Raw genomic sequence first — 57,671 nt, forward strand, 5'->3', positions numbered from 1 at the left:
CCCTGTTTCTCGACACGAAGAAAGCCGGTTCATGCCAACAATCAACCAGCTGGTCCGCAAGGGTCGCACCGACAAGGTCGCGAAGCTGAAGACCGCTGCCCTGAAGGGCAGCCCGCAGCGCCGTGGTGTGTGCACTCGCGTGTACACCACCACCCCGAAGAAGCCGAACTCCGCGCTTCGTAAGGTCGCTCGCGTCCGCCTGACCACGTCCGTCGAGGTCACCGCCTACATCCCCGGTGAGGGCCACAACCTGCAGGAGCACTCCATGGTGCTCGTGCGCGGTGGTCGCGTGAAGGACCTCCCGGGTGTCCGTTACAAGATCATCCGTGGCTCGCTCGACACGCAGGGCGTGAAGAACCGCAAGCAGGCTCGCAGCAAGTACGGCGCCAAGAAGGAGAAGAGCTGACATGCCACGTAAAGGCCCAGCACCCAAGCGCCCGCTGATCAACGATCCCGTCTACGGTTCGCCGCTGGTCACCCAGCTGGTCAACAAGATCCTGCTGGACGGCAAGAAGTCGACCGCGGAGCGCATCGTGTACCAGGCTCTCGAGCAGGCACGCGAGAAGACGGGCACCGATCCCGTCGTGACGCTCAAGCGCGCACTGGACAACGTCAAGCCGGCCCTCGAGGTCCGCAGCCGTCGTGTCGGTGGCGCCACCTACCAGGTTCCGGTCGAGGTTCGTCCGGGCCGCTCCACCACGCTGGCTCTGCGCTGGCTCGTCTCGTTCTCCCGCGCTCGTCGCGAGAAGACGATGGTCGAGCGTCTGGCCAACGAACTCCTCGATGCCAGCAACGGTCTCGGCGCAGCAGTCAAGCGTCGCGAGGACACGCACAAGATGGCGGAAGCCAACAAGGCATTCGCGCACTACCGCTGGTGATCGCGTCTCGGGGGCGCCGGGAAACATCCGGCGCCACCCGAGCGTTGAACCTTCGACTCACTTCTTCCAACACCAAGGCGGGATGAATTCGTGGCACAGGACGTGCTGACCGACCTGAACAAGGTCCGCAACATCGGCATCATGGCCCACATCGATGCCGGTAAGACCACCACTACCGAGCGCATCCTCTTCTACACCGGTATCTCGTACAAGATCGGTGAGGTCCATGACGGCGCAGCCACCATGGACTGGATGGAGCAGGAGCAGGAGCGTGGCATCACCATCACGTCTGCTGCCACGACGTGCTTCTGGAACGACAACCAGATCAACATCATCGACACCCCCGGGCACGTCGACTTCACGGTCGAGGTGGAGCGTTCGCTCCGCGTCCTCGACGGTGCCGTCGCCGTGTTCGACGGCAAGGAGGGCGTCGAGCCCCAGTCCGAGCAGGTGTGGCGTCAGGCCGACAAGTACGACGTGCCGCGCATCTGTTTCGTCAACAAGATGGACAAGCTCGGTGCGGACTTCTACTTCACCGTGCAGACCATCAAGGATCGCCTCGGCGCCAAGCCGTTGGTCATCCAGTTGCCGATCGGCGCAGAGGACAGCTTCGAGGGCATCGTCGACCTGATCGAGATGAACGCGAAGGTCTGGCGCGGAGAGACGAAGCTCGGCGAGACCTACGAGACCGTCGAGATCCCCGAGGAGCTGAAGGAGCGGGCCGAGCAGTACCGCACCGAGCTGCTCGAGACCGTCGCCGAGTCCGACGAGGCACTGCTGGAGAAGCACTTCAGCGGTGACGAGCTGACCATCGACGAGGTCAAGACCGCGATTCGCAAGATGACGGTCAACTCCGAGCTGTACCCGATCCTGTGCGGTTCCGCGTTCAAGAACAAGGGCGTCCAGCCCATGCTCGACGCGGTCATCGACTACCTCCCGTCCCCGCTCGACGTCGCCGAGACCATCGGTCACGCCGTGGGCGACGAGGAGAAGGAACTCACCCGCAAGCCGTCCGCCGACGAGCCGTTCGCGGCGCTCGCGTTCAAGATCGCGACGCACCCGTTCTTCGGCAAGCTGACGTACGTGCGCGTGTACTCGGGCAAGGTCGACTCCGGCTCGCAGGTCATCAACTCGACCAAGGGCAAGAAGGAGCGTCTGGGCAAGCTCTTCCAGATGCACTCCAACAAGGAGAACCCGGTCGCGACCGCCAGCGCCGGCCACATCTACGCCGTGATCGGTCTGAAGGACACGACGACGGGTGACACGCTCTGCGATCCGCAGAACCAGATCATCCTCGAGTCGATGACGTTCCCGGACCCGGTCATCCAGGTGTCGATCGAGCCGAAGACGAAGTCCGACCAGGAGAAGCTCGGCACGGCCATCCAGAAGCTGGCCGAAGAGGACCCGACCTTCTCGGTCAAGCTCGACGAGGAGACCGGCCAGACCGTCATCGGCGGCATGGGCGAGCTCCACCTCGACATCCTCGTCGACCGCATGCGTCGCGAGTTCAAGGTCGAGGCCAACGTCGGCAAGCCGCAGGTGGCCTACCGCGAGACGATCACCAAGATCGTCGAGAAGCAGGAGTTCACCCACAAGAAGCAGACGGGTGGCTCCGGCCAGTTCGCGAAGGTCATCATCGGCCTCGAGCCCTTCATCGGCGAGGACGGCGCGACCTACGAGTTCGAGAACAAGGTTTCCGGCGGTCGTATCCCGCGCGAGTACATCCCGTCCGTGGATGCCGGCGCGCAGGACGCGATGCAGTACGGCGTTCTCGCCGGCTACCCGCTGGTGAACGTCAAGCTGATCCTGCTCGACGGCGCGTACCACGACGTCGACTCGTCCGAGATGGCGTTCAAGATCGCGGGTTCGCAGGCCTTCAAGGAAGCTGCCCGCAAGGCCGGTCCGGTCATCCTCGAACCGCTCATGGCGGTCGAGGTGATCACGCCCGAGGAGTACATGGGCGACGTGATCGGCGATGTGAACTCCCGCCGTGGCCAGATCCAGGCCATGGAGGAACGCAGTGGTGCCCGTGTCGTCAAGGCGCTGGTTCCGCTGTCGGAGATGTTCGGTTACATCGGTGACCTGCGGTCTCGCACCCAGGGCCGAGCGAACTACTCCATGGTCTTCGACTCCTACGCAGAGGTTCCCTCGAACGTCTCGAAGGAGATCATCGCGAAGGCCACCGGAGAATAGTCTCCGAAGCTGGACCCGGTACCACCGTCACACCGCACCACCCGTAAGTACATCCGTAATGCTGCATAACGCAGGCAATAACAGTCCAGGAGGACACAGTGGCCAAGGCGAAGTTCGATCGGACCAAGCCGCACGTCAACATCGGCACCATCGGTCACGTTGACCACGGTAAGACGACGCTGACGGCTGCAATCACCAAGGTTCTGCACGACAAGTTCCCGGACCTGAACGAGGCGTCGGCCTTCGACCAGATCGACAAGGCTCCGGAGGAGAAGGCTCGTGGTATCACGATCAACATCTCCCACGTCGAGTACCAGACCGAGAAGCGTCACTACGCACACGTCGACGCTCCCGGCCACGCCGACTACATCAAGAACATGATCACCGGCGCGGCACAGATGGACGGCGCGATCCTCGTCGTCGCAGCGACCGACGGCCCCATGCCCCAGACGCGCGAGCATGTCCTGCTCGCTCGCCAGGTCGGCGTGCCGTACATCCTCGTCGCGCTGAACAAGGCCGACATGGTGGACGACGACGAGATCATCGAGCTCGTCGAGATGGAGGTGCGCGAGCTCCTCGCCGCACAGGAGTTCGACGAGGACGCTCCCGTCGTCAAGGTCTCCGCTCTCAAGGCCCTCGAGGGCGACGAGAAGTGGGCCGAGTCGGTTCTCGAGCTCATGCAGGCAGTGGACGACTCGGTTCCGGACCCCGTCCGTGAGACCGAGAAGCCCTTCCTCATGCCCGTCGAGGACGTCTTCACCATCACCGGTCGCGGCACCGTCGTCACCGGCCGTATCGAGCGTGGCTCGGTCAACGTCAACGAGGATGTCGAGATCGTCGGCATCAAGGAGAAGTCGACCAAGACCACGGTCACCGGCATCGAGATGTTCCGCAAGCTGCTCGACTCGGGCCAGGCGGGCGACAACGTCGGCCTCCTCGTCCGCGGCATCAAGCGCGAAGATGTCGAGCGTGGACAGGTCGTCGTCAAGCCCGGCACCACCACTCCCCACACGGAGTTCGAGGGCCAGGCATACATCCTGTCGAAGGACGAGGGCGGTCGCCACACCCCGTTCTTCAACAACTACCGCCCGCAGTTCTACTTCCGTACCACGGACGTGACGGGCGTCGTGACCCTCCCCGAGGGCACCGAGATGGTCATGCCCGGTGACAACACCGAGATGTCCGTCGTGCTGATCCAGCCGGTCGCCATGGACGAGGGCCTGCGCTTCGCGATCCGCGAGGGTGGCCGCACCGTCGGCGCCGGTCGCGTCACGAAGATCAACAAGTAAGACCGCCTCACACCGAACGGCGCTCACCCTGCGGGGTGGGCGCCGTTCGGCGTGTGTGGAATCAGGGCAGCACGACGACGTCCGCGGGAGAGCGCGGATCGATCTCGTAGTGGTCCTCGTACTGGCTGCTCATGCCGGTGACGCGCAGTGTCTGCCCCGCGCGGATCGCGCTCACGTCGATGCCCGTCTGCGTGTTGACGAAGACGGTGGTCTCCCCGGTCCGGTCCGCGATCGTGAACTTGTACCCGTACGGCAGATCGTCCACCACGGCGCTCGTGACGCGTCCGACGACCGTCACCAGCGACGCCTCGGTGGACTCGCCGACCACGCGGACCACCACCGGTCTGGGTGCCACCGCATCGACCGGTCCCAACGACACGATGCTCGTCGGTCGCACCACCAGAAGTCCGGACTGGTCCGCGAGCGACCCCGTGACACGCACCGATGTACCCGGCACGACGTCGGTGGGCGCCGAGGCGCTGATGTAGATGCCGGCGGTGCGGTCCTGGATCCCGAACCCGACGTCGAGGAAGCTCGATGCGAAGGCGCCGGGCGGTGTGGTGACCGTGCCGACCACGGTGACCGTGGCGCCGGCGGAGAGAGTGCGCACCTGCGCGATGGGCGGAGCACCGCCCGGCGCGGCCGATGCAGGGGACGCTCCGAGCGTGAGTGCCACGAGGGCGGTGAGGGTCGTGCCGACAGTGCGGCGAAGGATCGTGCGCATCATGTGAGTTCCGTTTCCGCGCCGATCCCGCGTCGGCGCGCGCGCAACCCTCGTCCTCTCGGGTCGCGACGGCAACCGTGCCGAAAAGCGTTGTGACGCCGACTCACTCGACGGCGAAATCCTCCACCGTGACCACAACGGGAATCCGGACGACACGCGCGAGCGTCTCCTGGACGGCGTGGACGACGGAGTCGGGATCTCCCGGACAACGGACCGTGATGTGCACGGCGCAGGACTCGTGCCCCACCACCACGCCCTCGATGCGTCGACCCGGCAGCAGCGTCACGGCCTCACCGAAGAGGCCGGAGTGCAGGCCGGCCACACCGGGGACCGCGAGCACCGCCGCGGCGATGAGGTCGGCCTCATCGGGCTCGAGCGGAGCGGTCATCCGCTCAGTCTGCGCTCTGTCACATTCCGACCGGCCTCCGGCCTTCCCGCATCCATCGTGGCCGCGCGCCGACGTCCGGAGGTCGGCCGGTGCCGGGGCGGTAGATTGTCACCGTGAACGTCGCGCTGATCGACTCGGGCCTGGGGTCGTTGCCCACGGCAGCCCACCTGCGTCGACTGCGCCCGTCGCTCGACCTTCATCTGTACCTCGACCCGGACAACGCGCCGTGGGGACCCAAGCCCACCGCGTGGACGGAGGCGCACGTCGTGGAGACGGCGCGGCGCGCCGTCGACGGTGGAGCCGAGGTGGTGGTGCTGCCGTGCAACACCGCCAGCGTCATCGCGCTCGACGCGACCCGCGCGGCCCTGGGGTCCACCCCCGTGGTCGGGACGGTCCCGGCCATCAAACCCGCTGCACTGCAGTGTGACTCGATCACGGTGTGGGCGACGGCGGCGACCACCGCGTCGTCGTATCAGGCGCGCTTGATCGCGGAGTTCGCGTCGGGTCGCACGGTTTCGGCCGTCGCGTGCCACGGACTCGCCGATGCCATCGACCGCGGTGATCTCGCGGCCGTCAGCGCGGCCATCGCGTCGGCAGCGGCGCGGACGCCGGACGACGTGCAGGGCATCGTCCTGGGGTGCACCCACTATCCGCTGGTAGCGGACGAGATCATGGCGGCGCTGCCGCCGGGTGTGCGGATGTTCGACAGCGCCGAGGCCGTCGCGGCCCAGACTCTGCGCCGCCTCGACGAGGTGTCGTCGCCGCGTGAGGGACACGGGAGCGTGTCGGTGACCCTGTCGGGACGCGACGGTTCCCTCCCCGACAGTGCGTTGCGCTTCGCGGCCGGGCGATCGCTCGCGGTGCCCGCGACGCTCTGACGCCGTCACCGTCCCGGGAATGAGGAGTCGGTGGGGGGAGTTGGACCCACGGTGACGACGACCGAGGTGCGACCCCAGTCCTGGATGACCCCCGTTCGCTCGTTCTGGGTGGTGGCCCTCGTGTTCTTCACCGTCATGGGATCGTCGGCGGCGCCGTCCCCGCTGTACCCCGTGTACCAGTCCCGATGGGGATTCGGCGCGTCGACGCTGACCATCGTCTTCGCCGTGTACGTCTTCGCACTACTCGCCGCCCTGTTGACCGTCGGGTCGCTGTCCGACCACCTCGGCCGTAAGCCCGTGATCGTGACGTCGCTGCTCGTGCTGATCGCCAGCCAGGTCGTCTTCGTGTTCGCCGACGGGGTCGGCTGGCTCATCGCCGCGCGCGTCGTGCAGGGTCTGGCGGCCGGCGCGGCCATGGGTGCCCTGACCGCCGCGATCATCGATCTGCAGCCGACCGACCGTCTCGGCCCCCTGGTGAGCTCGGTCGCACCGGCCTTCGGGCTGGGAGCAGGCGGTATCGCGGCCGGACTGCTGGTGCAGTTCGCGCCGTTCCCCACCACGCTCGTGTACGTCGTGATGATCGTCGCGCTGGTCGTCCTCACGGCGCTCGTCGTGGCAGTGCCGGAATCCGCGGTCCGGGCAGGCTTCGACGACCGTCGACACGTCATGCGGGTGCTGACGCCGACCCTCGGTCTGCCCGTGTCGATCCGTGCCCACTTCTGGCCGGTCGTCCCCGCGCTCGTCGCGACGTGGTCGCTGGGCGGGTTCCACCTGTCGCTGGGGCCGTCCATCATGGGCACGGTCTTCGATCTCCGCGGCGCCGTCGTGGGCGGGCTGGACATCTTCACGATGTTCACGGCCGGAGCGATCGGTGCCGCGTCCGCTCGTACTCTTCTCCCGCGCACGGCCATGACCGCCGGTGCACTCACTCTCGCCACGGGCATCGTGGTGAATCTCGTCGGGCTGCACATCGCGTCGGCGCCGCTGTACTTCGTCGGGACCGCGGTGTCCGGGTTCGGCTGGGGCGCGACGTTCCTCGGCGCGATGAGCATCATCGGCGCTCTCGCACCGCCGGAGCATCGCGGCAGTGTCTTCGCCACGACGCTCGTGCTGAGTTACCTCGCCTTCAGCGTGCCGGCCATCGTCGCGGGTGTGGCGATCCACTCGGCCGGTCTCCTCGTCACCGCGACGGTCTACGGAGCGGTCGTCGTGGCGCTGGCGTCGGTTGCCGTCACGACGACGGTGCTCCGCTCACCCGCGCGCGTCTGACCCAGCACTGCGCGGACGGGCTCCATGAGGAATATTGGTGTCCCATGACGTCTGCCGACACCGTGACCGGACGTGCGCGTTTCACGCGCGACGAGATCCCCCGGCTCCTGGGCCTGGCAGCAGTGCTCGTGGCGCTGCACGTCGTCGGGTGGGGCCTGTTCCTGCACTACGACTCGATCCCGGCGATCCACGGCCTCACCGGCGCGGACGGCACTCTCGTCTACGCGGGCGCCGGGGTGTTGGCCTACACGTTGGGCATGCGGCACGCCTTCGACGCCGACCACATCGCGGCCATCGACGACACCACCCGACTGTTGCTGCAGAAGGGCAGGCGGCCCCTGGCGGTCGGACTGTTCTTCTCGCTCGGGCACTCGACGGTCGTGTTCGCGTTCGTCGCCGCGATCGCGTTCGCCGCATCGCGCGCGACGGACTTCCGGGACGCCTTCGCGGACACCGGCGGCATCATCGGCACCCTCGTCTCCGGCACGTTCCTCTACCTCATCGCGGCCCTGAACCTGGTCGTCCTCGTCGGCATCGTGCGCATGTGGCGTGCCGCGCGGCGCGGACAGTTCTCCGACGAGACGCTCGACGATCTCCTCGCACGCAGAGGACTGCTCAATCGGATCTTCCGCGGCCGCTACGACCGGATGATCAGCCACTCGTGGCAGATGTATCCGCTGGGGCTGCTCTTCGGCCTGGGGTTCGACACCGCCACGCAGGTCGGTCTGCTCGCCGTGGCGGGCACCAGCGCCATCGCCGGTGGCCTCCCGCCGATGGCCATCATCGCGCTGCCGGTGCTGTTCGCGGCCGGCATGTCGACGATGGACACGCTCGACGGCGTCTTCATGTCCAAGGCGTACGGCTGGGCCTTCGTCACGCCGGTCCGGAAGATCTACTACAACATCACGATGACGGGCCTGTCGATCTTCCTCGCCCTCGTGGTGGGCACCGTGCAGATCCTGTCGTTGCTCGGTGAGGAACTCGGACTGTCCGGCGGCATCTGGGACGCGGTGGCCGCAGTGGATCTCACCCTGGCGGGCCAGATCGTGGTGGTCGTGTTCGTGGTGGTCTGGATCGGCTCGATCGTCTACTACAAGGCGGCGCGCATCGACGACCGGTTCGAGCGGGAGACGCCGGCGAGCTGACCCGCGGGAGTCATCGGGCGAGGATCGCGTCGTGCAGTTCGGCATGATCGTCGAAGTACACGGTTCGGGTGCCGAAGTGCTGCCAGGTGTCGCTGCCTCGCCCCGCCACGACGACGGTGTCCCCGGCCGCCGCGTCCGCCACGGCGTGGTGGAATGCTGCGCGCCGGTCCGCGATCTCCACCACGCGGACGCCCCGATCACCGGACCGGGCGCCGCGGACGACGTCGGCGCGAATCGAGTGCGGATCCTCGCCGTTGGCACTCTCGTCCGTGACGACGATGTCGTTCGCATAGGCCGCGGCGACCGTGCCCAGCTCGACGCGCTTGCCCACGTCACGGTCACCGGTCGCCCCGATGACCAGGATCAGGCGCCCCGGGGTGATGCGCCGCAGGTACGGCAGGATCGCGCGCTGGCCGGACACGTTGTGCATGTAGTCGACGAGGGCGGTGAAGTCCTGGCCGGCCGACACGGTCTCGCATCGGCCGGGAATGTTGTGCAGCGCCGAGATGCCGGCGGCCGCACGCTCCGCGTCCACCCCACCGGAGACGAGGGAGGCGAGTGCGACCAGAGCGTTCGCCACCTGGTGGGGGCCGAGAACCTGCAGTGAGAGCGGGATGTCGCCCACCGGGGTCCGGGCGAGGAATCGGGTGCGATGCGTCGTGCAGTCGATGCGATCGGCGCGGAAGTCCGCCGAAGGATCGGACACCGAGCACGTCACCGTCGGCACCGCGCACTCCGACGCGAGCCGCCGCCCGTACTCGTCGTCGATCATGACGACGGCCCGTCCGGTGCGGTCAGGGGTGAACAGTGAGGCCTTGGTCCGGTAGTACTCCTCCATCGAGCCGTGGAAGTCGAGGTGGTCCCGGCCGAGATTGGTGAAGGCGGTGACGGCGAACTCCACCCCGTCGACGCGGTGCTGGGCGATGGCGTGCGAGGACACCTCGAGGGCGGCGGCCGTGCATCCGTTGTGGACGAACGTCGACAGCGTGCGTTGGAGCACCGTCGCCTCGGGAGTGGTGCGCACCGGGGCCTCGTCGCTGCCGGCGCCGCTGACCGCGACCCCGGAGATCATCCCCGCACGATGACCCGCGGCGCGCAGGCCGGCGTGGTGGAAGTGCGTCGTGCTGGTCTTGCCGTTGGTGCCCGTCGCTCCGAACACGGCCATCGACGAGGACGGGCTCCCGTGGAACCATGCGGCCAGCGGACCGACGACGACCCGCGGATCCGCGACCACGATGCTCGGCAACCGGGTGCCGGGCCGATCGCTGAGCACGGCCACCGCGCCGGCGCGCTGGGCGTCCTCCTCGAAATCGAGACCGTGCCAGCGTGTTCCGGGGAGCGCGACATACAGATCGCCGGGCCGCACCGCACGCGAATCGTCACAGAGATCGTCCACCGTGACCGGCTCGGCGGGACCTGTGACCGATCCGCCCGCGCGGTCGGCGACGTCGACGAGGGACCTCGCCCCCTGGCCACCGGCATGCCGGATCGGACGGCGGGACACGACACTCACCAGGATGCGGTACCCGAAAGTAGAACGCTCAACCACCTCGGTGCGGCACCCGGGACACTGGAGGGGTGAGCGCAGCCGACGGAGACTCCACGCAGGCCCGAGTGGTGCTGAGGACCATGCCCGACGATCGACTTCCCGAATGGGTCGAGCGCAGCCGCGGTGACTACCGCGCGGATCGCGTCCGGGCGGGTGACACCCTCGAACAGGCGACCGACAACGCCGAGCAGAGTTTCTCCGCCTACTTCCCCGACGGTCGTCCGGCACCGCATCATCAGGTGTACGACGTGCTGGACGGCGAGACCGTGGTGGGGTCACTGTGGATCGGGCCCCAGTCGATCGCGACCACGACCGACTGGTGGGTCTGGGACGTCGCCATCGACGAGCGGTACCGGGGTCGCGGTCTCGGCCGGGCGGCGATGCTCCTGGCGGAGGACGCCGTGCGGGAGAACGGCGGAACGGTACTCGGGCTCAACGTCTTCGGCTTCAACACGGCGGCGCGTCGGCTGTACGAGTCGCTGGGGTACGACACCGCGTCCCTCCGGATGCAGAAGGTTCTCCGGAAGGACGCGCGATGAGCGTGGACGAGCCGGTGGTGTTCGACCTCACCGCGGCGCGCGACGAGTTCACCCGCTTCATGATGTCCTACCGCTTCGGCATGCAGGAGCTCACCACCAAGATCGACATCCTGAAGGACGAGTTCACGCACCTGCATTCCTACAGCCCCATCGAGCACGTGGTGTCGCGGCTGAAGACGCCGCGCAGCATCGCCGAGAAGGCCGTGCGCAAGGGGATTCCGTTGACGTTCCAGGCGATTCGCGCCGGTCTGTTCGACATCGCCGGCGTCCGGATCACCTGTAGTTTCATCGCCGACACCTATGCGGTGAAGGAGATGCTGGCGTCGCAGAGCGACATCCGAGTGCTCGAGTTCGAGGACTACATCGCGAATCCGAAGCCCAACGGGTACCGCAGTCTCCACCTCACCATCGAGATTCCGGTGTTCCTGTCCGACCGCACGGAGCACGTCTTCGTGGAGCTGCAGATCCGGACCATCGCGATGGACTTCTGGGCGAGTCTCGAACACAAGATCTTCTACAAGTACGACGGTGAGGTGCCGCAACGCCTTAGGGACGAGTTGCGCGAGGCGGCGATGGCCGCGGGCACGCTCGACATCACGATGGAGCGACTGCACGCCGAGGTGGTCCGTCTCGGCGACGCCCGCACCGACGCCGGCCCCGACTACGAGGAGCTGTTCCTGCGCTCGCTCATGCCGGGACTGGCGCCGGATCCGCGGTCAGGCGGGGACGTTCCGCACCCGTAGCGAGGTCTTCGTGGCCAGCACCCAGTAGAGGGCGAAGCCGATGCCGCAGCCGATGAACCAGCTGTACTGCGCCGCGGTGTGCATTCCGGTGAGGGTGCCGCCCGTGAGCACGGGGAACATCGCGAAGACGGCACCGACGGCGGTGGCGATCAGCGCGGCCGGGTTGTAGCCCTTGGCGTAGTGGTACGTGCCGCTCTCGTCCATGGTGAACAGGTCGTCGACGATGACCTTCTGCTTGCGGATGAGGTAGTAGTCCGCGATGAGGATGCCGAACAGCGGTCCGATGAACGCTCCCAGGGTCTCGAGCGTGTAGTGGATGACGTCGGGATTGTTGTAGAGGTTCCACGGCGTGATGAGCACGGAGCCGACGGCGGCGATCATGCCGCCGGCGCGCCAGCTGATCTTCTGCGGGCTGACGTTGGAGAAGTCGAAGGCCGGCGAGATGAAGTTCGCGACGATGTTGATACCGATCGTGGCGATCGTGAAGGTCAACGCGCCCAACACGATCGCGAAGGTGCTGTCGATGCGCGCCACCGTCGTGACGGGGTCGGTGATGAGCTCGCCGAAGACGGGAACGGTGAGGGACGCGGTGACGACGACGAGGATCGAGAAGAGCAGGAAGTTGACGGGCAGGCCCAGGAAGTTGCCGCGCTTCACGGCGGCGTAGCTCTTTCCGTAGCGCGAGAAGTCGCCGAAGTTGAGCATCGGACCCGAGAAGTAGGAGACGACGAGCGCGATCGCGCCGAGCATGACGGGCACCGCGGCGAACCCCGTGTAGGTGACGTCGCCGAGGTTCAGGTCGATGGCGCTCCAGCCGGCTTCGTGAATCAAGTAGCCGCACAACAGGAACATGACGACGTAGACGGCCGGGCCGCAGAAGTCGATGAACTTGCGGATGGACTCCATGCCGCGCCAGAAGACCGCCGCCTGCAGGACCCACAGGAGCATGAAGCTGCCCCACCCCAGAGTGGACAGTCCCGCGAAGCCGTGGAGGTCTCGGTCCGCCCACGGACCGAGCGCCGGGAACAGCTTGATCAACACGATGTCGAGCGCGGCGGAGGCCAGGAAGGTCTGGATCCCGTACCACGCCACCGCGATCAGTCCTCGGATGATGGCGGGAACGTTGGCCCCGAGGACGCCGAAGACCGATCGACAGATCACCGGGTACGGGACACCTGCGACCTGACTGGGCTTGGCCACCAGGTTGCAGAAGACGTAGACGATCGAGATGCCGACGAGGAGACAGACGAGCACCTGCCAACTGGCCAGTCCCAGCGCGAAAAGGCTGCCCGCGGTGACGTATCCGCCCACGGAGTGCACGTCGGACATCCAGAACGCGAAGATGTTGTAGGACGACCAGGTCTGCTTCCGCAGCGGGGCGAGGTCCTCGTTGGTGAGCCTCGGGTCGTACCCCTCCTTGATCACTCCACCCCCCACCGGATGTCCCTCTGCTGTCGACCCGCCTCCGGCGTACCCGTGTGCCTCGATCAGATCGTTCACACCGGAGCGGGACCCGGGAGGCGGGTCGAACGGGCCGGTGTGCGGAATGGTGTCGGTCATCGTGTCTCCGTCGCTGGTGCGGACCGTGGTCGGTGCTGCGGAGAAGTCTGAGCCCGTTGTATTTCCGTGTCGTGACGAAACCGATATATCTCTTTACCGGCAGGTTTCCGGGTCCGGTCTGTCCGGTTCCGGCTCAGGAGAGCAGGCCGGAACCCGCCGGAAGCGTCGCGATGACGTCGTTCAGCCGCTCGTTGTGGTGCCCTGCCGCCGCCAGGAGTGCCGCCGAGTCGCGGTCGACGAACGCGCGGACCATGACGCTGTGATCGTCGTTCAACGCCGCGCGGTCCGCACCCTTCACGTGCACCATCGGTTGGACCGGCTCCGTGACGTTCCACGCGACGTCGAGCATGTGGAGCAGGCGGTACATCCGGGACGGCGCGGTGAGGGCGACGTGGAACTCGCGGCTCAACCGGTGGTAGCGCTGGGGATCGTCGTCCGCGATCGAGGATCGGAGGTCTCGCTCGATCTGTTCGGCACGACGCCGTTCCCCGTCGGTGGCGGCCTCGGCCGCCACCGCGAGGGCGGCGTTCTCGAGCACCTCCCGAACGATGTACATCTCGCGCAGTTCCTGAGACGTCAACTGCGCGACCGTGTATCCGAGGTTGGGTCGATGCGACACCAGATTCTCGCCGATGAGGGTCTTCAGCGATTCGCGCACCGGGATGCGGCTGACTCCGAACACGTCGGCGACGTCGCCCAGGGGAATGGGCGTTCCCGGCGGGGCGTCACCCGACAGGATGACCCGGCGGAGTTCGGTGAGGATCTCCTCCTGTGAACCACCCGCGACGTCGCGGGACAGTTTCGCGAGCAGGGCCGAGCGGCGACGCGGCGGCATCGTGACCCCTTCTGCGAACCGGGACGGGACATGGCGACTCTAACCGGGGGAGTCGTCGGACGCTCGCGTGTCGCCGCATCGGTGCGACGAGAGTTGGTGAACGTTCACGTCGGCGGACGCCGGTCGATCGATCCGCTGCCGGGCAGTCGGCTCGCCTGCCCGAGCTCGCGGCGCGGGCTCCCCGGTGCACGTCGATCTGCCGTGGACGATCCGGTCGGCGGCCGCTCGATCCGAGCGAACCTCAAGTCTCGCTTGACAGTCGAGACCAGGCACGCCGACCGGTCGGGGTCACGGCGCGCCGAGCAGCGCCGATGCACGGTGCGCGCGGGGCGGGTGTCCCTCGAACGGACCACAGCGCGATTCCCGCGTCGGCGGGTGTTCGGGCCGATCCTGCCCGACTTATGACAAATACTGAGAAAGGCCCTTACGATGACCCGATGCGCGACGGTCGTCTTCCCGATGGATTCGGAGTGCGTATCGATCCTCGAGTGCGGACTCTCTCGAACGGTCGAGTTCTCCTCGGCGGATCGCCCACCAGGATGGTGATGCTGGCACCCGCCGCGGCCGCGATGATCGGCGACGGATTCCTGCGGGTGTCCGATCCCGACTCCGCCACGGTGGCGCGTCGACTGCTCGACTCCGGTGTCGCGAACCCCCGGCCGATGAGCACTCCGTCCGCCGCGGACGTGACGGTCGTGATCCCGGTCCGCGACAACCACGAGGGACTGCTGCGGCTGATGCGCGCGCTGCGTGGACTCCGCGTGATCGTCGTGGACGACGGGTCCCGCGTTCCCGTCCGGCACGCCGAGATCGCCGTGGACGAACTGTGTGCCTCGGTCGCGGTGGTGCGGCACGACGCCCCGCGGGGACCGTCCGCGGCGCGCAACGCCGGCCTCGCCGCGGCCACGACCGACTTCGTCGCGTTCCTCGACTCCGACGTGGTGCCGCGCAAGGGCTGGCTCGAAGTCGTCCTCAGTCATTTCTCCGACCCCTCCGTCGGGCTGGTCGCTCCGCGCATCGTGGCGCTCGAGCCGGAGGGCAGTGCGCTCGCCCGCTACGAGCGCGCACGGTCCTCCCTCGATCTCGGTCGCCGGGAGGCCCCGGTGTTCGCGGGTGGCCCGGTGTCGTACGTCCCCAGTGCGGCGGTCGTCGCCCGGCGACGGGCCGTGCTCGACTGCGGAGGCTTCGACGAGGCGATGCACGTGGCCGAGGACGTCGATCTGTGCTGGCGACTGCAGGACGCGGGATGGCGCCTGCGGTACGAGCCGGTGGCCCGCGTCGCCCACGATCACCGCGTCACTCTGCGAAAGTGGTTCGGCCGCAAGCTGTTCTACGGTACCGGTGCCACCGAGCTGGCCTCCCGCCACCACGGGAAGGTGCCGCCCGTGGCCATGGCGCGGTCGACCCTGCTCGCACTGCTGCTGGCCGCCTCGGGGACGCGTGCGGGCATGGTCGGTGCGCTGGTCACGCTGATCACGACGGTGGTCCGCCTACGGCGCCTGTTCGTCGATCTGGATCACCCCACTCGCCTCGCCGCGGTGTTCGCGGCACGCGGAACCGTCGGGGGCGCTTGGCAGTTGGCCTCCGCGGCGGTGCGGCACTACTGGCCGGTCACGCTGGTGGCCGTGCTGTTCTCCCGGCGCATCCGACGTCTGGCGCTGGCCATCGCGGTGGCGGAGGGTGTGCGGGACTGGGTCGAGCACCGGGAGCCGGGCGGCCTCGGTCCGGTGCGCTACGCGGCGTACAAGCGCATCGACGACGTCGCCTACGGCACCGGGCTCTGGGTGGGCGCCGTGTCGCACCGCGACCCCCGTGCTCTGGTGCCGCGTCTCGGCAACCAGTAGTCCCTGCCAGCCGCTCTGTGAGCTGGGTTACAGTGGAGGCCGGTCGAGTGTGCCGATCTGCCGGGCGAGGCTGTTGACGGAAGCGGGGTCTGTGGTGACGGTCAATCCGTGGGTCGCGATGAGGCCCGGGGACGACGCCGCCACGCTCGCGCGCTCCGTCTCCCGCGCTCACGAGACCTTCGTCGGGCCGGGCCTGTCGACCGTGGGACTCGCCCGTCCCGTCGATCCCCAGTCGCCCGTGCGGTCCGTCGTTCTCGACTCCTGGCTGCGCAGCCGCGACATGGGCGTCGACCCCGATCGTGGTGCGGACGATCTCCTCGACGACGTCACGCTCGCGCAGTACCGCGCCGATCACCCGATGTCCGTCATCCGACCCGTGGTGCGCAAGCTCCTCGTCGAGGACGCCGCCGACACCGGCCTTCTCGTGGCCATCACCGACGCGTCGGGCCGGCTGTTGTGGGTCGAGGGCGACACCGCGGCGAAGGACCGCGCGAACGCCATGAACTTCACCGAGGGCGCCGACTGGAGCGAGGGGCGGATGGGCACCAACGCCCCCGGCACCGCGCTGGCCATCGATCACTGCGTGCAGATCTTCGCCGCCGAGCACTTCTCGCGGCCCGTGCACGAGTGGAGTTGCAGTGCAGCCCCCGTCCACCACCCCGTCACCGGCCGCATCCTGGGGGCCATCGACATCACGGGCGGTCCGCGCGTCGCGGTTCCCGAGGTGCTCTCGTTGGTCCGCGCGACGGTGGCGGCGGCCGAGTCCGAACTGCGACTGCATCTGCTCGAGTCCCCGCGTCCCGATCTCGACACCGGAGTCCGTCTGGAGGTGCTCGGAGCCGGGCGCCCGTCGTTGGTCCGCGGCGGTGAACGCGTCGCCCTGTCCGGACGGCACGCCGAGATGCTGCTGCTGTTGCGGGCGCATCCCGAGGGGCTGAGCTCCGACCATCTCGCCGTGCTGCTCGACGAGAACGAGCTGGACTCGGTCACCGTCCGAGCCGAGATGTCGCGCCTGCGCAAGGTTTTCGGTGCCGACGGTGTGGCCTCGCGGCCCTATCGACTGGTGGCGGAACTGTCGTCGGACGTCGAGGACGTGCGGGCGGCTCTCGACCGCGGGGACGTCGACGCGGCGCTGCGGCTCTACTCCGGCGTGGTGCTCCCGTCGTCGTACGCCCCGGGTATCGCGGAGATCCGCGAGGAGTTGCGAGTGCGCGTCCAGGCGGCGCTGCTGCGGTCCGGTGACCCGGTGCTGCTGGCGCGGTGGACGGCGTCGGTGCACGGCCGCGAGGACGCCGCCGCGTGGTCGGCCTACCTCGCCACGCTCAGCCCGTCCTCGGCGCTGTACGGGCAGGTCCAGGCTCGCCTCGCCCTGCTGGGCTGACCGAGTCGGCTCTGCAACGGTCATGCAACCGTCGTCGACCTAGTGTCCTGCATCACAGCCCCCGATGACCGTGGGGGTGGATCACCGATGAAGGAGCATGTTCGATGACTGTCTTCGCTCGCCCGGGTACGCCCGACGCCGCCATGTCTTTCGAGGCCCGCTACGACAACTGGATCGGCAACGAGTGGGTCGCTCCGGTCAAGGGTCAGTACTTCGAGAACCCGACGCCCGTCACGGGACAGAACTTCTGCGAGATCGCGCGCTCCACCGCCGAGGACATCGACCTCGCCCTGGACGCCGCACACAAGGCCGCGCCGGCGTGGGGCAAGACCTCGCCCGCCGAGCGCGCCGTCATCCTGAACAAGATCGCCGACCGCATCGCCGAGAACCTCGACTCCATCGCGCTCGCCGAGTCGTGGGACAACGGCAAGCCGATCCGCGAGACGCTCAACGCCGACATCCCGCTCGCGATCGATCACTTCCGCTACTTCGCCGGATGCATTCGTGCGCAGGAGGGTTCGCTGTCCGAGATCGACAGTGACACCGTCGCGTACCACTTCCACGAGCCGCTCGGCGTCGTCGGCCAGATCATCCCGTGGAACTTCCCGATCCTGATGGCCGTGTGGAAGCTCGCCCCCGCACTCGCGGCCGGCAACGCCGTCGTCCTCAAGCCGGCCGAGCAGACACCCGCGTCGATCATGTACCTGATCAGCGTCATCGGTGACCTGCTGCCTCCGGGCGTGCTCAACATCGTCAACGGCTTCGGCACCGAGGCCGGCAAGCCCCTCGCGTCGAGCCCGCGCATCAAGAAGATCGCCTTCACCGGTGAGACCACGACCGGGCGCCTGATCATGCAGTACGCCTCGCAGAACCTCATCCCGGTGACGCTCGAGCTCGGCGGCAAGAGCCCCAACATCTTCTTCTCCGACGTGCTGTCGCAGAACGACGACTACCAGGACAAGGCCCTCGAGGGTTTCACGATGTTCGCCCTCAACCAGGGCGAGGTCTGCACCTGCCCGTCGCGGTCGCTGATCCAGCAGGACATCTACGACGACTTCCTTGCACTCGCCGCGATCCGCACCAAGGCCGTCCGCCAGGGTGATCCGCTGGACACCGAGACGATGATCGGCGCCCAGGCCTCGAACGACCAGCTCGAGAAGATCCTGTCGTACATCGAGATCGGCAAGGGCGAGGGCGCCAAGATCGTCACGGGCGGCGAGCGCGCGCAGCTCGGCGGCGACCTCAACGGCGGCTACTACGTGCAGCCCACCATCTTCACCGGCAAGAACAACATGCGCATCTTCCAGGAGGAGATCTTCGGACCCGTCGTCTCGGTCACGTCGTTCACCGACTACGCCAACGCCATCGAGATCGCCAACGACACGCTCTACGGCCTCGGCGCCGGTGTCTGGTCGCGTGACGGCGGCGTCGCCTACCGCGCCGGCCGCGACATCCAGGCCGGTCGTGTGTGGACCAACACGTACCACCAGTACCCGGCCCACGCGGCCTTCGGTGGCTACAAGCAGTCGGGCATCGGCCGCGAGAACCACAAGATGATGCTCGACCACTACCAGCAGACCAAGAACCTGCTGGTGAGCTACGCCCCGAAGGCTCAGGGCTTCTTCTGATGCAGCCGAACCACGGGTCGGCACCGCCTCCGAGGCTCAAAGCAACCGCCGGGGCGATGGAGCTTCTCCGTCGCCTCGGCGGGCTCCACGGCGCGCTGATGATGCATCAGAGCGGCGGATGCTGCGACGGGTCGTCGCCGATGTGTTACCCCGCAGGCGAATTCATCGTCGGGGACCGCGACGTCCTGCTCGGGCTCCTCGACCTGCGCGCGGAGGTCGGCACCGTCGCCGACGACCTCCCGACCGGCAGCGACCTGGTTCCCGTGTGGATCTCGGGGTCGCAGTTCCAGGCGTGGAAGCACACCCAGATGGTGCTCGACGTGGTGCCGGGCCGGGGTAGCGGCTTCTCCCTCGAGACGCCGGAGGGGCTGCGGTTCCTCAGTCGTGGCCGCGCCTACACCCCCGAGGAGAACGCGGAACTCGAGGCGCAGGACCCCCTCACCGGTGCGCAGTGGGAGGAGGGTGCTCGCCCGCCCGTCCCCACCGAGTCCATCGTCGTCGCCGAGGCCGTCGACGCCTGCCCGGTGCCGGGGATGGCGATACAGGGTTGACGTGAATCCGGTGCAGAAATCGTCGCTCAGCGAGGGATTCTGCACCGGATCTCCTCCAGCACCGCCGCGGGACGCTCGACGAGGTCCGCCCACGTGTAGCGAAGCACGGTCCAGTCCCGGCTCAGGTCGTTCTGACGGCGCCGGTCGTGTCGGAAGGCGGTCACATCCGAATGGAACGCCCATCCGTCGATCTCTATCGCCAGCCCTACTGCCGGGAACGCGAAGTCGATGACGTAGGCGCCGAAGCGGTAGTTCGCGATCCAACCGGTGATGCCGCCGGCTCGCAACAACCTGATGAACAACCGCTCGGCCTCCGACCGCGCACCACCCTCGGCGGCGCGCAGCATCCGTTCGGCTGCGGCGGCTCCGCGGCGGCCGGCGTTGCGGGAGTGTGCGGCACGCAGAGCCGACACGGTCGTGTGTCTGCCGAGTGCGCGGTCCATCACAGCGATGCCTCCGGCCGGGTCGACGGATGCCTCGAGAACGGTCAGCGCCAGAGCCGTGACTCGAACGCCTCTGCGCACGACGACGTCCGAGTAGGTGAGGTCGCGACGCCGTACCCGGGTACCGCTCAGCGCGTGGCTTCGCCCCCGGCGAGGGGTGGTGACGTCGACGATGCGGGGTGGTGTGGTGACGAGGTCGAGCCAGAACGCAGCAGTCATACCGCATGCGGTGGCACCTGCGCCCGAGCCCCACACCGCACTGCGGATACGTGCCCGGTCGGTGAACTCGCGGTCGTTCACGAAGTACACGTTGGGCGCCACCCGGATCCAGACGCCGCCACGTACACGGCGGTCGATACTTTGACGCGACAGACCGCATGCGAGGGCCTGCGCTGCCGTGATCACCCCGTCCTGGCTTCCGATCACCTCGTTCAGCATGCGAGATGGACGGTTCTTCGCTCCGGGAGGTTCCCGTTCGACGGAATCCGGTGCGGAAATCGTCGCTCACTGAGCATTTCTGCACCGGATCGGCAAAACAGCAGCAACGTCCCCGCAACACGGCAGTCCTAGCCTCACCCTCACACCCGCCCACACTCCGAAAGAGGCTCACCCATGGCCGTGAAGGAACCGCGCCCCGTGGCGTCCGATTCTCAGGCAGAATCGTCCGACTACCTGGCCAAGCGCACGCTCAAGACCGGCAGCGCGGGGTGGGTGCTGCTGGCCGGGCTGGGTGTCAGCTACGTCATCTCGGGTGACTACTCGGGGTGGAACTTCGGACTCGAGCAGGGCGGGTTCGGTGGTCTGCTGATCGCCGGCATCCTCATCGCGGGCATGTACCTGGCGATGGTGCTGGGCATGGCGGAGATGTCGTCTGCGCTCCCGGCCGCGGGCGGCGGATACACGTTCGCCCGGCGCGCGCTCGGACCGTGGGGCGGATTCGCCACCGGCACAGCCATTCTCATCGAGTACGCCATCGCCCCCGCGGCCATCGCGACGTTCATCGGCGCCTACGTCGAATCGCTCGGCCTGTTCGGGATCACCGACGGGTGGTGGGTGTACCTCGCCGTCTACGCCATCTTCATCGGCGTGCACCTCGCCGGTGTCGGTGAAGCGCTGAAGGTCATGTTCGTCATCACCGGCATCGCTCTCGTAGGCCTCGTCATCTTCGCTGTCGCCGCGATCTTCCAGTTCGACGCCTCCAACCTCACCGACATCGCCCCGACGGATGCCGCGGGCGCCTCGAGTTTCCTGCCGATGGGGTACCTGGGGATCTGGGCCGCGGTGCCGTTCGCGATATGGTTCTTCCTCGCGATCGAGGGCGTGCCGCTCGCGGCCGAGGAAGCGAAGGATCCGGCGCGCAACGTGCCACGCGGCATCATCGCCGCCATGGCGGTGCTGCTGGTGACCGCCGCCGCCATGCTGATCCTCGTGACGGGCGCCGGCGGAGCCGACGCGATGCAGGCGTCGGGCAACCCGTTGGTGGAGGCGCTGGGAGACAGCGGCGCCGCGACGGTGGTCAACTACATCGGCCTCGCCGGTCTGATCGCCAGCTTCTTCTCCATCATGTACGCCTACTCCCGGCAGCTGTTCGCGCTGAGCCGCGCCGGCTACCTGCCGAAGTCGATGTCCGTCGTCAACAGCCGCAAGGCGCCGACGCTGGCACTGATCGTGCCCGGCGTCATCGGCTTCGCCCTGACGTTCACCGGCAAGGGCTCGATGTTGTTGAACATGGCCGTCTTCGGGGCAGCGCTGAGCTACGTTCTGATGATGGTGAGCCACATCGTGCTGCGTCGCCGCGAGCCCGACATGCCGCGCCCGTACCGCACGCCGGGCGGCACGGTCACGACCGGATTCGCGCTCGTCATCGCGGCCTTCGCCGTGATCGCGACGTTCCTCGTGGACAGCCAGGCGGCGCTGTGGTGCCTGGTCGTCTTCGCGCTCTTCATGGTCTACTTCGGCGTCTACAGCCGCCATCACCTGGTGGCCAATTCTCCGGACGAGGAGTTCGCGGCGCTCGCCGCTGCCGAGGACGAACTCGGGTGAGCACCTACCACCAGCAGATCTCGGGATCGACCTATACCTTCGACGGTCTCGTCGAGGTCATGGCGAAGGCCACCCCGGCGCGATCGGGCGATCAACTCGCAGGCTGCGCGGCGGAGTCGGACGCCGAACGTGCCGCCGCCGCCTGGGTTCTGGCGGATCTCCCGCTGCAGACGTTCCTCGACGAGCAGGTGGTGCCGTACGAGAGCGACGAGGTCACCCGCCTCATCATCGACAGCCATGACGCGCAGGCATTCGACGCTGTCTCGCATCTGACGGTGGGCGGTCTGCGGGACTGGTTGCTCACGGTCGCAGCGGAACCCGACAGCGCCCGGACACTGCGGGAGGTCGCGCCGGGGCTCACCCCGGAGATGGTGGCCGCGACGAGCAAGATCATGCGCAACCAGGATCTCATCGCGGTGGCGCGGGCGGCGACGGTGATCTCGGCGTTCCGCACCACCATCGGTCTGCCCGGAACGATGGCCACCCGCCTGCAGCCCAATCATCCGACGGACGACCCGCACGGAATCGCCGCGGCGACGCTCGACGGTCTGCTGATGGGCTCGGGCGACGCCGTCATCGGCATCAACCCGGCGACCGACTCACCTGCTGCGACAGCCGATCTGCTGTACCTGCTCGACGAGATCCGCCAGCGTTTCGAGATTCCGGTGCAGTCGTGTGTGCTCTCCCACGTCACCACCACCGTGGACCTGATCGGCAAGGGTGTCCCGGTGGATCTCGTGTTCCAGTCCATCGCGGGAACCGAGGGTGCCAACTCCAGTTTCGGGGTGACGGTGCCGATGCTCCTCGAGGCGAACGAGGCGGGAAAGTCGTTGCACCGCGGCACCGTCGGGAACAACGTCATGTACCTGGAGACCGGCCAGGGTTCGGCGCTGTCCGCGAACTCGCACGTCGGTACCGGGGGCAAGCCGGTCGATCAGCAGACGCTCGAGACCCGCGCGTACGGGTTGGCGCGGGCGCTCGATCCGCTGTTGGTCAACACCGTCGTGGGCTTCATCGGACCCGAGTACCTGTACGACGGCAAGCAGATCATCCGCGCCGGCCTCGAGGATCACTTCTGCGGCAAGATCCTGGGTCTGCCCATGGGTGTCGACGTCTGCTACACCAACCATGCCGAAGCGGATCAGGACGACATGGACACGTTGTTGACGCTGCTCGGTGCCGCGGGCGCTGCCTTCGTCATCGCCGTGCCGGGTGCCGACGACATCATGCTCGGCTACCAGAGCCTGTCCTTCCACGATGCCCTCTACGTCCGGCAGGTGTTGGGCCTCAAGCCCGCTCCCGAGTTCGAGGCGTGGATGCACCGGCTGGGGATGACCGACGACGCGGGGCGGGTCCTGCCCGTCGACGCCGCGTCGTCGCCGCTGCGAGCACTGACGACGCCGGCATGAGCACACCGGACTTCTGGACCGACCTGCGTGTCACGACGCAGGCGCGCATCGGGCTCGGCCGGGCGGGGGACGCCCTTCCGACGACGCGGGTGCTCGAGTTCCGTGCCGCCCACGCCGCGGCGCGGGACGCGGTCCACATGCCGCTCGACACCGACAGCTTCGCCCGGGAGATCGCCGCGGTCGGACTCGGGGATCCGGTGGTCGTGTCCAGCAAGGCGTCCACCCGCAGCGAGTATCTGCGTCGTCCCGATCTGGGACGGCAGCCCGAGGACCTGTCCGGTGTCGACACTGTCGACGCGGACATCGGAATCGTGTTGTGCGACGGTCTGTCCCCGCGGGCGCTGATGGATCACGGTGCGGGTCTGCTCGCTGCGCTGAAGGAGTCGCTGGGTACGTTCACCATTGCGCCTCCGGTGATCGCGACCCAGGCCAGGGTGGCGCTGGGTGACCACGTGGGCGCTGCGCTCGGGGTGTCCACGCTGATCGTCGTCATCGGCGAGCGTCCCGGTCTCTCGGTGGCGGACAGCCTCGGCATCTATCTGACGCACGGTCCGAAGCCGGGCCGCAACGATTCCGAGCGCAACTGCATCTCGAACATCCACCCGCCCGGCGGCATGCACTACGACCACGCGGCGCGGGTGACGGCATCGTTGGTCGCGGGTGCGCGCACGCTCGGGCGGTCCGGCGTCGATCTCAAGGACTCCTCTCGCGAACTGACCTGACCCGCGCACCGTTAGGGTCTGACATCGTGCTGCTGCAACGTGTGCGCGTCGATCCCGCGCGGGACGACCTCTCGGACGTCCGCATCGTCGACGACCTGGTGAGCGAGATCTCGGCACCCGGGGAGCGCCTGACTCCCGCCTCCGCCGAGACCGTCGTCGACGGGCGCGGGGGAGTGGTGCTGCCCGGGTTCGTCGACGGGCACCTGCACATGGCGCAGTGGGCACTCGCGCGCCGCCGACTGGACGTCGGCGCGGCCACCAGTGCACGGCACCTCGTCGACCTGCTGGTGGCGTCGGGCCTCACCGGCGACGTTCGTGCACAGGGCTTCCGGGGTGCCCTCTGGCCGGACGCACCGCACAAGGACATGCTCGAGGCCGCGCTGCCGGGTGTGTCCGTCGCGGTGACGAGCATGGATCTGCACACCGTCTGGCTCTCCCCGGCGTTGCTGCGCGAGCTCGCGGTCGATCACCCCACCGGTGTCTTCCGCGATCACGACGCCATCGCGATCGCGAGTGCCGTCGACGCGCGTGTCGGTACGGGCGTGCTCGACGAGTACGTGTGCGAGGCGACCGAGGATCTCGCCGCGCGGGGCGTGACCGAGGTCCTCGACTTCGAGTTCGACGACAACCTCACCGCGTGGACGCGGCGCTTCGCCTCCGGTCGTCCGGCGGTGCGGGTGAGCGCGTCGACGTGGCCGACGTGGCTCGACGAGACTCTGGCGGCCGGCCACCGGACCGGCGACGTCGCCGCGGACACGGGCCGCATGCTCCGCATGGGGCCGCTGAAGATCATGGCCGACGGGTCGCTCAACACGCGGACGGCCTGCTGCCACGACCCCTATCCCGACGCGGGGCACGCGGCGCCGGCGACGCACGACGCCGAGGCACACGGGCTGCTGCTCGTCGACCATCCGGAGCTGGTGCGATTGATCTCGCGCGCGGCGGGCGGTGGGATCGCCGCCGCGGTGCACGCCATCGGTGACCGCGCCAACACCGTCGTGCTCGACGCCTTCGAGACCGTGCGCGCGCTCATGGACTCGGGTGCTCTCCCCGTCGTCGGTGGACGCGTCGAGCACGCGCAGCAGGTCCGCCCGGGAGACCTGGACCGGTTCGCGGCGCTGGGCGTCGTCGCCTCTGTCCAGCCTCAGCACGCGGTGACCGACCGCGACGTCGCCGACGTGCTGTGGTCCGGCCGACGATCGATCGCGTACGGCTACCACTCGCTGCACCGCCACGGCGCGCTGCTGCAGTTCGGGTCCGACGCTCCCGTCTCCCCGCCCGATCCGCGGTCGGCCGTCGCCGACGCCGTGTTCCGCACCGACGACGAGCGACCGTCCTGGCATCCGGGCGAGGCGGTGCCGATGGACGTCGCACTGCGGGCGGCATCGGGTGGGCGCGCAGGTGTCGACGTCGGATCCGCCGCCGATCTCGTCGTGCTCGCCGAGTCCCCGTACGTCCTGTCGAACGCCGACCTGCGGTCCGTTCCGGTGATCGCCACGATCAGCGGTGGGCGCGCGACCCACGTGTCCTGAGCCTTCGCCACCGTGTCGGAGACACACGCGGTGGCCGAGCAACCCGACCAGTGTCGCTACCCGGCGGTAGTGTCGATGTGTGACAACAGTCTCGCGGTGTGGGTGCATGTTCCACGCCCGGTCGACGCCGCCGGGAGCGTCGCGGGCCGCATTCGGCGCGTCGGTGGGCCACGGGCGGCGCCTGTTCGGTGGAAAGTCCGACAATCCCTCCGGAAACGGGATCGTCGACCGTTTTCGTGCCATTCCTCGTGACGGGGGTGGGGACCGTGTTCCGAGGGCGTCGTCCCTGCTCACACACCCCTTTCTCGCGTTGCGCGGCGAGCGCGTTGGGTCGTACCCGACGTGGTCGACTAGCATGGAGGGCTGCTTGCCAACGAAAGGACTGTCATCGACCACGTCGATTCATCGTCACTGATCAGCGACGTAACGAGTGGCGCCCGCATTCCGGTAAGGAATGAGGTGGAAGTGGAGCACGACGCCCACGGGCGAATCGACGGGCACAGCGCCGGGTACGGATCGCGAATCGGGGGAATCGCTGTCCTGCCACCGTTCACGACGGTGGGCTCGGTCGGCCGGGGCGCGGTGCGCGAGCACGGTGTCGCGAGAGATCACGGGGAGTAGACGAGTGGATGACGGTGCACGGTTCGACGGCGGACCGGCTGACGACGACCGCTCCGACGAGACGGTGACGAGCAAGACGCAGGTGAGCTCGGCGGGAGTGCTGCCCGAGGGCGCGTTCCCGCTGTCGGGAGCACAGCGCGGCATCTGGTTCGCGCAGCAACTCGCCGGTGACGTCCCGATTTCCATCGCGCACTATGTCGAACTGAACGGAAGCCTCGACCTGGACGTTCTCGAGTACGCTCTCGACCGGGCCGGGCGCGAGTTCGGATCGGGCTACCTGCGTCTCACCGAGGTGGACGGCGAGCCGTACCAGTACGTCGATCTGAGCATGCGCGACCACATCTCCTATTTCGATCTGCGCTCCGAGTCCGATCCGGAAGCAGCGGCGATGGAGTGGATGACACGCGAGTACAGCGCACCCGTGGACATGCTGGTCGACCGACTGGTGGTCTCCCACGTCCTTCGGTTGAGCGATGAGCGCTGGTTCTGGTACTCCCGCATCCATCACGTCGCGCTGGACGGTTTCGGCGCGATGACGATGATCCAACGTACGGCTGCGCTGTACACGGCTGCGATGGACGGCGAGGAGCCCGAACCGTCCAAGGCCGTCGATCTTCACAACCTGTACGTCGACGACGCCAAGTACCGATCGTCGGACCGCTTCGAGAAGGACGCCGCGTATTGGGCCGAGAAGGTACGCAGCCTCCCGGACCCGCCGTCGCTGTCATCCGTCACAGCGCCGCCGACATCGCCCGCGTTGATCGCCGGTGGTTTCGTGTCCACCGATCTGGCCGAACGGCTCGACGCGCGCGTGACCTCGCTCGGGACCGCCTCGGCTCCCTTCGTCGTCGCTGCCTTCGCAGCGTTCGTCTCCCGCATGACCGGAGCCGAGGACACGGTCCTGAGCCTCCCGGTGTCAGCGCGCACGACCGCGGTCATGCGCCGGTCGGGTGGCATGGTCTCCAACGTCGTGCCGCTGCGTCTGGCACTGCCGCCGAGCTGCACGGTCGCCGAGTCCGCATCCCAGGCGCAACTCGAACTCACCGGCGCCCTGCGTCGTCAGCGATACCGCCACGAGGACATCCGCCGAGACAGCGGTGAGTCGGCCACCCAGCGTGGACTGTTCGGTCCGTCGATCAACATCATGCTGTTCCACGACGAATTGCGGCTCGGCGCCGTCAACGGTTCGTACAACGTGCTGACCACCGGTCCGGTGGAGGATCTGGCGCTGAACATCTATCCCGGCGCGGACAGTCGGGAGCTGCGGATCGACTTCGAGGCGAACCCGCTGCGGTACACGCAGGACCAGCTGAACGCGCATCGTGCCCGCTTCGTGCGCTTCCTCGAGGCCCTGATCGGTGCCGAACCCGATGCTCCGCTCGGATCACTCGAGGTGCTGACCGACGACGAGCGGCAGCGTTTCGTTCCCGCGCTGGGCGGCGAAAGCTTCCCGCAGGTCACCTTCGGCGCCATCATCGCCCGCGCCGTCGACGCCGCCCCCGACACGGTGGCCGTCACGTGCGGGTCGGAATCGGTCACGTACGCCGAACTCGACGCGCGCTCCAACCGCCTGGCCCGGTTGCTGATCTCGCGGGGCGTCGGACCGGAGAGCGTCGTCGCGGTCGCACTCGGTCGATCGGTCGAGATGATCCACGCGACGTGGTCGATCGTGGCATCCGGTGGCGCGTTCCTCCCGATCGACCCGGCCTATCCCGTCGAACGCATCGCGCACATGTTGGGTGATTCCGGCGCACGGATCGGGCTGACCACACGCAGACACGTGAAGGACCTCCCGGACACGATCGAGTGGCTCGTCGTGGACGATCCGGAGTTCGGCGACGATCTGGCCGTCTGCTCGCCCGCACGGCTGACCGACGCCGACCGCACGGCGCCGGTGCGATCGTTCACGGCAGCATGGATGATCTACACCTCGGGTTCCACCGGTCTGCCGAAGGGCGTGACGGTCGGTCACGACGGTCTGTCGAACATCATCGGCGAGATGACGGTGACGTACGGTGTGTCGACGAAGTCCGTCGTCCTCGGTGTCGCCTCCCCGAGCTTCGATGCGTCGATCTTCGAGCAGTTGATGGCTCTGTCCGCCGGCACGACGCTGGCGTTGGCTCCGTCAGGAGTGTTCGGCGGCGAGGACCTGGCGGACTACATCCGCGAGAAGAGAGTCACGCACGTCGTGATCACGCCTGCGGCACTGGGATCACTCGAGCCGGAGGGGCTGGAGCAGATCGAGTCCATCATCAGCGCCGGTGAGGCACTGCCGTCCGAGGTGGCGGCACGCTGGGCTTCCCGCACCGCGCTGCGGAACGCCTACGGCCCCACCGAGACCACCATGATCGGGTCGATCTCGGACCCACTGGAGCCCGGTGCGCCCGTGACCATCGGTTCCCCTATCCGTGGAACGCGACAGGTGGTGTTGGACAACCGACTTCGCCCAGTACCCGTGGGTGTGGTGGGCGAACTGTATCTCGCCGGCGTGGATCTCGCCCGCGGCTACGCCAACCGATTCGCCCTCACCGCCACGCGCTTCGTGGCCGGGCCGTGGGCCGAGTCGGGCGGGCGCATGTACCGCACGGGCGACCTGGTTCGGTGGACCGAGGATCGGGACCTGATCTACGTCGGTCGCGCCGACTCGCAGGTGAAGATTCGCGGCTTCCGCATCGAACTCGGTGAGATCGACGCGGTGCTCGCGGAGCATCCCAGTGTCCGTACCGCCGTCACCGTGGCGCACAAGCAGTCGTCCGGGGCCACGGTGCTCGCGGCGTACATCGTGCTGCGCCCGGACATCACGCTCGAGCACTCGGAACTGCTCCGCCACGCCGCGCAGCATCTACCGTCGCACATGATCCCCGCCGCGGTGGTGGTGCTCGATCATCTGCCGGTCACCGTCAACGGCAAGATCGATCACCGCCGTCTGCCCGAGCCGGTGCTGGCGACACGCGAATTTCGCGCGCCGACGACTGTCGTGGAGGAGATCGTCGCGACAGTGTTCACGCAGTTGATGGGCGTCGAGCGGGTCGGACTCGACGACGACTTCTTCGCTCTCGGCGGCAACTCGCTCATCGCGACGCGCGCCGTCTCCCGCCTCGGCGCCGCCCTGGGAACCCAGGTCTCGGTGCGCACCCTCTTCGAAGCGCCCACCGTCGAGTCGCTCGCGTCCCGGTTGCAGCAGGGTGCGCGCGGCGAGACCCGCATGCCGCTCGTGCGCCGTGAACGGACCGGTCCTGTGCCCTTGTCGCTCGCACAGCGGCGTATGTGGTTCCTCAATCAGTTCGACCCGTCGTCCGTCGCCTACAACATCCCGCTGGCCCTGCGTCTGGAGGGCGATCTCGACATCGCCGCGCTGCAGGTCGCGATCATGGACGTGGTCGACCGTCACGAAGCGCTCCGGACGTCCTACCCGGACACCGAGAACGGACCGGTCCAGGTCACCCACGAGCCCGAGGCCGTGGTACCGGATCTGACACCCGTACCGGTCGACGCGGACGACCTGCACGGCGTGCTGATCTCCTTCGCGATGACCACCTTCCAGGTCACGGAGCACGTCCCGCTGGTCGGTCGTTTGTTCCAGATCAGCGAGACCGATCACGTGCTCGCGATCGTGGTGCACCACATCTCCGCAGACGGTGCGTCTCTGACGCCCCTCGCGCGCGACCTGATGGCGGCCTACAGCGCCCGCATCGCGTTCTATGCGCCCACGTGGACCCCGCTGCCCGTGCAGTACGTCGACTACACGTTGTGGCAGCGGGAGGTGCTGGGGTCCGAGGACGATCCCACGTCGCTCATCGCGCAGCAGGAGCGCTACTGGGTCGAGACCCTGCGCGACGCACCGGATCTGCTGCCGCTCCCGATCGACCGTGCTCGTCCGTCCCGGTCGTCGCTCAGCGGAGGAGCGCACGCGTTCGAGATCGACGCCGAGCTCCACGCGAAGATGATCGACCTGGCCGGCCGCCATCGCACCACGCTCTTCATGGTGGTGCACGCGGCGCTGGCCGTGACGCTCGCCAAGATCAGCTCGACCGACGACATCGTCATCGGCACCCCGGTCGCGGGACGCGGCGACGCGGCGATCGACGACCTCGTCGGCATGTTCGTCAACACGTTGGCGCTGCGCACCACCGTGGGCAGCCGCCAGCCGTTCGACGCGCTGCTGGACCACGTCCGCGAGCGTGACCTGCAGGCGTTCGCCAACAGCGACGTGCCGTTCGAGCGCCTCGTGGAGGTGCTGTCCCCGGCGCGGTCGGAGTCGCGTCACCCGATCTTCCAGGTGATGCTGGCGTTCGAGAACATGGGTCACTCGACGGTGGAACTCACCGGACTGCGCCTGTCCACGGTCGATCTCGATCTGCAGGTGGTCAAATTCGATCTGCAGCTGACCATGACCGACCGCACCGACGACGCGGGCCGTCCTGCCGGTATGCCGGCCACGTTCTCGTACGCGTCGACACTGTTCGACGCCTCGACAATCGAGGCCGTCACACGCCGGTTCGTGCAGGTGCTGACCACGATCGTCGACGATCCCAGTGTGTCTGTCGCCGACATCGACGTGCTCGACGCCAGTGACCGCGTGGTCGCCGAGAGGTCGATCCAGCGCGTGTCCGAGGGCCGTCCCGTGGGCGACGACACCATCGTCTCGCGGGTGCTCGATCACGCGGCGAGCCACCCCGAAGCGAGTGCAGTGCGGTTCGGCGAGGTGTCGATCACTTACGGCGAGTTGGACTCTCGTTCGCGCGCCGCTGCAGCGAGGCTGTACGCGCTGGGGGTGCGGTCCGGCGATCGGGTCGCGGTGGTGTGCGACCGGTCGGTGGATCTGGTCGCCGTGCTGTTCTCCGTCATGAGGGCAGGCGCGACCTACGTGCCGATCGACCCCGAGTATCCGGGCGACCGGGTCGACTACGTCGTGGCCGACTCCGGTGCGCGCTTCGCCGTGGTCTCCGCTCGGCTCGAGGACCAGGTGCGGCGCGACGGCCTGACCGTCGTCGTGGACACCGATGTCGTAGCGGCGGAATCGGATTCGGAGTCGGGGTCCACCGCGCTGCTGCCCGTGGCGCGGCCGGACGACGTCGCGTACATCATCTACACCTCCGGATCCACCGGTAACCCCAAGGGTGTGGCGATCCCGCACACCAACGTGGTGACGTTGCTGACGAACACCGAGCAGTACTTCGGCTTCGGACCCGACGACGTCTGGACGATGTTCCACTCCTACGCCTTCGACTTCTCGGTGTGGGAGTTGTGGGGCGCGCTCACCACGGGCGGCAGCGTCGTCGTGGTGGACCACTGGACCGCTCGCTCGCCGGGCGACTTCCTCGACATGCTCGCCGACCGGGGCGTGACGGTGCTCAACCAGACACCGTCGGCGTTCTATCAACTCGCCGAGGCCGAGCGCGACCGTGCGGGCACCGAGCTGTCCCTGCGCCACGTCGTCTTCGGCGGTGAGGCGCTGGATCTGTCGCAGCTGCAGCGCTGGTACGCGCGGCACGCGGACGACAGTCCCCGGCTCGTGAACATGTACGGCATCACCGAGACGACGGTGCACGTCACCTACCAGGAGTTGACGGCGGCATTCGCGGCCGCGGCCCAGGGCAGCGTCATCGGCGTTCCCGTCCCGGGTCTTGGCGGCATTGTGCTCGACGACGCCCTGCGGCCCGTACCCGTCGGGGTTCCAGGTGAGCTCTACGTCCTGGGTGATCAGTTGGCGCAGGGCTACGTCGGTCGCCCCGACCTGAACGCGACGCGTTTCGTGGCCAACCCGTACCTGGCCGGTCAGCGGATGTACCGCTCCGGCGACGTCGTGCGGTGGAACCGCGACGGCGCGCTGGAGTACCTCGCACGTGCGGACGCCCAGGTGCAGATCCGCGGATTCCGCGTCGAACTGGGCGAGATCGAGACCGTCGTGGCGTCCACGCCCGGTGTCGCGGGCGCCGCCGCGTCGGTGGTGCGGCGCCCGGCCGGCGACGTCCTGGTCGCGTTCGTGGTGCCCGAATCGGGCTCCACGGTCGACGCGGTGGCAGTCACCGAACACGTCGCCTCGCTGTTGCCGGCGTACATGGTTCCCGCGCGCATCGTCGAGCTGGACCGTCTGCCGCTGACCGTGAACGGCAAGCTCGACCGCAAGGCGCTGCCCGAGGTCACCGAGGACTCCGATCGCACGTACCGCGCACCCGAGACGCGGGTGGAGAAGGCGATCGCGGGTGTCTTCGAGGACATCCTCGACGTCACACCCGTCGGCCTGGACGACGATTTCTTCGGACTCGGCGGCAACTCGCTCGTCGCGACCCAGGTCGCGTCCCGCATCGGTACCGAACTGGGCGTGCACGTTCCGGTCCGCGCCGTGTTCGATGCGACCACCGTCTCGCGTCTCGCGGCGGTCGTCGCCGAGCTCGGTGCGTCCGATCGACCCGCGCTCGTCGCGGGTCCCCGTCCCGATGTGATTCCGCTGGCACTCGCACAGCAGCGCATGTGGCTGAGCAACCGGCTCGACCCGTCGTCGCCGATGTACAACCTGCCGTTGGGTATCCGGCTCGAAGGCCGTCTCGATCTCATGGCACTGCGTCGTGCTGTTCGTGACCTCGTCACGAGACACGAGATCCTCCGCACCGTGTACCCGCAGACGGACGGCGTACCGCGGCAGGAGATCCTGACGGTCGACGAGGCGGGCGTCGAGCTCGCCGTCCAGGATGTTCCGTCCGCGCGGTGGATCGACGAGTTCGTCGCCCTCGCGACGCGCGGCTTCGACGTCACCACGGCGGTCCCGCTGCGGCTCGCGGTGTTCCGAGATCCGGAAGTCTCCACCAAGGCCGTGCTCGCGATCGTCGTGCACCACATCGCCGCGGACGGCGTGAGCCGCGTGGCGCTGACCCGCGACCTCGTCACCGCCTACCTCGCACGCACCGAGGGCGCCGACCCCGCGTGGGCTCCGCTCCCCGTCCAGTACGCCGACTACGCGGTGTGGCAGCGCGACGTCATCGGCTCGCCCCGCGACGCCGAGTCGGTCGCGTCCGCCCAGATCGCCTACTGGAAGCAGGCTCTCGACGGCCTGCCCCCGGAGCTGGACCTGCCGCGTGACCGGGAGCGGCCGGCGTCGCCCACCCGCGAGGGTGCGTCCGTCCACTTCGCAGTGGACGGGTTCGCGGCGGACCGGGTGGAGGCACTGGCGCGCGACCACAACGCGACGCGATTCATGGTGGTGCACGCGGCACTCGCCGTCGTCCTCTCCCGCCTGTCCGGATCGACGGACATCGCGATCGGCACCGCTCTCGCGGGCCGCGGAGATCCGGCGCTCGACAACCTGGTCGGCATGCTCGTCAACACGGTGGCCCTGCGTCTGCGGGTCGACGAGGATCTGAGCTTCGCCGAACTGGTGGCCGCAGCCCGTCGCGTGGACGTCGACGCGTTCGCGCACTCGGAGGTGCCGTTCGAGACCGTCGTCGACGCCGTCGCGCCGCAGCGCACGGGATCGGTGCCGCCGCTCTTCCAGACCGCACTGGCGTTCCGCAACATCACGCCGGCGCGGGTGGAGCTGCCCGAGATCACCGTGTCCGAACTGGAGAATCCGTTCGAGCCCGCCAACTTCGATCTGTTGCTCACGGTCGACGACGACGGCTCGCGGAAGCCGGGCGGCGACATGACGATGATGTTCACGTACTCGACCGAGCTGTTCGACGAGGAGACGGTGGAGACCTTCGGCCGGCATCTGGCGTCGGTGCTGCGGGCCGGGGTCACCGAACCCACGCGCGTCGTCGCCGATCTGCCGCTCGCCGAGGTGGTCACCGCGGCGCCCGTGGTGGAGCCCACGACTCCCGCGGCGTACTCGGGACCGTCGGTGGTCACGTCGTTCGCGTCGGCCGTGGAATCGGATCCGGACGCCCCCGCCGTCGTGATCGGCGAGAACGAGGTCAGCTACGCCGACCTCGACGCTCGTTCCAACCGCCTGGCGCGCTGGCTCGCGGGGGCAGGAGTCGGTGCCGGGTCGACGGTCGCGGTCCGGTCCGGCGACTCCGGCCTCGACACGGACACCCTGGCCCTGTGGTGGGGGATCCTCAAGGCAGGCGCGGCGTTGGACATCGGCCGAGTCGCACCCGACGTGATCGTGCTGTCCGGCGCATCCCGCAACGGGAGTCGGGCGCCGCTGATCCTGTCGGTGGACGACGCCGCCGACGACGTGGCGCAGTTCTCCGCGCGCCCCGTCACGTACGCGGATCGGGCACGCCCGCAGAACGGAGCCGATCCGGCGCTGGTCCTGCCGACCGGGACGGGCTCGGTCGGCGTGCTCACGTTCGACGAGCTCTCCGGCATCGTGTCCGCCGAACTCGATCGACTCGCCGTGGACTACGAGTCCCGGTTGTTCGCGACGGCGGCGGTCTCGACCGTGTCGCAGGCGCTGCGGGCGCTGGTCGCCGGTGTCGCGGGCGCCGCTGTGCTGGTGCAGGACGGTGCGGCGGAGTCGCTGACGGACGTGCTGCTCGATCAGTGGGTGACGCACCTGTTCGCCACCCCGTCGGACCTGTCGGCGGTGGACGCCGGGGAGTTCGAGGATCTCGCCGTGGTGGTCACCGACGCGGGCCGGGGCGACAGCGAGTCGTGCGACGGCTTCGCCGACGGCACCGAGATCGACGTCGTGCCGTTGACCTCGACGGGTATCGGACTCGCCATGCGGAGCTCATGACGGGATCCGTCCACACCACGGTGACAGGCGCCGTTCACACCACCCGGGTGAGCGGCGTGCGCGCCGCCCTGCTCGATAGGGTGGATCAGATGGGGCGACGCCCCATGAAGCACGCGTGCGCGCATCCGCGGGGAGTGTCGCGAGTACGCAGCGGGATCGTCGGTGGGCAACCACGGGCGAGGCTCGGTATCGATTCACGAGGAGCACGACGATGACGGATGGCACTCCCGACGAGACCTCGAACGAGGACCGGTCGCGGGCGGAACGTCCGGGACGCGCGGGGGCACCCCGCCGCGAGCGTCCGACCAGGGAACGCCCGCGTCGCCGGCAGCGTCCTCGCGCGGCCACCCTGCCGCAGATCCTCGCGGCCGCCGTGGAGGCGAACGCCGACGGTGTGGCTCTCGTGTTCCGCGACGAGTCCGGCGCGACCACCGAGTGGACCTACCGCGAGCTCGACGCGGCGTCGTCGAAGCTGGGGCGCGAGCTGATCGCGCGCGGCATCGGCGCCGAGGACGTGGTGGCGCTGGCCGTCACGCGGTCCGCCGCGTCGATCCTGTCGATCTGGGCGGTCGCCAAGACCGGTGCGGCATACGTGCCGGTCGATCCGAAGTACCCCGCGGACCGCATCGAGTACATGCTCACCGATTCGGGGGCCACCCTCGGGATCACCACCACGGAGCACCGCGAGACCCTGCCGGAGGGAGTGGGCCCCAGCTGGCTCGTCCTGGGCGACGCCGACCTGGACGCCGCCGTCGACGCACGGTCCGCCGAGCCGGTCACCTACGCCGATCGCGTGCGGGTGCTCGGCCCCGCGAACACGGCCTACATGATCTACACGTCCGGATCGACGGGTCGACCCAAGGGCGTCGAGGTGACGCACGCCGGTCTCTCGAGTCTGGTGGCCGAGCAGCGTGAGCGCTTCGGTATCGACGCGTCCGCCCGCACCCTCGCCGTCGCATCCCCGAGTTTCGACGCCTCGGTCTTCGAACTGCTCATGGCCGTGGGGTCCGGAGCCACGATGGTCGTCTCGCCGCCCGACGTCTTCGGTGGCGACGATCTGACGGCTCTGCTGCGCGAGCAGCGGGTGACCCATGCCGTCATCACCCCGTCCGTGCTGGCCTCGGTCACGCCGTCGGAGTTGCCCGACCTGCGGGTCGTGGTCACCGCCGGTGAGGCGTGCCCGCCGGAACTGGTGTCCCGCTTCGTGACCGACACCCGCCGCATGTTCAACGGCTTCGGTCCGACCGAGGCCACCATCATGACCAACTGCGCGGAGCTGTTCCCGGACGCGCCCGTCTCCATCGGCGGCGCGATCCGCGACTTCCGCACGCCCGTGCTCGACGGCCGCCTGCGCGACGTCCCGGCCGGTGTCGCCGGTGAGCTGTACGCGGCCGGCCCCGGTCTGGCCCGCGGGTATCACGGTCGGCCGTCGCTCACCGCGGAGCGTTTCGTCGCGGACCCCTTCGGTGAACCCGGCTCGCGCGTGTACCGCACCGGTGACCTCGCCCGCGTGCGCAGCGGCGGCGCGGTCGACTACCTGGGCCGCTCCGACTTCCAGGTGAAGGTCCGCGGGTTCCGCATCGAACTCGGCGAGATCGACGCCGCCCTGACGGCGCACCCGGACGTCCGCTTCGCCGCGGCGGCCGGTCATCAGCTGCCCGACGGCTCGACGGTGCTCGTGGCCTACGTGCAGCCCGAGCCGGGCCACGAGATCGACGTCGACGACGTCACGGCCTTCGTCGGCCGGAGCCTCACCGCGTACATGGTGCCGTCCGAGATCATCGTCATCGACGCCGTGCCCCTCACACCCGTCGGCAAGCTCGATCGCGCGGCGCTGCCGCAGCCGACCATCGGCACGTCGACGAAGGAGTACCGGGCCCCGGAGACCCGGACCGAGATCACGGTGTCCGAGGTGCTGGCGGACCTGTTGTCGGCCGAGCGCGTGGGTCTGGACGACACCTTCTTCGAACTCGGTGGCAACTCGCTGCTCGCGACCCAGGTGGTCGCCCGGATCAACCAGGCGGCGCAGTCCCGCATCGCGGTGCGGGACGTGTTCGAGGCGACCTCCGTCGCGGATCTCGCTGCGCGCGTGGATCTCTCGCTCGGTGCCCCGGAGCGGCCGCCGCTCGTGCGTCGTGATCGCTCGGGCGACCTGCCGCTGTCCTACGCCCAGCAGCGGATGTGGCTCACCAACCAGTACGACGTGACGTCGCCCGCGTACAACCAGCCTGTCGTGCTGCGGATGACGGGTGCGCTGGATCTCGAGGCGCTCGGCCACGCGTTCGAGGATCTCATCACGCGGCACGAGACGCTGCGCACCGTCTACCCGCAGACCGACAGTGGTCCGGTGCAGCGCATCGAGCCCGCGTCGTCGGTGTCGGTGGTGCTCGATCCGGAGCGGATCGACGAGAGCTCGGTGTACGAGCGACTGACCCCGGTGGTGCTCGACGGCTTCGACGTGTCGTCCTCGGTGCCCTTCCGTGCCAAGCTGTTCCAGATCGCGGACCAGGACTACGTCCTCGCCGTGGTCATGCACCACATCGCCAGTGACGGTGGATCGCTCGCCCCGCTGGTGCGCGACCTCACCACGGCCTACGTGGCGCGCAGCGCCGGTGCGGCTCCCGAGCTGCCCGAGCTCGAGGTGCAGTACGCGGACTACGCGATGTGGCACCGTGAGCTCCTCGGCGACGAGAGCGACCCGGAGTCGTTGAGCGCCAAGCAGATCGACTTCTGGACGCGCGCCCTCGCCGGCACTCCCGAGGTCATCGAACTCCCCACCGACCGGCCGCGACCGGCGCAGCCGTCGTCCCGCGGTGCGACGGTGCCGTTCCGACTCGAGTCGGACGTCGTCGAGGGTCTGAACGACCTCGCGCGACGCACCAACTCGACGCTGTTCATGGTGGTGCACGCCGCCCTGGCCGTGCTGCTCTCGCGCATGGCCGCGACCGACGACGTGTCCGTCGGCACGCAGATCGCGGGCCGCGGCGAGCAGGCGCTCGATCCGCTCGTCGGCATGTTCGGCAACACGCTGGTCCTGCGATCGCATCTGGAGCCGGGGGAGTCGTTCGAGGACTTCCTGCTCCGCACCCGCACCGCGGACCTCGATGCACTGGGCAACTCGGACCTGCCGCTGGACCGGCTGGTCGAGATCCTGCGACCCCAGCGCTCGCTCGCCTACGCGCCGCTGTTCCAGGTACTGCTCATGCTGCAGAACTTCGAACGCACCGAGATCGAGCTGCCCGACGTCACCATCGGTCTCCTCGACTCGGACGTGCCGGTCGCGAAGCTCGACCTGACGCTGACGCTCATGGAGCAGGTGAACCCCGACGGGTCGCCCGGTCCCATCGACGGATCGCTGCTGTACGCCACGGATCTGTTCGACGAACCCACCGCACGCACCATCGCGGAACGCTACGTCGGCATCCTCGCCGCCGTCGTGGCCGATTCCGCCACCGCCGTCGGCGATCTCCCGCTGACCACCTCCGGCGAGCAGACGCAGCTCGCCGCGCTGCGCGGCATCGACGCTCCGCTGCCCGCCGAGACCCTCGTCGACGCGTTCCGCCGCGGCGCCGCACAGGATCCGAGTCGGACCGCGCTCGTGTACGAGGGGACCTCTCTCACGTATGCCGAGTTCTCCACGCGGGTGAACCGGTTGGCACGGCACCTCGTCGCACTGGGGGTCGGTCCCGACGCCCGCGTGGCCGTCGGCATGCGCCGCTCGCTCGAGATGATGATCGGGATCTACGCGGTGCTCGAGGCCGGTGGCGCCTACGTGCCGGTGGATCCGGACCACCCGCACGAGCGCACCGAGTACGTCCTGTCCAGCGCCGCACCCGTCGTCGTGCTGACCACCACGCGCGATCACCGGGACCTGCCCGAGCACCACAACGTGATCGACGTCGACACGGTCGATCTCGCCGACGTGTCCGCGGAGCCGCTGACGGATGCGGAGCGGACGGGCACGCTCGTGCCGTCCAACATCGCCTACATCATCTACACATCGGGCTCGACCGGCCGCCCCAAGGGCGTGGCGGTCTCGCACCGCTCCGTCCTGAACCAGATGCTCTGGATGCACGAGACGTATGACCTCACGGTCGGCGACACGATGCTGCAGAAGACGCCGGTGACGTTCGACGCGTCGGTGTGGGAACTCTTGCTGCCCTTCCAGCTCGGAGCCACCCTCGTCGTCGCGCGTCCGGACGGCCACCTCGACGTGCAGTACCTGCTCGACCAGGCGCGCTCGCACGGCATCGCGATCCTCGAGTTCGTACCGTCCATGCTCGAGCTCTTCATGTCCGATGCCGGTCTGGCCCTGCCGGGATCGCTGCGCTACCTGTCGGTGGGCGGCGAGGCGTTGTCCGCCGATCTGGTGCGTCGGTTCGCGGCCTCGTCGGCCGCCGAGCTCGACAACACGTACGGCCCCACCGAGGCGACGGTCACGTCCACGCTGCACCGGACCACCGACGCGGACGTCCGTACCGTCCCCATCGGTCGCCCGATCCGTAACACCGGTGCGCGCGTGCTGGACTCGCGTCTGCACGACGTTCCGGTCGGTGTCCCGGGAGAGCTCTATCTCACGGGCGCGCAGCTGGCTCGTGGGTACTTCGGTCGGCCCGACCTCACCGCCGATCGCTTCGTCGCCGATCCCCGCACGACCGGTGAGCGGATGTACCGGACCGGCGACCTCGTCTCGGTCACCGCGTCGGGTGAGCTGGAGTTCCTCGGCCGCACCGACTTTCAGGTCAAGCTCCGTGGTCTGCGCATCGAGCTCGGCGAGATCGAGTCTGCTCTCACCGCGCACCCGGACGTGGCCCGCGCCGTGGCCATCGTGCACTCCGACGAGCGCACCGGCGAAGCTCTGGTGGCGTACATCGTGCCGGAGGCCGGGCGCGCACCGGAACTGGCGAGTGTCCTCGACCTGGTCGCCGAGCGCGTCCCCGCGTACATGGTGCCGTCACACCTGACGGTGCTCGACGAGATCCCGCTCAGCCCCAGCGGCAAGCTCGACCGCCGTGCTCTGCCCGAGCCCGTGGACGTGTCCGGACCGCGGGAGTACCGGGCTCCGGAGACGGTGTCCGAGAAGGTCGTCGCGGACGTCTTCTCCGCACTGCTCGACGCCCCGCGCGTCGGCATCGACGACTCGTTCTTCGAACTCGGCGGCAACTCGCTGATCGGTATGCGCGCCGTCGCGCGGGTCAACGAGGCGCTGTCGAGCTCCATCGGCGTCCGCGATCTGTTCGAGAAGCCCACGGTGGCGGCACTCGCCGCCCGGATCGACGCCGCGGCACGCACCGGCCGCACCCGGCCAGTCCTGGCGCCTCGGGAGCGCCCGGAGCGGATTCCGTTGTCGCTCGCGCAGTCTCGCATGTGGTTCGTCAACCAGTTCGACACCGAGTCGGCGGCCTACAACATCCCGCTCGTCATCACGCTGCGCGGTGAGCTCGACGTGGACGTGCTGCGCGCTGCCGTGGGCGACGTGCTCGAACGCCACGAGTCTCTGCGCACGCTCTACCCGCAGGTGGACGGCACGCCGTACCAGGTGATCCTGCCCGCCGACCGCGTCGCCGGTCAGTTCGCCGTGACCGAGGTCGCCGCGGACGACGTGCAGGCGCGCGTCCTCGACATGGTGACCTCGGGCTTCGACGTCACCGCGGAGGTGCCGCTGCGCGGCGCACTGCTGCGGACGTCGGACACCGAGGCCGTGCTGGCGTTCGTCGTGCACCACGTCAGTGCGGACGGATTCTCGATGGGCCCGCTCGCGCGCGACGTCATGACCGCCTACGCGGCACGTCAGGCCGGCACGCCGGCGTGGTCCGAGAACGGCCCGCTGCGTCCGCTGACCGTGCAGTACGCCGACTTCTCCCTGTGGCAGCGCGAGATGCTGGGCTCCGAGTCCGACCCTGAATCACTGGCGTCGCAGCAGGAGTCGTACTGGGTGACGCAGCTCGACGATCTGCCGGAGGTGCTCACGCTCCCGTCGGACCGCCCGCGTCCCGCGGTGTCCACCGGGGCCGGGTCCGCGGTCCACCACACGATCGATGCCGAGATCCACACTCGCGCGGCAGACTTCGCACGCGCCCACGACGCGAGCCTCTTCATGGTCGTGCACAGTGCGCTCGCCGTCGTACTCGCCCGACTGTCGAACACCACCGACATCGCCGTCGGTGCCCCCATCGCCGGTCGCGGCGAGGAAGCGCTCGACGACCTCGTCGGCATGTTCGTCAACACGCTCGTGCTGCGCACGCAGGTCTCGCCGCACGCCACGTTCACCGAGCTGCTGGCCGAGACGAAGACCGTGGACCTCGGCGCCTTCGGCAACGCGGACATCCCCTTCGAGCGGCTCGTCGAGGTCCTCGCTCCGGAGCGCTCGACATCGCACAACCCGCTCTTCCAGGTGGCGCTGGCGTTCCAGAACCTCGAGCGCACGACGTTCGAACTCGGCGGCCTCGAGGTCGCCCGGTACGACGCCGGCATCCACTCCGCGAAGTTCGACCTGTCCATCGAGATCACGGAAACGGTGGAGGACGGCGGGCAGGCCGGAGGCCGGTCGGGTGACGTACAGGCCGCGGGCATGACGATGGAGGTGACGTTCTCGACCGACCTGTTCGATGCGGAGACCGTCACGCTGTTCTGCGAGCGCTTCGAGCGCGTGCTGGCCGCGGCGATCGAGACGCCCGACCGCGCCGTCGGCGACATCCCACTGCTCGACTCCGAGGAGGCGGCGTCGTTGGCACCCGTCACCGGGGACGACGCGGTGGCGGAGCGGACGCTCGGCGACCTCCTCGTCGATGCCGTCGCGACCAACCCCGACGGTCCGGCGCTGGTCTTCGACTCCGCGGTCCTGTTCGACGGGACGTCGGTGTCCTACCGCGAACTCGGCGAGTTCTCGGCTCGACTCGCCCGAGTGTTGATCGACCGTGGCATCGGGGCCGGATCCGCCGTGGCGCTGTCGGTCCCGCGCTCCGCGGAGTCGGTCGCGTTGATGTGGGCGGTGACCCGTACGGGTGCGGCCTTCGTCCCGATCGACCCCAACTACCCGGCCGATCGCATCGAACACATGGTGACCGACTCGGGCGTCCGTGTCGGCCTGACGCTCGGCGTGCACCGGGCGTCCCTGCCCGACGAGATCGACTGGCTCGTCGTCGATTCCGAGGAGATCCGGGCTCAGGTCTCGGCCGCTCCGGCGGATGCGATCACCGACGCCGACGGTCGGACGGCAGTCACGCCGGCCGACCGCGCGTACATCATCTACACCTCCGGTTCCACCGGTCTGCCCAAGGGCGTCTCGGTGTCCCATCGTGGACTGGCGAATCTCGCAGCCACCCAGGCGGAGACGTATCGGGTCGATCGGCACTCTCGGGTACTGCACTTCGCCTCTCCGAGCTTCGACGCCTCCCTGCTGGAAGTGCTGTTGTCGTTCTCGTCGTCCGCGGTGATGGTGGTCGCACCGACGTCGATCTACGGTGGAGAGGACTTCGCACAGTTCATCCGCCGACACGAGGTGACGCACGCGTTCATCACCCCGGCGGCGTTGACGTCGATGGATCACCAGGGCCTTCCGTCGCTGCAGACGGTGGCGGTGGGTGGAGAATCCTTCGATCGGAATCTCGTGGCTCGGTTCGCGCCGGGCCGTCGGATGTTGAACGCGTACGGCCCCACCGAGACCACGATCGTCTCGCACCTGGGCGGCCCGCTGAGTCCGGACGGCCCGGTGTCCATGGGTGGCCCGATCCGCGGCGGTCGTGCCATGGTGCTCGACAGTCGACTGGGCCCCGTTCCGGTCGGTGTTCCGGGTGAGCTCTACACCGCGGGACCCGGTGTGGCGCAGCACTACCACGAGCGCCGGGCACTCTCGTCCGAGCGCTTCGTCGCCGACCCGTACGGTCAGCCCGGAACCCGCATGTACCGGACCGGCGATGTCGTGCGCTGGTGGCGACGTCCGGGGACGGACGAGCTCGAACTCGAGTACGTCGGCCGAGGTGACTCGCAGATCAAAGTTCGCGGGTTCCGCATCGAGCCCGGCGAGATCGACGCCGTCGTGTCCTCGCACCCCGAGGTGCAGTTCGCGCTGACCACGCCGTTCACCACGGCAGCGGGGGCGACGGTGCTGGTCACGTACGTCACGCTCACTCCCGGATCTCGTCTGCGGGAATCGGACGTCACCGAGTGGGCAGCGGAATCACTTCCCGCGCACATGGTCCCGTCCGCCGTGGTCGTCATGGGCGAGGTGCCGCTGGGTGCCACCGGCAAGGTCGACCGACGGGCTCTGCCGATGCCCGAGTTCGGTACCGACACCGACACCTACCGCGAGCCGGCCACCGAGACCGAGCGCGCGCTGGCAGCGGTCTTCGCCGACGTGCTCGGCGTCGATCGGGTCGGCGCGGACGACGACTTCTTCGCCCTGGGCGGCGACTCCATCGTCTCCATCCAGCTGGTATCGCGTGCTCGCGCCGCAGGACTGTCCCTCAGCCCGCGTGACGTCTTCGAGCGCCGCACCGTCGCCGCGCTGGCGGCCGTCGTGTCGTCGGGGGAGAACGCCGTCCGCATTCTGCCCGAACTCGAGGGTGGCGGCGTCGGATCGCGTCCGCTGACCCCGGTGGAGCACTTCATGACCCGCCGCGGCGGCGCCTACGAGCGCTTCTCGCAGAGCGTCGTACTGGACCTGCCGACGGGTATCGACGAGCCCGGCATGACCGCGACACTGCAGGCCGTGGTGGACCGTCACGACTTGTTCCGCGCGAGCCTCACCGGGTCGCTCGACGACGGCTTCGAGATCGTCACCGCGGCACCGGGTTCGGTGGACGCCGCGTCGCTGCTCACCCGAGTCGACGTCGACGCCGACGTCACGGGCGACGACCTCGAGAAGGTGGCCCGCACGGCACTCGACTCGGCACTGGATCGCCTCTCGACGGCCGACGGTCGTCTCGTGCAGTTCGTCTGGCTGGACCGGGGACCGTCGACCGGCGGCCACCTCGTCGTCGCCGGCCACCACCTGGCCGTCGACGGTGTCTCGTGGCGCATCATCGTGCCGGACCTGGTCACCGCGTGGTTCGGCGTGTCCTCCGGGGCCGAGCCGACTCTGCAACCGGTGGGCACGTCGATGCGTACCTGGGCGCACGCGCTCGTGGACCAGGCGCCGTCGCGTCGCTCGGAACTGCCGTTCTGGAGTTCCGTCGTGCGGTCCGAGGACGTACTGCTCGGCGACCGCGATCTCGACCCCGCCGTCGACGTGCAGGCCACGCTCGACAGGGTGCGCGTCACCGTCCCGGCGGACGTCACGAGCGCCGTCGTCACCGCTCTGCCGCAGGTGTTCCGGGGCGGCGTGAACGACGGACTGTTGTCCGCACTGGCTCTGGCCGTGGCGAAGTGGCGCCGTGAGCGCGGCACCGAGACGTCGTCGCTGCTGCTGCGCCTCGAGGGCCACGGCCGCGAGGAGGACGTGCTCGGTGACGCCGGACTCGCGGATCTGTCGCGGACCGTCGGCTGGTTCACGTCGATCTTCCCCGTGCTGCTCGACCTCACCGACGTCGACCTCGACGACGCGTTCGCCGGTGGCGCCGCGGCCGGCCGAGCTGTCAAGGCCGTCAAGGAACAGCTGCTCGCGGTGCCCGATCGCGGTATGGGCTACGGCATGCTGCGCTACCTCGACGAGACGGGACGCTCGGTTCTCGCGCGATCCGTCGGCCAGATCAGCTTCAACTACCTGGGCCGCCTGTCCGCGGGCGAGCTGCCCGAGGGTGCGGAGGGTCTGGGCTTCCTCCCGTCGTCCGACATCACCACCCTCGCGGACGTGCCCCTCGACGCCGACATGCCGGCGATCGCCGTGCTCGACATCAACGCCGTCCTCGCGGACGAGCAGCTCGGTGCCACGTTCGCGTTCCCCCGCGGCATCCTGTCGTCGGAGGACGTGTCTGCGCTCGGCTCCTACTGGGTCGAGGCACTCACGGCGCTCGCTCAGCACGTCGGGAGCGGCGATGCCGGCGGCCTCACGCCGTCGGACGTACCGCTGGTGCCGGTGTCGCAGAACGACATCGAGGTTTTCGAGAACGAGATGTCCGATGCCGGGTCCCATCTCGAGGACGTCTGGTCCCTTGCTCCGCTGCAGGCGGGTCTGCTGTTCCACTCGTCGATGCAGCCGGCCGGCGTTCCCGACGTCTACGTCATGCAGGTCGTGATGGACCTGACCGGCGACGTCGACCGGGACCGGTTCGTCGCCGCGGCCGGTGCGCTGCTCGCGCGCTACGACGGGCTGCGGACATCGTTCCGCACCACCGCGGACGGTCGTGCGGTGCAACTGGTTCCGAGTTCCGCCGAGGTCCCGTGGGTAGATGTCGACCTGCGCGGCCACGACGACATCGAGGGCGACCTGCGCGTCGAGCTCGAGACCGAGCGGGACCGCCGGTTCGCGATGGACAGCGCGCCGCTGGTGCGCTTCCGGATGATCCGCACCGCCGACGACGCGGTCACGCTGTCGTTCATGGCGCACCACATCGTCATCGACGGATGGTCGATGCCGCTGGTGCTCAAGGATCTCCTCACGCTGTACGCCCTGCGCGGAGATGCGTCGCTGCTTCCCGAGGTCCGGTCCTACCGTTCCTTCCTGGAGTGGCTGTCGGTCCGCGACCGCGCCGTCTCGGTCAAGGCGTGGACCACCGCTTTCGCCGGCGCTGAGGAGCCGACGCTGTTGTCGGGAATCACCGATACGTCCGGGGTCTCGACCGACACGGGTCGGGTCGAGGTCGTCATGGACGAGAAGGTCACGTCCGAGCTGACCGATCTGGGGTCGCGTCTCGGTGTCACGCTCAGCACGATCGTGCAGGCGGCGTGGGGCCTCGTGCTCGCGCGCCAGTTGGGCCGCGACGACGTGGCGTTCGGTGGGACGGTCTCCGGTCGCCCCGCCGACCTCGAGGGCGTCGAGACCATGGTCGGCCTGTTCATCAACACGCTGCCCGTCCGCGTGCGCATCGACGAGTCCGACAGCATCGAGTCCTTCCTGCTCCGGTTGCAGGAGGAGCAGACGGCGTTGCTCGACCACCACTACCTGGGGCTGGCGGACATCACCACCGCTGTCGGCCCGGGCGCGGTGTTCGACTCGATCACCGTTCTCGAGTCCTACCCGGTGGACGAGGAGGGCTTGAAGGCCGCCGCGTCCATCGACGGCATGGCCGTCACCGGTGCTCAGGTGCTCGACGCGACGCACTACCCGATCAACGTGGTCACGTTCGCGGACACGCAGATCCGCATGACGTTGCGCTACCTGCGCGACCTGTTCTCCGACGAGTACGTCTCCGCACTGGGCAGTCGCCTGCAGGCCGTGTTCGCGGCGTTCGCCACGTCGCCGGGTGCGCCCGTCGGCCGCATCGAGACGCTGCTCGCCGACGAGCGTGCCGACCTGCTGTCGCGCCGCGGATCCGCCGACGTCGACGAGCGCACGCTCGTCCGGATCCTGGAGGACGCCGCGGATCACGCTCCCAGCAGACTCGCCGTCCGCCAGGGATCGGTGCAGTGGACGTACGAAGAGCTCGACGCTCGTGCCGCGCGCCTCGCACGCGTCCTCGTCGACGCGGGTGTCGGACCGGACGTCGTGGTAGCCGTGGCGGTTCCGCGGTCACCCGAGTTCGTGCTCTGCGTCTGGGCCGTCGCGAAGGCGGGCGGCTACATGGTGCCCGTCGACCCGGCGCACCCTGCCGAGCGCATCGACTACATGGTGCACGACTCGGCGGCGGCGCTCGGCATCACGACGATCATCGACCGCCCCGCCGACGTCGACGGGCTGCGGTGGCTCGTCCTCGACGACGAGCAGTTCGCGGCCGACGTCGACTCGCGCTCACCCGAGCGCCCGACCGACGGTGAACGCCTCGGTGCGATACGGATGAGCAACGCGGCGTACATGATCTACACGTCCGGATCGACCGGCCGTCCCAAGGGTGTCGTCGTCCCGCACACTGGTCTCGCCAATCTGGTCGCCGCACAGACGGACTCGCTGGGGATCGATCACGCGTCGATCATTCTGGCCGTGGCGTCGACGAGCTTCGACGCGTCGATCTTCGAGATCCTGCTGGCCGCCGGCAACGCGGTTCCGCTCGCACCGGCGCCCGCCGGGTTCTACGGCGGACCCGATCTGGCGCGCTTCGTCACCGACGAGGGTGTCACCCACATGGTGATCACGCCGTCCGCGCTGGCGACCGTCGAGCCGGACGCGGTGCCGTCCGTGCGCGCCGTCATGCCCGTCGGCGAGGCTCTTCCGCCGGATCTGATGGCGGCGTGGGCGACATCCGGTCGCACCGTCGTCAACGGGTACGGACCCGCCGAGACGACGATCATGATCAACGCGTCGGTGCCCCTCTCCGCAGGCGATCCGATCACGGTGGGCGGTCCCAGCAAGGGCACTCGCGAGTACGTGCTGGACGGCCGACTGCGGCCCGTGCCCGTCGGCGTTCCCGGTGAGCTCTACGCCGGAGGTCCGGGTGTCGCGCGCGGCTACTTCGGCCGCCCGACGCTCACCTCCGAGCGCTTCGTCGCCGATCCGTACGGTCCCGCGGGGAGCCGTCTGTACCGCACCGGCGACGTGGTCCGCTGGACCGAGGCCGGCACCGTCGAGTACATCGGCCGCAGCGACTTCCAGGTCAAGATCCGTGGCCAGCGCATCGAGCTCGGCGAGATCGATGCCGCGCTCGCGTCCCATCCGGACGTCGACTTCGCCGTGACGGTCGGCCACCGATCCGTCGGTGGCGTCACCGATCTCGTGTCCTACGTCTTGCCGGCGGCGTCCCTGCTCGAGGCGGGCGCGACCCTGGACGTCGCGGCCGTGCACGCATCTGTCAAGGAGAGCCTGCCCGCGCACATGGTGCCCGCGGTGATCATGCCGCTCACCTCCGTGCCGCTGAACCCGGTCGGCAAGCTCGACCGTGCCGCGTTGCCGGAGCCCACCCTGGTGCGGCAGCAGGCCGAGTACCGCGCCCCGGAGACGCCCGAGGACCAGGCCGTCGCCGAGGTGTTCGCCGATCTTCTCGGCGTGGAGCGGGTCGGTGTCGACGACAGCTTCTTCGATCTCGGCGGCAACTCGCTCGTGGCCACCCAGGCCGTCGCGCGTATCAACGCGGCACTGGACACCCACATCGGCGTGCGCGACATCTTCGACGCGTCGACCGTGGGCGAACTCGCGGCGCGCGCACTCTCGGGTGGAGTCGGTCGTCGCCCCGCGCTCGTCGCGGGGGAGCGGCCCGATCCGGTGCCGCTGTCGCTCGCACAGCGCCGCATGTGGTTCCTCAACCAGTTCGACACCAGCTCGCCCGCGTACAACATCCCGCTGGCAGTGCGCCTCACCGGCACGCTCGACGTCGCCGCGCTGGAGGAGGCCGTCCGCGACGTCCTCGCCCGGCACGAGACGCTGCGCACGGTGTACCCCGGGTCGGAAGAAGGTCCCTACCAGGTCATCCTGGGTGTGGACGACGTTCCCCTCGACCTGGCGCCACGTCCGGTCGAGACCGCCGGTGTGCCCGGCGCGTTGTTCGAGTTCATCGCGTCCGGGTTCGACGTCACTGCCGCCGTACCCGTGCGCGGTCTGCTGCTCGAGGTCGTCGACCCGGCCGGCGACGCGGCGGAGTACGTGCTGTCCATCGTCGTGCACCACATCTCCGCGGACGGATTCTCGCTCGGCCCGCTGGCACGTGACGTCATGGTCGCCTACTCGGCGCGCGTCGCCGGAGCGATCCCGGAGTGGGCACCCCTGCCCGTGCAGTACGCCGACTACGCGCTGTGGCAGCGCGAGGTGCTGGGATCGGAGAGCGACCCGGAGTCGTTGACCGCCCAGCAGATCGCGTACTGGAAGCAGCAGCTCGCCGGTCTGGACGATCCGATCGAGCTGCCGACCGACAGGCCGCGCCCGGCGGTTCAGTCCATGCTCGGCCACTCGGTGCAGTTCGCGCTGACCCCCGAGCAGACGGCCGGACTGCGCGCCGTCGCCGCGTCGCGTCAGGGCACGCTGTTCATGGCCGTGCACGCGGCGTGGTCCGTGCTGCTCGGTGCCCTGTCGGGCTCGCGCGACATCGCCGTCGGAACCCCGATCGCCGGACGTGGCGAGCGCGAACTCGACGACATGGTCGGCATGTTCGTCAACACGCTGGCACTGCGTCTCGACGTCGATCCGGATGCGTCGTTCGCCGATCTGGTCGCGGCCGCCCGCGCGGCCGACCTGGCCGCGTTCGGTCACGCCGACGTGCCGTTCGAGCAGCTCGTCGAGGCCGTCGACCCGCGTCGGTCGACCGCGTACCACCCGATCTTCCAGGTGGGCTTCTCGTTCCAGAACCTCGCGCCGGTGACGTTCGAGCTCCCCGACCTCACCGTCGGGGACGTCGGGCTCGAGGCCGCGGTCTCGCAGTTCGATCTGCACCTCATCGTCAGTGAGGGAGCCGAGGACGGCTCGCTGCAGTCGGTGCTCACCTTCGCCGAGGCGCTGTTCGACCGTGCCACGGCCGAGTCGTTCACCGAGCGCTTCTCCCGCGTGGTCGACGCGCTGATCGCCCGTCCGGACGCACCGGTGCACACCGCGGACGTCCTGAGCGCGGACGAGCGTCGGTCGATCCTGGTGGACACCAACGACACTCGTGTCGCGGGTGCGCCCACCTCCGTTGCGCGGATGTTCGCCGAGCGAGTCGCCGAGCGTCCCGACGTCGTCGCCCTGACGGAAGGTGACGACTCACTCACGTACGGCGAGTTCGGTTCTCGCGTCGCACGACTGGCGCGCAGGTTGCTCGCCGACGGCGTGCGCACCGGTGATCTCGTCGCCGTGGCGATGCCACGGTCGATCGACTCGATGGTCGCGATGTACGCGGTGGTCCAGGCCGGTGCGGCGTACCTGCCGATCGACCTCGACCACCCGGCGGAGCGCACGGAGTACGTGCTGTCCGACGCAGAGCCGTCCCTCGTACTGTTGGGTGGCCGGGAATTGCCGGTGGACGGCCCTCGCGTCGTCCGTCCTCGACACCGTCACCACATTCCCCGCCTCGACGTCCTCACGGCGGACACGTCCGAGTTCTCGGACGCGCCGGTCACGGACGCCGAACGCAGTCGTCCGCTCCGGGCGGACGATCCGGTGTACGTGATCTACACCTCCGGCTCCACCGGGCGGCCCAAGGGCGTCGCGCTGCCGCATCGCGCGGTGGCGAACCAGCTCTGGTGGATCCAGAGCGAGTTCGGCCTCACCGCGGACGACGCGATGGTGCAGAAGACGCCGTCGACCTTCGACCTGTCGGTGTGGGAGCTGTGGTGGCCGCTGACCGCGGGCGCCCGGCTGGTGATCGGTTCGCCCGAGGCGAACCGGGACCCTGCCGAACTCGCGCGTGTGATGCGCGAGCAGAACGTCACCGTCGCCGATTTCGTGCCCTCGCTCCTCGGCGCTTTCGCGTCGGTGGCGACGGCCGACGACGTCGTGTCACTGCGAGCGGTCCTGTGCATCGGCGAGGCGCTGCCGCGCGACGTGGTCACCGCGTTCGGCCGACTGTCCGACGCACCGGTGGTGAACCTCTACGGACCGACGGAGGCTGCGGTCTCGGTCACCGTGCACCACATCGCGCCCGACGAGACGGGTCCGGTGTCCATCGGTGGACCCGAGGCGAACGTGCAGGTCTACGTCCTCGACTCTCGTCTGCGGCCGGTGCCCGTCGGCGTCGCGGGTGAGCTCTATCTCGCAGGCGACCAGCTGGCGCTCGGGTACTTCGGCAACACCACCCTGACGGCGGAACGCTTCGTGGCCGATCCCTTCGGTCCCGGCCGGCTCTACCGCACGGGAGACGCGGTCCGCTGGGTGGACCGCGACGGGCGCCGCGTCCTCGAGTTCGTGGCCCGCACCGACGACCAGGTCAAGGTGCGCGGTTTCCGCATCGAGCTCGGCGAGGTCGAGGCCGCGTTGACCACGGCGGACGGCGTCGCCGCCGCGGCTGCCACGGTCGCCCGCACTGCCGGCGGCGAGCTGTTGGTGGGCTACGTCGTGCCGGAGAAGGATGCCACCCTGGATGTCGACGACGTGCGATCCGCTGCGGCGCAGGCAGTTCCGGGGTACATGGTCCCGGCGCGCATCGTGGTGATCGACTCGTTGCCGCTGAGCATCAACGGCAAGCTCGACCGTCGTCGACTGCCCTCGGTGGATCTCGACGTCGCGCGGGAGTACCGCGCACCGTCCACCCCGGTCGAGGAGATCGTCGCTGCCGCGTTCGCCGCGGTGCTCGGCGTCGACCGGGTCGGCACGGGCGACAACTTCTTCGAGCTCGGCGGCAACTCGCTGTCGGCCACGCAGGTGGTCGCTCGGGTCAACGCACGACTGAACACCCGGGTCTCCATCCGCGAGATGTTCGAATCCGCCGACGTGGCTGCCTTCGCGGCGCGCGCGGAGTCGGCGACGCGGACTGCGGCACGTCGAGCCCTGGTGCCGGTGGATCGTCCCGACGAGATCCCCCTGTCGCTCGCGCAGCAACGTATGTGGTTCCTGAACCAGTTCGACACCGCGTCACCGGCGTACAACGTGCCACTGGCGGTCAGGCTCGAGGGACGCCTCGACGTGGATGCCGTGCGCGCCGCCGTCGTCGACGTCGTGAGCCGACACGAATCACTTCGCACGTCCTACCCGGAGAACGCGAACGGCCCGCGTCAGGTCATCGTTCCGGCCACGGACGTGCACCTGGACCTCTCCCGCGAGGACGTGTCCGCGGACGGGGTGGAGCGCCGCCTGATCGAGTTCGTGTCCGAGGGCTTCGACGTGACCGCCGAGGTTCCGGTCCGCGGGTTGCTTCTCGGGGTGGACGACACCCATCACGTTCTGGCAATCGTGGTGCACCACGTGTCCGCGGACGGGTTCTCCCAGGGACCGATGGCACGCGACATCATGATCGCGTACTCGGCTCGGGTCCGCGGCGAGCGACCGGACCAGCAGCCGCTCCCCGTGCAGTATGCGGACTACGCGCTGTGGCAGCGCGCAGTGCTGGGCGACACCTCGGATCCTGATTCCGAGGCCTCGACGCAGATCGAGTACTGGCGCGACCGTCTCGCCGGTCTCACCGAACCGTTGGCGCTGCCGTTCGACAGGCCGCGACCGAGCGAACGCGCACTCCTGGGTTCGCGGGTCGACCTCGAGATCGAGGCAGGCGTCGCGGACCGTGTTCGCTCCGTCGCACGCAGCACGGGCGGTACGCCGTTCATGGTCGTGCACGCGGCGCTGGCCGCGCTGTTGGCGAGAACCAGCGGGACGTCGGACGTCGCGATCGGCACACCCATCGCGGGTCGTGGAGACGCGGCCCTCGACGAGTTGATCGGCATGTTCGTCAACACCCTGACACTGCGGTCCGCGGTGGACCCGGCGGCGACCTTCCTCGACCTGCTCAACTCCGTGCGCACGACGGACCTCGATGCGTTCGCGCATTCGGACGTGCCGTTCGAACAGATCGTGGACGAGCTGCAACCGCCGCGCTCGACCGCCTACCACCCGTACTTCCAGGTCAGCATGACGTTCGCGAACTTCGCGCCGATCCGACTGGAACTGCCGGACCTGACGGTGAGCGGGGTGGAACCGGGCCTGTCCGTGGCACAGTTCGACCTGCAGCTCGCGGTGGGGGACTCGCCGTCGGGTGGCTACGAGTGTGTCTTCACGTACGCGACCGACGTGTTCGAGGCCGACACGATCGAGCGGTTGTCGCGCCGCTTCGTCACCCTTCTGACGGCGGTCGTGGCCGATCCGGAACAGGTCGTCGGCGACATCGACATCACCGACGAGCGCGATCGAGCACTGACCTCGCGTAGCGTGGCGGGGTCGAGATCCGTTGCCGCCGAACGTGATTCGGTCGACATCGACGCGAATCCGGGGGGCACGATCGTCGATCGAGTCAGGGCTCGGGCTCATACCGATCCTGATGCTCCCGCGGTTCGTTTCGCGGATCTCGGTCTGACGTACCGGCAGCTCGACGAGCGGTCGGACGCACTGGCATCGGGGCTGCGGGCCGCGGGCGTCGATCGAGGTGCGATGGTGGCCGTGATGATGGATCGCTCCACCGATCTGGTGGCGGTGCTGCTCGGAGTCATGAAGGCCGGTGCGGCGTACGTTCCCGTCGATCCGGACTCGCCCGAGTCGCGGGCCGACCACATCCTGACCGATTCGGGTGCGACGGTGATCGTCACGAATCCCGAACGTCTCGATGGATTCGCCAGGCCCGGCACCGAGGTGACGACCCCGGACAGTCTCGTGTCCCTCGCGGTGGGAACACCCCCGCCCGCGCCGTCCGGTGGCGACTCCGCGTACGTCATCTACACCTCGGGTTCGACCGGTCGGCCCAAGGGTGTGCTCGTCGAACACTCGTCGGTGACCGCGCTGCTGGACGCGACGCAGCCCTTCTACGGATTCGACGCCACGGACGTGTGGACGATGTTCCACTCCTACGCATTCGACTTCTCGGTGTGGGAGCTGTGGGGAGCGCTGACGACCGGAGGCAGCGTCGTCGTGGTGGATGCGTGGACTGCGCGTGAACCGGACAAGTTCCTGGACCTCGTCGTCGCGGAGAAGGTGACGGTCCTCAACCAGACTCCGTCTGCCTTCTACCAGTTCGCGGAGGCGGAACGACGGTCGACGGACACGGGGTCCCTGTCACTGCGCTACATCGTGTTCGGCGGCGAAGCCCTCGATCTGAGTCAGTTGCGACGCTGGTACGAACGCCATCACGACGGTGCGCGCCTGGTGAACATGTACGGCATCACCGAGACCACGGTCCACGTGACACTGCAACCGCTGACCGCGGAGATCGCGTCGAAGGCCGCCGGCAGCGTCATCGGTCGCCCCGTCCCCGGTCTGGGCGCCGTGGTACTCGACACGCGGCTGCGACCGGTACCGGTGGGAGTTCCGGGAGAGCTGTACATCATGGGTAGGCAGCTCGCTCCCGGGTACCTGAACCGTCCGAGTCTGTCCTCGGTGCGCTTCGTCGCGAACCCCTTCGTTCCCGGCGAGAGGCTGTACCGATCGGGCGACCTCGCCCGGTGGAACTCCGAGGGCTCGCTCGAGTACCTGCAGCGTGCCGACACACAGGTGCAACTGCGCGGGTTCCGCGTCGAACTGGGAGAGATCGAATCGGTTCTCGTCGACGCGCCGGGTGTGGCGGGCGCAGTGGTGGCGGTCCAGCACGGACCCGCGGGCGACGTACTGGTCGGACACATCGTCCCCGAGACCGGCACGCGCCGTGAGGATCCGGAGGGCGATGACCTGCGCGAGTCGGTTCTGCGTTATGCCGCGGCGAGACTGCCCGGCTACATGGTGCCATCGCGACTCGCCGAGTTGGCCGCACTCCCGCTCACGGTCAACGGGAAACTCGATCGGACGGCACTCCCGCCGATCGAAGTAGATGTGAGTCGCACGTACACGCCGCCCTCGACTCCCACCGAGCGGGCGATCACGGAGGCGATGGCCGATGTTCTCGGGCTCGAACGGGTCGGAGCGGACGACAACTTCTTCGAACTCGGAGGGAACTCGCTCGCGGCGACGCGACTCGCGCGGGCCGTCGGTGAGACTCTCGGCCGCGACGTCGCCGTGCGGCTGTTGTTCGTGGCGTCGGACGCGCGGTCGTTGGCGGCTCGGCTCGAGTCGGACGCCGACGCCGCGCATGCAGGGTTCGAGATGATGCTGCCGCTGTCGTCGGGATCGGGAACACCTGTCTTCTTCATCCATCCCATCATCGGGTTGGCATGGAGCTATGCAGGTTTCACTCGTCACCTCCCGCCCGACACACCGATGTACGGAATCCAGTCGCCCGCCATCACGGAGGACGGTGCGCTCGCGAGCTCGATCGGCGAACTGGCCGATCGCTACCTGGCAGAGATTCTTCGAGTCGCTCCGGACGGACCGTATCGCCTGGTGGGGTGGTCGCTCGGAGGTGTCATCGCTCAGGCGGTCGCCACTCGACTCGAGCGGGCAGGGCGAGCGGTGTCGCTCCTCGCGCTGCTCGACAGTCGTCCGCGCACGGACGTCGGGACGAGCGGAGTCGATACCCCGGACACTGCTGCGGCGGACATTCTCGGCGGCATCGGAATCGACGTCGCCGCGGCGACAGGAGATGCCGACGATCTCGACGGGCTGGTGGCACTGATCGCCGAGGCGCCGGGAGTGGCCGGGGTGGCCACGCCCGATCTGGTGCGCTCGATGGTCTCGGCGGCGCTGCACAACGGTGATCTGTTGACCCGACACGAGCCGGACGTCTACGGCGGGGACATGCTGTTCTTCGCCGCTTCCGGGGACGATGCCACAGGAACCGTGTTCGCCGACGCCTGGAAGGACTACACACGCGGACGGATCACCAGCACGGCGGTACCCGTCACGCACTGGGAGATGGCGTCGGACGAGGCGATCGCCGTCATCGGTCCCGCACTGCGGGACGCGCTGGACGACTGACACCGCCCACCCGACCGGCGGACGGCCGGTCGGGTGGCGCGGGCGGCTAGTCGAACTGGACGAGCACCATGTTCGGTCGAGCAGACTTGATGATCGGCCATTGCGCCATCTTCAACGCGATCGGGGAACTCCAGAGGAGTCGACCGCTACGAGGCATCATCTCCTCGACCGAGGCGATGCCCGGGATGGTCGAGAGGAAGGCGCGGGCCTCCGCGACGGTGAAGTGCGTCGGCATCGGCGGCACTCGGTAGTCGTCCGTCAGCTTCAGCCCGCTGATCGTCTTCTTGCTGAACCACTTCGGGATCGAGTCGAACGCGAGCTGACCGCCCGGGAACCGGGCGGCGAGATCCGCGACGAGGTCGCGCACCTCGTCGAAGGTGAAGTACATCAACAAGCCCTCGGCGCTGACGAACGTGGGGACACCCGCCGGAACCGCGTCCATCCACGTACGGTCCAGTGCCGACAGCGCGACGTTGTGGACGTTGTCCGCCTCCGGCAACAGGGCCTCACGCATGTCGATGACCGGCTGCAGGTCGACGGTGTACCACGCCAGCGACGGGTCCTGGAGTCGCCAGTACGAGGTCTGCAGACCCTCGCCGAGGGCGACGACCACGGCATCGGGATGGCGCTGCCGGAACTGCCGGATCGCGTGATCGAACGCCACTGCCCGGACGGCTGCCGGCTGTGTGGGCTTGCCGAACTTCCCCCACGGATAGTCGATTCGCGAGTGGAGATCGACGGCGACCGGGTCGCTGAAGTCGCTGTCCGTCCGTGCCGCTTCCGTCGCGCGTTCGTTGAGTGTCCACAGCGTCGTGGTGGACACACCCTGCAGGTCTGCCTCGTAGATACCGTCCATGCCGTGGATTTTAAGTAAACGAACCGCCCGGTCGAGTCAATTCGGTGTAAACGTCTCGAAGTATCGCCAGATAGCGGTCCGGATCCGGCATCATCGCCTTCTCGACCGTGACCGTGAGGGCGAGAGAGTCGCCCACGGACGCGACGTGATGGATGAGGCCCATCCCGTCGACGGTCGGCATGGGCATGAACGCGCCGACGACGGGCGCCCCGAGCAGTGTCAGATCGTCCTTGCCGTGGGGCATGTTGGAGATGACCGTCGTCGCGCTGACAGCCGGCGGCGCGGGCCTCCGGATCGTGGCCAGGCGACCCAGCAGACGCGCCACCCCGGGCGGAATCTTCTCCATCGGACGAGGCTGCGGGGCCACCTCGCTGCTCCGCGTGAGCTCCTTCGCGTGTGACGTGGACTCGCGTATCGCGGCCAGTCGCGCGTGCGGATCCTCGACGTCGTTGTGCAGATCGACGTTGGCGAAGTGGGTCTGGTTCGCCGTGCCGCTGTCCCGGACGTCGTGAGTGTCGAGCGGCATGGTGGACCCGAACGACGCGCGAGGAAGATCGAGGTAGCGGTCCAGCGCGAGCGACACCATGGTCATCGCGACGTCGTTGATGGTGGCACCCGGAACGGTCCGCGAGATCCGACGCATGCCGTCGACGGACAGCCAGAGAACCCGTATCCACTGTTCGAGCTCGACACGGTCGTTGAACCGGGTGGTCGTGTACGCGGGGGAGGGCGTGGAATCCCGCCTGGCGTGAAGGCGCGACGCGGCCATCGACCACGCGAAGGACGCGTAACTCAGTGGCGCTCGAACGGCGGAGAGCATCAACGGCGGAATCCGGACCGACCGCTGATCGCCGCGGGGAAGTACCGACTCCGTTCGGTCGTCGGTGAACAGGGCTCGGACGACGGCGACGAGGCCGAGGCCGTCGGTCGCGGAGTGATGGGCCTTGACCACTGCGGCGCAGCAGTCGTCCGGGAGGCCGTCCACGCCGTGGATCCCGGTCAGGAAGTGCACCTCCCAGGCGGAGTCCTCGAGGTCCATCGGGGCGCTGAGCAGGTCCGCCAGAGCCGATTCGACGGGTTCCCAACCCGGATCCTTCACTGCGGTCACATGCACGTGCTGATCCATCGCGGGTGTGGGGTCGTCGATCCAGTAGGGGTCGCCGACGTCGCCGGGCAGGCGATGCAGTCTCCGCGTGAAGATCGGGGACCTGTCCAGGCGATTCGCCATCCATTCACGAGCCACTTCTGCGGTGAATGTTTGCGACGATTCCGCAAGATCGAAAATGCACACGTCGATGATGTTCGCCACTATTCGTGAATTCTCGGCGAATATGTTGAGGGCGTCACGTGGGGCGACGCGAATGCCCGACTCCGGTCTGAACCTCGTCGTCAACGCAATTCCTCCTGCAGTTATCGGTAATCGGTGCCGTTCCTCGACCTTACGCGCCCGCGGCGACTCGAGTCGATTCGACTCCGCGGGCGAAATCCAACCCGGTGGTGTGTTTCGACAATGTGTCTCCGGACGATGTTCGTGTACGCGCAGAAAAATGTG

General features: G+C 68.6%; 27 protein-coding genes (1 of these 27 running past the window's edge). 19 read left to right on the forward strand and 8 right to left on the reverse strand.

Features of this window, described 5'->3' with window-relative positions; translation table 11 throughout:
* The first annotated feature begins 31 nt into the window (after positions 1–31).
* From rpsL to tuf, 4 genes are all read left to right on the forward strand, one after another.
* Positions 32–406 carry a 30S ribosomal protein S12 gene (rpsL, locus tag ASG69_RS07990; RefSeq protein ID WP_027504614.1) on the forward strand — a complete coding sequence of 125 codons (375 nt, stop codon included), beginning with the start codon at positions 32–34 and terminating at the stop codon, positions 404–406.
* 1 nt (position 407) lies between these two features.
* Entirely contained in the window at positions 408–878 is a 471-nt protein-coding gene (gene rpsG, locus ASG69_RS07995; RefSeq protein WP_027504615.1) for a 30S ribosomal protein S7, read from the forward strand.
* A gap of 90 nt (positions 879–968) precedes the next feature.
* On the forward strand, positions 969–3,071 hold the full coding sequence (gene fusA / locus ASG69_RS08000; protein WP_027504616.1) for an elongation factor G: 2,103 nt from the start codon (positions 969–971) through the stop codon (positions 3,069–3,071).
* 98 nt (positions 3,072–3,169) lie between these two features.
* The gene (gene tuf, locus ASG69_RS08005; RefSeq protein WP_027504617.1) at positions 3,170–4,360 is read left to right on the forward strand and encodes an elongation factor Tu; all 1,191 of its coding nucleotides are present in this window, start codon (positions 3,170–3,172) and stop codon (positions 4,358–4,360) included.
* Positions 4,361–4,421: 61 nt separating this feature from the next.
* Here the strand turns inward: tuf and ASG69_RS08010 are convergent, their stop codons facing one another.
* Both ASG69_RS08010 and ASG69_RS08015 read right to left on the reverse strand, forming a co-directional pair.
* Entirely contained in the window at positions 4,422–5,087 is a 666-nt protein-coding gene (locus ASG69_RS08010; protein ID WP_027504618.1) for a hypothetical protein, read from the reverse strand.
* A 100-nt stretch (positions 5,088–5,187) separates the two neighbouring features.
* A complete protein-coding gene (locus ASG69_RS08015) occupies positions 5,188–5,472 on the reverse strand; it encodes a hypothetical protein (protein WP_027504619.1) in 285 nt (94 codons plus the stop codon).
* Between the two features lie 113 nt (positions 5,473–5,585).
* Here ASG69_RS08015 and ASG69_RS08020 point away from each other — a divergent pair, with 113 nt between their 5' ends.
* Genes ASG69_RS08020 through ASG69_RS08030 form a run of 3 tightly spaced genes read left to right on the forward strand, consistent with a single transcriptional unit; the run spans position 5,586 to position 8,764 of the window.
* Positions 5,586–6,350, forward strand: a complete 765-nt coding sequence (locus ASG69_RS08020) for a glutamate racemase (RefSeq protein ID WP_056441782.1) — start codon at positions 5,586–5,588, stop codon at positions 6,348–6,350.
* A gap of 51 nt (positions 6,351–6,401) precedes the next feature.
* Positions 6,402–7,619 (forward strand): MFS transporter, encoded by a 1,218-nt coding sequence (locus ASG69_RS08025; RefSeq protein ID WP_235578879.1) that lies wholly within the window; start codon positions 6,402–6,404, stop codon positions 7,617–7,619.
* A 44-nt stretch (positions 7,620–7,663) separates the two neighbouring features.
* A complete protein-coding gene (locus ASG69_RS08030; protein ID WP_056441783.1) occupies positions 7,664–8,764 on the forward strand; it encodes a HoxN/HupN/NixA family nickel/cobalt transporter in 1,101 nt (366 codons plus the stop codon).
* A gap of 10 nt (positions 8,765–8,774) precedes the next feature.
* Here the strand turns inward: ASG69_RS08030 and ASG69_RS08035 are convergent, their stop codons facing one another.
* Complete coding sequence (locus tag ASG69_RS08035) at positions 8,775–10,277, reverse strand: UDP-N-acetylmuramoyl-L-alanyl-D-glutamate--2,6-diaminopimelate ligase (RefSeq protein ID WP_235578880.1); 1,503 nt, start codon at positions 10,275–10,277, stop codon at positions 8,775–8,777.
* 65 nt (positions 10,278–10,342) lie between these two features.
* On the opposite strand from ASG69_RS08035, the gene ASG69_RS08040 reads away from it, so the two are divergent.
* Positions 10,343–10,852: a GNAT family N-acetyltransferase gene (locus ASG69_RS08040; RefSeq protein ID WP_197027738.1), complete on the forward strand. Its 510-nt coding sequence runs from the start codon at positions 10,343–10,345 to the stop codon at positions 10,850–10,852.
* Positions 10,849–11,595: a GTP pyrophosphokinase gene (locus tag ASG69_RS08045; RefSeq protein WP_081821128.1), complete on the forward strand. Its 747-nt coding sequence runs from the start codon at positions 10,849–10,851 to the stop codon at positions 11,593–11,595. The genes ASG69_RS08040 and ASG69_RS08045 overlap by 4 nt, the downstream gene beginning before the upstream one ends.
* Here ASG69_RS08045 and ASG69_RS08050 read toward each other — a convergent pair.
* Together ASG69_RS08050 and ASG69_RS08055 are read right to left on the reverse strand one after the other, a co-directional pair.
* The gene (locus ASG69_RS08050; RefSeq protein WP_056441786.1) at positions 11,569–13,155 is read right to left on the reverse strand and encodes an NCS1 family nucleobase:cation symporter-1; all 1,587 of its coding nucleotides are present in this window, start codon (positions 13,153–13,155) and stop codon (positions 11,569–11,571) included. The two genes, ASG69_RS08045 and ASG69_RS08050, sit on opposite strands and share 27 nt — an antisense overlap.
* A 133-nt stretch (positions 13,156–13,288) precedes the next feature.
* A complete protein-coding gene (locus tag ASG69_RS08055; RefSeq protein WP_056441789.1) occupies positions 13,289–13,990 on the reverse strand; it encodes a GntR family transcriptional regulator in 702 nt (233 codons plus the stop codon).
* A gap of 437 nt (positions 13,991–14,427) precedes the next feature.
* Here ASG69_RS08055 and mftF point away from each other — a divergent pair, with 437 nt between their 5' ends.
* The 4 genes from mftF (at position 14,428) to ASG69_RS08080 (ending at position 19,394) form a co-directional block, all read left to right on the forward strand.
* Positions 14,428–15,834: a mycofactocin biosynthesis glycosyltransferase MftF gene (gene mftF, locus ASG69_RS08065; RefSeq protein ID WP_027504628.1), complete on the forward strand. Its 1,407-nt coding sequence runs from the start codon at positions 14,428–14,430 to the stop codon at positions 15,832–15,834.
* Positions 15,835–15,952: 118 nt separating this feature from the next.
* Complete coding sequence (locus ASG69_RS08070) at positions 15,953–17,215, forward strand: hypothetical protein (protein ID WP_056442392.1); 1,263 nt, start codon at positions 15,953–15,955, stop codon at positions 17,213–17,215.
* Positions 17,216–17,319: 104 nt separating this feature from the next.
* Positions 17,320–18,843, forward strand: coding sequence for an aldehyde dehydrogenase (adh, locus tag ASG69_RS08075; protein WP_027504630.1), 1,524 nt, complete (start codon positions 17,320–17,322; stop codon positions 18,841–18,843).
* Between the two features lie 56 nt (positions 18,844–18,899).
* The gene (locus tag ASG69_RS08080) at positions 18,900–19,394 is read left to right on the forward strand and encodes a DUF779 domain-containing protein (RefSeq protein ID WP_056441792.1); all 495 of its coding nucleotides are present in this window, start codon (positions 18,900–18,902) and stop codon (positions 19,392–19,394) included.
* Positions 19,395–19,420: 26 nt separating this feature from the next.
* Here ASG69_RS08080 and ASG69_RS08085 read toward each other — a convergent pair whose 3' ends face one another.
* On the reverse strand, positions 19,421–20,275 hold the full coding sequence (locus tag ASG69_RS08085; protein WP_056441794.1) for a type IV toxin-antitoxin system AbiEi family antitoxin domain-containing protein: 855 nt from the start codon (positions 20,273–20,275) through the stop codon (positions 19,421–19,423).
* 174 nt (positions 20,276–20,449) lie between these two features.
* Between ASG69_RS08085 and eat the strand changes: the two genes are divergently transcribed.
* The 6 genes from eat (at position 20,450) to ASG69_RS08115 (ending at position 55,263) form a co-directional block, all read left to right on the forward strand.
* Positions 20,450–21,880, forward strand: a complete 1,431-nt coding sequence (gene eat / locus ASG69_RS08090; RefSeq protein WP_056441797.1) for an ethanolamine permease — start codon at positions 20,450–20,452, stop codon at positions 21,878–21,880.
* A complete protein-coding gene (locus ASG69_RS08095) occupies positions 21,877–23,289 on the forward strand; it encodes an ethanolamine ammonia-lyase subunit EutB (protein WP_056441800.1) in 1,413 nt (470 codons plus the stop codon). The genes eat and ASG69_RS08095 overlap by 4 nt, the downstream gene beginning before the upstream one ends.
* Positions 23,286–24,011 carry an ethanolamine ammonia-lyase subunit EutC gene (gene eutC, locus ASG69_RS08100; protein ID WP_056441804.1) on the forward strand — a complete coding sequence of 242 codons (726 nt, stop codon included), beginning with the start codon at positions 23,286–23,288 and terminating at the stop codon, positions 24,009–24,011. The genes ASG69_RS08095 and eutC overlap by 4 nt, the downstream gene beginning before the upstream one ends.
* Positions 24,012–24,037: 26 nt before the next feature.
* Positions 24,038–25,543, forward strand: a complete 1,506-nt coding sequence (locus ASG69_RS08105; RefSeq protein WP_056441806.1) for an amidohydrolase — start codon at positions 24,038–24,040, stop codon at positions 25,541–25,543.
* A 625-nt stretch (positions 25,544–26,168) separates the two neighbouring features.
* Positions 26,169–34,844, forward strand: a complete 8,676-nt coding sequence (locus ASG69_RS08110) for a non-ribosomal peptide synthetase (RefSeq protein ID WP_056441810.1) — start codon at positions 26,169–26,171, stop codon at positions 34,842–34,844.
* A gap of 211 nt (positions 34,845–35,055) precedes the next feature.
* Positions 35,056–55,263 carry a non-ribosomal peptide synthetase gene (locus ASG69_RS08115; RefSeq protein ID WP_056441813.1) on the forward strand — a complete coding sequence of 6,736 codons (20,208 nt, stop codon included), beginning with the start codon at positions 35,056–35,058 and terminating at the stop codon, positions 55,261–55,263.
* Between the two features lie 46 nt (positions 55,264–55,309).
* Here the strand turns inward: ASG69_RS08115 and ASG69_RS08120 are convergent, their stop codons facing one another.
* Complete coding sequence (locus tag ASG69_RS08120) at positions 55,310–56,119, reverse strand: class I SAM-dependent methyltransferase (protein WP_056441815.1); 810 nt, start codon at positions 56,117–56,119, stop codon at positions 55,310–55,312.
* Between the two features lie 10 nt (positions 56,120–56,129).
* A protein-coding gene (locus ASG69_RS22100; RefSeq protein ID WP_156380459.1) for a wax ester/triacylglycerol synthase domain-containing protein crosses the window boundary here: on the reverse strand, positions 56,130–57,671 show its 3' portion. Its footprint extends 156 nt past the window's final position; only the last 1,542 of its 1,698 coding nucleotides appear in the window; the start codon falls outside the window, past its right edge; its stop codon occupies positions 56,130–56,132.

The sequence above is a fragment of the Rhodococcus sp. Leaf225 genome, from assembly GCF_001426145.1.
GTDB lineage: Bacteria > Actinomycetota > Actinomycetes > Mycobacteriales > Mycobacteriaceae > Rhodococcoides.

What these genes read in the sequence shown, in the direction of transcription:
- rpsL (WP_027504614.1), top strand. Translation starts at nt 32, where the DNA reads ATGCCAACAATCAACCAGCTGGTCCGCAAGGGTCGCACCGACAAGGTC.
- rpsG (WP_027504615.1), top strand. Translation starts at nt 408, where the DNA reads ATGCCACGTAAAGGCCCAGCACCCAAGCGCCCGCTGATCAACGATCCC.
- ASG69_RS08010 (WP_027504618.1), bottom strand. Translation starts at nt 5,087, where the DNA reads ATGATGCGCACGATCCTTCGCCGCACTGTCGGCACGACCCTCACCGCC.
- ASG69_RS08015 (WP_027504619.1), bottom strand. Translation starts at nt 5,472, where the DNA reads ATGACCGCTCCGCTCGAGCCCGATGAGGCCGACCTCATCGCCGCGGCG.
- ASG69_RS08030 (WP_056441783.1), top strand. Translation starts at nt 7,664, where the DNA reads ATGACGTCTGCCGACACCGTGACCGGACGTGCGCGTTTCACGCGCGAC.
- ASG69_RS08045 (WP_081821128.1), top strand. Translation starts at nt 10,849, where the DNA reads ATGAGCGTGGACGAGCCGGTGGTGTTCGACCTCACCGCGGCGCGCGAC.
- ASG69_RS08050 (WP_056441786.1), bottom strand. Translation starts at nt 13,155, where the DNA reads ATGACCGACACCATTCCGCACACCGGCCCGTTCGACCCGCCTCCCGGG.
- ASG69_RS08055 (WP_056441789.1), bottom strand. Translation starts at nt 13,990, where the DNA reads ATGCCGCCGCGTCGCCGCTCGGCCCTGCTCGCGAAACTGTCCCGCGAC.
- mftF (WP_027504628.1), top strand. Translation starts at nt 14,428, where the DNA reads ATGCGCGACGGTCGTCTTCCCGATGGATTCGGAGTGCGTATCGATCCT.
- ASG69_RS08070 (WP_056442392.1), top strand. Translation starts at nt 15,953, where the DNA reads ATGAGGCCCGGGGACGACGCCGCCACGCTCGCGCGCTCCGTCTCCCGC.
- adh (WP_027504630.1), top strand. Translation starts at nt 17,320, where the DNA reads ATGACTGTCTTCGCTCGCCCGGGTACGCCCGACGCCGCCATGTCTTTC.
- ASG69_RS08080 (WP_056441792.1), top strand. Translation starts at nt 18,900, where the DNA reads ATGGAGCTTCTCCGTCGCCTCGGCGGGCTCCACGGCGCGCTGATGATG.
- ASG69_RS08085 (WP_056441794.1), bottom strand. Translation starts at nt 20,275, where the DNA reads ATGCTGAACGAGGTGATCGGAAGCCAGGACGGGGTGATCACGGCAGCG.
- eat (WP_056441797.1), top strand. Translation starts at nt 20,450, where the DNA reads ATGGCCGTGAAGGAACCGCGCCCCGTGGCGTCCGATTCTCAGGCAGAA.
- eutC (WP_056441804.1), top strand. Translation starts at nt 23,286, where the DNA reads ATGAGCACACCGGACTTCTGGACCGACCTGCGTGTCACGACGCAGGCG.
- ASG69_RS08115 (WP_056441813.1), top strand. Translation starts at nt 35,056, where the DNA reads ATGACGGATGGCACTCCCGACGAGACCTCGAACGAGGACCGGTCGCGG.
- ASG69_RS08120 (WP_056441815.1), bottom strand. Translation starts at nt 56,119, where the DNA reads ATGGACGGTATCTACGAGGCAGACCTGCAGGGTGTGTCCACCACGACG.